Annotated in this window: 56 protein-coding genes and 1 tRNA gene (2 of these 57 running past the window's edge); 37 read left to right on the top strand and 20 right to left on the bottom strand. The window is 66.1% G+C overall.

Going from position 1 to position 55902, the window contains the following annotated elements; genetic code table 11:
• From IM784_RS10030 to IM784_RS10010, 5 genes are all read right to left on the bottom strand, one after another.
• Positions 1 to 21: the 5' portion of a cupin domain-containing protein gene (locus tag IM784_RS10030; protein ID WP_199555192.1), read on the bottom strand. The gene continues 180 nt to the left of window position 1, outside the view; 21 of the gene's 201 nt are visible here — the first part of the coding sequence; it begins with the start codon at positions 19 to 21; the stop codon falls past the left edge of the window.
• Between the two features lie 118 nt (positions 22 to 139).
• Positions 140 to 595, bottom strand: a complete 456-nt coding sequence (locus IM784_RS10025) for a PaaI family thioesterase (protein ID WP_199555191.1) — start codon at positions 593 to 595, stop codon at positions 140 to 142.
• Positions 596 to 607: 12 nt separating this feature from the next.
• Positions 608 to 1399, bottom strand: a complete 792-nt coding sequence (gene murI / locus IM784_RS10020) for a glutamate racemase (RefSeq protein ID WP_199555190.1) — start codon at positions 1397 to 1399, stop codon at positions 608 to 610.
• Entirely contained in the window at positions 1396 to 1554 is a 159-nt protein-coding gene (locus IM784_RS10015) for a hypothetical protein (protein WP_199555189.1), read from the bottom strand. Before IM784_RS10015 ends, murI begins: the two co-directional genes overlap by 4 nt.
• Positions 1555 to 1609: 55 nt before the next feature.
• A complete protein-coding gene (locus tag IM784_RS10010; RefSeq protein WP_199555188.1) occupies positions 1610 to 3394 on the bottom strand; it encodes a PHA/PHB synthase family protein in 1785 nt (594 codons plus the stop codon).
• Positions 3395 to 3560: 166 nt separating this feature from the next.
• On the opposite strand from IM784_RS10010, the gene IM784_RS10005 reads away from it, so the two are divergent.
• The 4 genes from IM784_RS10005 to glpX all read left to right on the top strand — a co-directional run bounded on the left by IM784_RS10005 (position 3561) and on the right by glpX (position 7527).
• Entirely contained in the window at positions 3561 to 3773 is a 213-nt protein-coding gene (locus IM784_RS10005) for a hypothetical protein (RefSeq protein WP_199555187.1), read from the top strand.
• A gap of 144 nt (positions 3774 to 3917) precedes the next feature.
• Positions 3918 to 5126, top strand: coding sequence for an LL-diaminopimelate aminotransferase (locus IM784_RS10000; protein WP_199555186.1), 1209 nt, complete (start codon positions 3918 to 3920; stop codon positions 5124 to 5126).
• 90 nt (positions 5127 to 5216) lie between these two features.
• A complete protein-coding gene (locus tag IM784_RS09995; RefSeq protein ID WP_199555185.1) occupies positions 5217 to 6518 on the top strand; it encodes a homoserine dehydrogenase in 1302 nt (433 codons plus the stop codon).
• A 16-nt stretch (positions 6519 to 6534) separates the two neighbouring features.
• On the top strand, positions 6535 to 7527 hold the full coding sequence (gene glpX, locus IM784_RS09990; RefSeq protein ID WP_328799504.1) for a class II fructose-bisphosphatase: 993 nt from the start codon (positions 6535 to 6537) through the stop codon (positions 7525 to 7527).
• A 64-nt stretch (positions 7528 to 7591) separates the two neighbouring features.
• Here glpX and IM784_RS09985 read toward each other — a convergent pair whose 3' ends face one another.
• Both IM784_RS09985 and IM784_RS09980 read right to left on the bottom strand, forming a co-directional pair.
• The gene (locus IM784_RS09985; protein WP_199555183.1) at positions 7592 to 8134 is read right to left on the bottom strand and encodes an SRPBCC family protein; all 543 of its coding nucleotides are present in this window, start codon (positions 8132 to 8134) and stop codon (positions 7592 to 7594) included.
• Complete coding sequence (locus IM784_RS09980; protein WP_199555182.1) at positions 8127 to 8456, bottom strand: ArsR/SmtB family transcription factor; 330 nt, start codon at positions 8454 to 8456, stop codon at positions 8127 to 8129. The genes IM784_RS09985 and IM784_RS09980 overlap by 8 nt, the downstream gene beginning before the upstream one ends.
• Positions 8457 to 8609: 153 nt before the next feature.
• Here IM784_RS09980 and recJ point away from each other — a divergent pair, with 153 nt between their 5' ends.
• The 3 genes from recJ to IM784_RS09965 all read left to right on the top strand — a co-directional run bounded on the left by recJ (position 8610) and on the right by IM784_RS09965 (position 11080).
• Positions 8610 to 10391, top strand: coding sequence for a single-stranded-DNA-specific exonuclease RecJ (recJ, locus tag IM784_RS09975; RefSeq protein WP_199555181.1), 1782 nt, complete (start codon positions 8610 to 8612; stop codon positions 10389 to 10391).
• Positions 10392 to 10460: 69 nt separating this feature from the next.
• Positions 10461 to 10536 (top strand) — tRNA-Glu (locus IM784_RS09970).
• A 136-nt stretch (positions 10537 to 10672) separates the two neighbouring features.
• On the top strand, positions 10673 to 11080 hold the full coding sequence (locus tag IM784_RS09965) for a hypothetical protein (RefSeq protein WP_199555180.1): 408 nt from the start codon (positions 10673 to 10675) through the stop codon (positions 11078 to 11080).
• Here IM784_RS09965 and IM784_RS09960 read toward each other — a convergent pair.
• On the bottom strand, positions 11064 to 12314 hold the full coding sequence (locus IM784_RS09960) for an MFS transporter (protein WP_199555179.1): 1251 nt from the start codon (positions 12312 to 12314) through the stop codon (positions 11064 to 11066). The genes IM784_RS09965 and IM784_RS09960 overlap by 17 nt on opposite strands.
• A 155-nt stretch (positions 12315 to 12469) precedes the next feature.
• Between IM784_RS09960 and IM784_RS09955 the strand changes: the two genes are divergently transcribed.
• From IM784_RS09955 to infC, 7 genes are all read left to right on the top strand, one after another.
• Complete coding sequence (locus IM784_RS09955) at positions 12470 to 14191, top strand: tetratricopeptide repeat-containing sulfotransferase family protein (RefSeq protein ID WP_199555178.1); 1722 nt, start codon at positions 12470 to 12472, stop codon at positions 14189 to 14191.
• Positions 14192 to 14313: 122 nt separating this feature from the next.
• Positions 14314 to 16701, top strand: a complete 2388-nt coding sequence (locus IM784_RS09950; protein ID WP_199555177.1) for a TonB-dependent receptor — start codon at positions 14314 to 14316, stop codon at positions 16699 to 16701.
• Positions 16698 to 17990 carry an APC family permease gene (locus IM784_RS09945; RefSeq protein WP_328799514.1) on the top strand — a complete coding sequence of 431 codons (1293 nt, stop codon included), beginning with the start codon at positions 16698 to 16700 and terminating at the stop codon, positions 17988 to 17990. Before IM784_RS09950 ends, IM784_RS09945 begins: the two co-directional genes overlap by 4 nt.
• Positions 17991 to 18045: 55 nt before the next feature.
• A complete protein-coding gene (locus IM784_RS09940; protein ID WP_199555175.1) occupies positions 18046 to 18510 on the top strand; it encodes an MAPEG family protein in 465 nt (154 codons plus the stop codon).
• Positions 18511 to 18593: 83 nt separating this feature from the next.
• Positions 18594 to 20750, top strand: coding sequence for a methylmalonyl-CoA mutase (gene scpA / locus IM784_RS09935; protein WP_199555174.1), 2157 nt, complete (start codon positions 18594 to 18596; stop codon positions 20748 to 20750).
• Between the two features lie 14 nt (positions 20751 to 20764).
• A complete protein-coding gene (locus IM784_RS09930; protein WP_199555173.1) occupies positions 20765 to 21631 on the top strand; it encodes a pirin family protein in 867 nt (288 codons plus the stop codon).
• An 82-nt stretch (positions 21632 to 21713) separates the two neighbouring features.
• Entirely contained in the window at positions 21714 to 22259 is a 546-nt protein-coding gene (gene infC, locus IM784_RS09925) for a translation initiation factor IF-3 (protein WP_199555172.1), read from the top strand.
• Between the two features lie 165 nt (positions 22260 to 22424).
• On the opposite strand, the gene IM784_RS09920 is transcribed toward infC, so the two are convergent.
• Positions 22425 to 22925, bottom strand: a complete 501-nt coding sequence (locus IM784_RS09920; RefSeq protein WP_199555171.1) for a hypothetical protein — start codon at positions 22923 to 22925, stop codon at positions 22425 to 22427.
• A 136-nt stretch (positions 22926 to 23061) separates the two neighbouring features.
• Between IM784_RS09920 and IM784_RS09915 the strand changes: the two genes are divergently transcribed.
• The 10 genes from IM784_RS09915 to IM784_RS09870 all read left to right on the top strand — a co-directional run bounded on the left by IM784_RS09915 (position 23062) and on the right by IM784_RS09870 (position 35003).
• Entirely contained in the window at positions 23062 to 25212 is a 2151-nt protein-coding gene (locus IM784_RS09915; RefSeq protein WP_199555170.1) for a TonB-dependent receptor, read from the top strand.
• 328 nt (positions 25213 to 25540) lie between these two features.
• A complete protein-coding gene (gene plsY / locus IM784_RS09910; protein WP_199555433.1) occupies positions 25541 to 26119 on the top strand; it encodes a glycerol-3-phosphate 1-O-acyltransferase PlsY in 579 nt (192 codons plus the stop codon).
• On the top strand, positions 26116 to 27210 hold the full coding sequence (gene dprA, locus IM784_RS09905) for a DNA-processing protein DprA (protein WP_235976948.1): 1095 nt from the start codon (positions 26116 to 26118) through the stop codon (positions 27208 to 27210). The genes plsY and dprA overlap by 4 nt, the downstream gene beginning before the upstream one ends.
• 68 nt (positions 27211 to 27278) lie before the next feature.
• A complete protein-coding gene (topA, locus tag IM784_RS09900) occupies positions 27279 to 29810 on the top strand; it encodes a type I DNA topoisomerase (protein ID WP_199555169.1) in 2532 nt (843 codons plus the stop codon).
• Positions 29807 to 32026 (top strand): ribonuclease R family protein, encoded by a 2220-nt coding sequence (locus IM784_RS09895; protein ID WP_199555168.1) that lies wholly within the window; start codon positions 29807 to 29809, stop codon positions 32024 to 32026. Before topA ends, IM784_RS09895 begins: the two co-directional genes overlap by 4 nt.
• Positions 32027 to 32158: 132 nt before the next feature.
• Positions 32159 to 32326 carry a 50S ribosomal protein L33 gene (gene rpmG, locus IM784_RS09890; protein WP_199555167.1) on the top strand — a complete coding sequence of 56 codons (168 nt, stop codon included), beginning with the start codon at positions 32159 to 32161 and terminating at the stop codon, positions 32324 to 32326.
• Positions 32327 to 32466: 140 nt separating this feature from the next.
• Positions 32467 to 32805 carry a DUF3572 family protein gene (locus IM784_RS09885; protein WP_207791727.1) on the top strand — a complete coding sequence of 113 codons (339 nt, stop codon included), beginning with the start codon at positions 32467 to 32469 and terminating at the stop codon, positions 32803 to 32805.
• On the top strand, positions 32802 to 33407 hold the full coding sequence (locus IM784_RS09880) for an HAD family hydrolase (RefSeq protein ID WP_199555166.1): 606 nt from the start codon (positions 32802 to 32804) through the stop codon (positions 33405 to 33407). Before IM784_RS09885 ends, IM784_RS09880 begins: the two co-directional genes overlap by 4 nt.
• Positions 33407 to 33868 carry a RidA family protein gene (locus tag IM784_RS09875; protein WP_199555430.1) on the top strand — a complete coding sequence of 154 codons (462 nt, stop codon included), beginning with the start codon at positions 33407 to 33409 and terminating at the stop codon, positions 33866 to 33868. Before IM784_RS09880 ends, IM784_RS09875 begins: the two co-directional genes overlap by 1 nt.
• A gap of 1 nt (position 33869) precedes the next feature.
• Positions 33870 to 35003 (top strand): GNAT family N-acetyltransferase, encoded by a 1134-nt coding sequence (locus IM784_RS09870; protein ID WP_328799503.1) that lies wholly within the window; start codon positions 33870 to 33872, stop codon positions 35001 to 35003.
• Between the two features lie 334 nt (positions 35004 to 35337).
• Here the strand turns inward: IM784_RS09870 and soxR are convergent, their stop codons facing one another.
• The gene (gene soxR, locus IM784_RS09865) at positions 35338 to 35790 is read right to left on the bottom strand and encodes a redox-sensitive transcriptional activator SoxR (RefSeq protein WP_199555164.1); all 453 of its coding nucleotides are present in this window, start codon (positions 35788 to 35790) and stop codon (positions 35338 to 35340) included.
• Between the two features lie 136 nt (positions 35791 to 35926).
• On the opposite strand from soxR, the gene IM784_RS09860 reads away from it, so the two are divergent.
• Together IM784_RS09860 and IM784_RS09855 are read left to right on the top strand one after the other, a co-directional pair.
• Positions 35927 to 36355 (top strand): VOC family protein, encoded by a 429-nt coding sequence (locus tag IM784_RS09860; RefSeq protein WP_199555163.1) that lies wholly within the window; start codon positions 35927 to 35929, stop codon positions 36353 to 36355.
• 264 nt (positions 36356 to 36619) lie between these two features.
• A complete protein-coding gene (locus IM784_RS09855) occupies positions 36620 to 37411 on the top strand; it encodes an acid phosphatase (RefSeq protein ID WP_199555162.1) in 792 nt (263 codons plus the stop codon).
• 354 nt (positions 37412 to 37765) lie between these two features.
• Here the strand turns inward: IM784_RS09855 and IM784_RS09850 are convergent, their stop codons facing one another.
• From IM784_RS09850 to IM784_RS09810, 9 genes are all read right to left on the bottom strand, one after another.
• Positions 37766 to 38284: a hypothetical protein gene (locus IM784_RS09850; protein WP_199555161.1), complete on the bottom strand. Its 519-nt coding sequence runs from the start codon at positions 38282 to 38284 to the stop codon at positions 37766 to 37768.
• Positions 38285 to 38306: 22 nt separating this feature from the next.
• Positions 38307 to 39770: an NAD-dependent succinate-semialdehyde dehydrogenase gene (locus IM784_RS09845; RefSeq protein ID WP_199555160.1), complete on the bottom strand. Its 1464-nt coding sequence runs from the start codon at positions 39768 to 39770 to the stop codon at positions 38307 to 38309.
• A 95-nt stretch (positions 39771 to 39865) separates the two neighbouring features.
• Entirely contained in the window at positions 39866 to 40648 is a 783-nt protein-coding gene (gene tatC, locus IM784_RS09840) for a twin-arginine translocase subunit TatC (RefSeq protein ID WP_199555159.1), read from the bottom strand.
• Positions 40645 to 41001: a Sec-independent protein translocase protein TatB gene (tatB, locus tag IM784_RS17730; RefSeq protein WP_199555158.1), complete on the bottom strand. Its 357-nt coding sequence runs from the start codon at positions 40999 to 41001 to the stop codon at positions 40645 to 40647. Before tatB ends, tatC begins: the two co-directional genes overlap by 4 nt.
• An 18-nt stretch (positions 41002 to 41019) precedes the next feature.
• Positions 41020 to 41253 carry a twin-arginine translocase TatA/TatE family subunit gene (locus IM784_RS09830; protein WP_199555157.1) on the bottom strand — a complete coding sequence of 78 codons (234 nt, stop codon included), beginning with the start codon at positions 41251 to 41253 and terminating at the stop codon, positions 41020 to 41022.
• A 48-nt stretch (positions 41254 to 41301) separates the two neighbouring features.
• Positions 41302 to 41919, bottom strand: a complete 618-nt coding sequence (gene scpB, locus IM784_RS09825) for an SMC-Scp complex subunit ScpB (protein WP_199555156.1) — start codon at positions 41917 to 41919, stop codon at positions 41302 to 41304.
• A protein-coding gene (gene prfB, locus IM784_RS09820; RefSeq protein ID WP_199555155.1) for a peptide chain release factor 2 occupies positions 41909 to 43037 on the bottom strand; the annotation gives its coding sequence in 2 pieces (ribosomal slippage) (positions 41909 to 42967 and positions 42969 to 43037; 1128 coding nt in all). Before prfB ends, scpB begins: the two co-directional genes overlap by 11 nt.
• 15 nt (positions 43038 to 43052) lie before the next feature.
• Positions 43053 to 44426 carry a peptide MFS transporter gene (locus IM784_RS09815; RefSeq protein WP_199555154.1) on the bottom strand — a complete coding sequence of 458 codons (1374 nt, stop codon included), beginning with the start codon at positions 44424 to 44426 and terminating at the stop codon, positions 43053 to 43055.
• A 66-nt stretch (positions 44427 to 44492) separates the two neighbouring features.
• Entirely contained in the window at positions 44493 to 46991 is a 2499-nt protein-coding gene (locus IM784_RS09810) for a penicillin-binding protein 1A (protein ID WP_199555153.1), read from the bottom strand.
• Positions 46992 to 47126: 135 nt separating this feature from the next.
• Between IM784_RS09810 and cobA the strand changes: the two genes are divergently transcribed.
• The 7 genes from cobA to dcd all read left to right on the top strand — a co-directional run bounded on the left by cobA (position 47127) and on the right by dcd (position 52216).
• The gene (gene cobA, locus IM784_RS09805) at positions 47127 to 47906 is read left to right on the top strand and encodes a uroporphyrinogen-III C-methyltransferase (protein WP_199555152.1); all 780 of its coding nucleotides are present in this window, start codon (positions 47127 to 47129) and stop codon (positions 47904 to 47906) included.
• A complete protein-coding gene (locus tag IM784_RS09800) occupies positions 47900 to 48181 on the top strand; it encodes a DUF2849 domain-containing protein (protein WP_207791726.1) in 282 nt (93 codons plus the stop codon). The genes cobA and IM784_RS09800 overlap by 7 nt, the downstream gene beginning before the upstream one ends.
• Complete coding sequence (locus IM784_RS09795; protein ID WP_199555151.1) at positions 48181 to 49827, top strand: nitrite/sulfite reductase; 1647 nt, start codon at positions 48181 to 48183, stop codon at positions 49825 to 49827. The genes IM784_RS09800 and IM784_RS09795 overlap by 1 nt, the downstream gene beginning before the upstream one ends.
• The gene (locus IM784_RS09790) at positions 49820 to 50224 is read left to right on the top strand and encodes a DUF934 domain-containing protein (protein ID WP_235976946.1); all 405 of its coding nucleotides are present in this window, start codon (positions 49820 to 49822) and stop codon (positions 50222 to 50224) included. The genes IM784_RS09795 and IM784_RS09790 overlap by 8 nt, the downstream gene beginning before the upstream one ends.
• Positions 50221 to 50964 (top strand): phosphoadenylyl-sulfate reductase, encoded by a 744-nt coding sequence (locus IM784_RS09785; protein ID WP_199555149.1) that lies wholly within the window; start codon positions 50221 to 50223, stop codon positions 50962 to 50964. Before IM784_RS09790 ends, IM784_RS09785 begins: the two co-directional genes overlap by 4 nt.
• Before the next feature lie 121 nt (positions 50965 to 51085).
• Entirely contained in the window at positions 51086 to 51559 is a 474-nt protein-coding gene (locus IM784_RS09780; protein ID WP_199555148.1) for a UPF0262 family protein, read from the top strand.
• Positions 51560 to 51661: 102 nt separating this feature from the next.
• Positions 51662 to 52216, top strand: a complete 555-nt coding sequence (gene dcd / locus IM784_RS09775; RefSeq protein WP_199555147.1) for a dCTP deaminase — start codon at positions 51662 to 51664, stop codon at positions 52214 to 52216.
• Here dcd and IM784_RS09770 read toward each other — a convergent pair.
• Positions 52213 to 52776 carry a helix-turn-helix domain-containing protein gene (locus tag IM784_RS09770; RefSeq protein ID WP_199555146.1) on the bottom strand — a complete coding sequence of 188 codons (564 nt, stop codon included), beginning with the start codon at positions 52774 to 52776 and terminating at the stop codon, positions 52213 to 52215. The genes dcd and IM784_RS09770 overlap by 4 nt on opposite strands.
• Positions 52777 to 52855: 79 nt before the next feature.
• Here IM784_RS09770 and IM784_RS09765 point away from each other — a divergent pair, with 79 nt between their 5' ends.
• The 4 genes from IM784_RS09765 to IM784_RS09750 all read left to right on the top strand — a co-directional run.
• On the top strand, positions 52856 to 53374 hold the full coding sequence (locus tag IM784_RS09765) for a DUF6456 domain-containing protein (protein WP_235976944.1): 519 nt from the start codon (positions 52856 to 52858) through the stop codon (positions 53372 to 53374).
• A 79-nt stretch (positions 53375 to 53453) separates the two neighbouring features.
• Positions 53454 to 53660: a hypothetical protein gene (locus tag IM784_RS09760; protein WP_199555145.1), complete on the top strand. Its 207-nt coding sequence runs from the start codon at positions 53454 to 53456 to the stop codon at positions 53658 to 53660.
• A 38-nt stretch (positions 53661 to 53698) separates the two neighbouring features.
• Positions 53699 to 54007: a DUF2460 domain-containing protein gene (locus tag IM784_RS09755; protein WP_199555144.1), complete on the top strand. Its 309-nt coding sequence runs from the start codon at positions 53699 to 53701 to the stop codon at positions 54005 to 54007.
• A gap of 72 nt (positions 54008 to 54079) precedes the next feature.
• Positions 54080 to 55902 carry the 5' portion of a phage tail protein gene (locus IM784_RS09750; protein ID WP_199555143.1) on the top strand. 100 nt of this gene lie beyond the right edge of the window, so the window shows 1823 of its 1923 coding nt (coding positions 1-1823); the start codon lies at positions 54080 to 54082; its stop codon lies off the right edge, out of view.

The raw sequence follows: 55902 nt of genomic DNA, 5'->3' as shown, positions 1-55902 counted from the left end.
GCCCGCCACTGCACCAACCATATCCCCGGGCGAAAGCTCCCGCGTGCCGGTGGAATCGCAGGCGTCGGCATGCGGCTGCCGGTCATTTCCGGCACATCCTCGACACGGCTGAACTGCACCATCGCTGCCTCCCGGGGGTTTAAGCTGGCGCCTTTTCCACGAACAGGCCCGGCCCGTCCACATCGACGACCATGCAGCTGGTGGTGAGGCGGGCCAGCAGCTTGCCCTTTTCGTCGACCATGTCGGCCTCGGCAAAGCTGACGGTGCGGCCGAGTTTCAGCACGCGGCCTTCGAACCAGACCGTCTGGCCGACGCGGGCGGGGCCGAAGAAGCTGACCTTGAACTCGATGGTGGGGACGCCGACGCGGCGGCCGGCCTTGACGATGACGGCGGTGGCGGAGGCATCGTCCAGCGCCGTCGTCACGATGCCGCCCTGCAGGCTGCCCATCGGGTTGCAGAACTGTTCGGTCACCAGCATGCGGAAGCGGGTCTTCCCGGCCTCGCTGTCGAGATGCTCCAGCTCGAGGCCCAGCAACGCCTGCGTCGGCGCCCGCTTGGCCCGCATCCGCTCCAGCAGTTCGGCATCGTCCGCCATTCAGAAATCCTCTCAAAAATCCTCTACGCGTTGCAATCCGAACCCCTGAAGCGCCGGCCGCAGCGCCGCGCCACCCGCAATTCCACCAGTGAAGATGGCGATGCCCTCGGCCCTGGCGCCCGGCCAGTTTCTTCCTTCCAGCAGATGCGCGCAGCGGCGGGCGATTCCGGCCGCGCCATCGACGAAGCGCAGCGGGCGGGGGGCGACGGCCGCCAGTTCTTCGGCGACCAGCGGGAAATGGGTGCAGGCGAGCACCACCACGTCCATCCTGTCGCCGCCGGGCTGGGCAAGGAGGCCTTCCAGCGCCCCGCGATAGACGGAGGAGTCGACGACTTCGCCGCGCAGCTTTGCCTCCGCCGCCTCGACCAGCGCCGCCGAGCCGTGCTTCAGCACCCGGCAATCGCCGGCAAAGCGCGCCGACAGCTCCGCTACATAGGGCTGGCGCACGGTCGCCTCTGTGCCCAGCACGCCGATCACCCGCGAGACGCTGGTTTCTGCCGCGGGCTTGATGGCCGGGACAGTTCCCACCACCGCAACCGGCAGGACCGGGCGGACATAGCCCAGCGCGATGGTAGAGGCGGTGTTGCAGGCGATCACCACCAGCGACGGCTGCAGCCGCTCGGTCAGTCGCCCCAGCAGCCCGGCGACGCGGGCGGAGACCTCCGCCTCGCCCTTGGTGCCATAGGGAAACCCGGCGGAATCGGCGCAATAGACGAGCGGCGCATCCGGCAGCCGCTCCGCCACCGCGCGCAGCACCGACAGCCCGCCGACGCCGGAATCGAGGAACAGGATCGGTCCGCTCATCCCTGCAACCGCCCGGGCGCAACCTGCCGCCAGCTGTGGCGCACCCGCTCTGCCGGCCGTTCGGCCTCGATCCCCTCCAGCGCCACGAACAGGCTCACGCTCTTCCCCCAGACGCACGGCGAAAAGACCGCCGGCTCGATTTCGCACAACAGCATCCGGCGCTGCCCTTCAAGCTTCAGTATGGCGCGACAGGGGCCGCCGGCCTGCCACTCAGGCAATCCGCTCCTGCACATAGCGGCCCGGCGCCGCCTCGATGGCGGCAAAGCCCTTCGCCTTGCCGGGCACGCGCGCCTTCACCTTTTCGCCCGACTGCGGGGCGAGCCACTGGATCCAGTCCGGCCACCAGCTGCCCGGAGTCTCGGTTGCCTTCTCGCGGAATTCCTCCAGCGTCGCAGGCGTCTTCTCACCCTCGGGCAGCACCCAATACTGATATTTCTTTGCCGACGGCGGGTTTACCACGCCGGCGATATGCCCCGATCCCGCCAGCATGAAGCGCTGCGGCCCGGAAAAGGCCTTTGTCAGCTTGAAGCAGCTGATGGCGGGGGCGATATGATCGTCGCGCCCGGCCTGCACATAGGCCGGCGTCTGCACGGTGGAGAGGTCGATCGGCACGCCCCCGATATGGATGCCGCCCGGCTGCACCAGCAGGTTCCTGCTGTACATGCCGCCCACATATTCCTGCATGAAGCGCCCCGGCACATTGGTCGGATCGCTGTTCCAGTAGAGCAGGTCGAAGGGGACATAATCCTTCCCCTTCAGATAGTTGTTGACGACATAGTTCCACATCAGGTCGGTGGGGCGGAGCATGTTGAAGGTGGTCGCCAGATAGCGGCCGTCGAGATAGCCCTTGCCCTCGGACAGCTGGCCTATGGTTTCCGGCGTCGGCCCGTCGATGAAGTTCAGGAGCTCGCCCGCATCCTCGAAATCGACCTGCGCGGTGAAGAAGGTTGCGGTCTTCACCTTTTCCGCCTGACCCGTTGCCTGCATGTAGGCGAGTGTCGCCGACAGTATGGTGCCGGCCACGCAATAGCCGATCACATGCGTCGATTTCGCCCCAGTTGCCTGCAGCACCAGATCGATCGCCTGCAACTGGCCTTCCAGCGCATAGGTGTCGAGGCCGGCGTCCTTCAGCGCCTCCGATCCCTGTGCCCAGCTGACGACGAACACGGTCAGCCCCTGCTCCACCGCCCAGCGGATGAAACTTTTCTGCGGCGTGAGGTCGAGGATGTAGAATTTGTTGATCCACGGCGGGAAGATCAGCAGCGGGGTCTCGAACACCTGCGGCGTGGTGGGCGCATATTGGAGAAGCTGGAACAGCCGCCCTTCCCACACCACCTTGCCCTCGGTCGCGGCGACATTGCCGCCGACGGTGAAGGCCTTTTCGTCGGTCATCGTCAGCTTGCCGCGCTTCAGGTCGGCCAGCATGTTGGAAAGCCCGGCCAGCAGGCTTTCGCCGCCGGTCGCCTGCGCCTCTGCCAGAACCTCCGGATTGAGCGCCGCGAAGTTCGCCGGGCTCATCGCGTCGACGAACTGCTTCGCCTGGAAATCGAGCTTGCGCTGTTCCTCCGGGGGGAGCCCCTGAAAGCTGCCCACTGCCTCCATCACATAGCGGCTGGCCAGCAGATAGCTGCGGCGGACGAGGTCGAAGACCGGCGCCTCGCTCCATGCATCCCCCTGGAATCGCTTGTCCTTCACCGGCTCGGCGGGTTTCTGCCCGGGCGCCATCATCCCCGACCACAGCATCAGTGCGTCGGTCCAATAGTCGCCGGACAGCCTGGCGAGCCTGGCCGGATCGGCGGAGGCGAAGGCCCGCGCCCAATCGGCCCAGAGGTCGGTCATCCGCGAGAGGCCGTCGAATGCGGGCGTGCCCGCCACCGGACCGGTGCCTTCGCGGGTCCAGAATTCCAGCATCATCTGCTGCGCCCGGCCGGCCACTTCGACCATATGCTCGAAGCGTTCCACTGCGTCCGGTGCTGCGGGTCTGTCGTCTGCCATGTTCACTCTCCGGTGCCGATCATTGCACCACCGGCCTTTTCCCGACAAGCATTGCACGGCCGTTTCACAACGGCCCTTTTTACAATGTCTTGGCGAAGCAGCGCGGGTCGGTTAGTCTTTCATCGCCGATCCTTTGAGACTCGGAAATCCGAACGGGAGCAAGTTCATGTCGAACAAGATTGCTATGGGGGCATTCGCCGGCCTCGCGCTGGTATTCGCAGTTTCCGCAAACGCACAGGCGGCGCCCGCCGCGCCTGCCGGCCCGGTCAGCGCCGAGACCGGCCTGCCCTTCTGCTCTGCCAAGGTGAAGGATCGCTGCGTGCAGCGTTCCGACCTGAAGCGCGAGGGCAAGTCCACCGCTACCAAGGCAGCAAGCTAAGTCCGGCCTTGGGATTCAACCTGGGGCCGAGATGCCCCGGGTTGCGCGCCAGACAGGTTGAGGCGGGCCCGGGACAGACCGGGCTCGCCTTTTCTGTATTTTGACGCCAAAGCCGCAACAGCAAAGCCGAACTGGAATGATGAGATGCACGACGATTTCTACCGCATGCACCGCCTGCCGCCCTATGTGATCGCCGAAGTGAACGCGATGCGGGCAGAGGCACGGGCACGCGGCGAGGACATCATCGACCTGGGCATGGGCAATCCCGACCTGCCGCCGCCCCCGCATGTCATCGCCAAGCTGTGCGAAGTGGCCGCCAAGCCCGACGCGCATGGCTATTCGGCCTCGAAAGGCATTCCGGGGCTGCGCAAGGCGCAGGCCAATTACTATCAGCGCCGATTTGGCGTGGGCGTCGATGCCGATACCGAAGTGGTGGTGACGATGGGTTCGAAGGAGGGCCTTGCCAGCCTTGCCACCGCGATCACCGCGCCCGGCGACGTGGTGCTGGCGCCGAACCCCAGCTACCCGATCCATACCTTTGGCTTCATCATAGCCGGCGCCACCATCCGCGCGGTGCCGACGACGCCCGACGAGCGCTATTTCGAGAGCCTCGACCGGGCGATGAAGTTTACCGTGCCGCGGCCTTCGATCCTGGTCGTGAACTATCCGTCGAACCCCACCGCCGAAACGGTGGAGCTGCCCTTTTATGAGCGGCTGGTGGAATGGGCGCGCGAGAACAAGGTGTGGATCCTCTCGGACCTTGCCTATTCCGAGCTCTATTTCGACGGCAAGCCGACGGTTTCGATCCTGCAGGTGAAGGGCGCGAAGGACGTGGCCATCGAGTTCACCTCGCTGTCGAAGACCTATTCGATGGCCGGCTGGCGCATCGGCTTTGCAGTCGGCAACAAGAAGCTGATCGCCGCCATGACGCGGGTGAAATCCTATCTCGATTATGGCGCCTTCACGCCGATTCAGGCGGCGGCCTGCGCGGCGCTGAACGGGCCGCAGGATATCGTGGAGGCGAACCGCCAGCTGTATCACAAGCGCCGCGACGTGCTGGTGGAGAGCTTCGGCCGGGCCGGCTGGGACATCCCGCCGCCGCGCGCCTCCATGTTTGCCTGGGCGCCGCTGCCGCCGGCCTTGCAGCATCTGGGCAGCCTGGAGTTTTCCAAGCAGCTGCTGACCCATGCCGGTGTCGCGGTGGCGCCGGGGGTCGGCTATGGCGAGGAGGGCGAGGGTTTCGTCCGCATCGCCATGGTGGAGAATGAGCAGCGGCTGCGGCAGGCGGCGCGCAATGTGCGCAAGTATCTGCAGTCGATGGGGGTGAACACGCCGACGCAGGCGAGCTTCTAGCCGGCGCGCCGGGTGAGGATGGGTCTGTGGCGCATATTCACCAACCGCGGCTCTTTCCCTCGCCTTGCTTTTCCGGCTAGGCGCTGACGCATGAGCAGCACACCCCTCAAAGTCGGCCTCGCCGGCCTCGGCACTGTTGGCGCCGGGGTTATCAAGCTTCTGGACGCCAATGCTGCGCTCATTGCCCGCCGTGCCGGGCGGCCGATCGTCGTTTCCGTCGTTTCCGCGCGGGATCGTTCGCGCGACCGGGGGGTGGATCTATCCGGCTTTCAGTGGGTGGACGATACCAGTGCGCTGGCGAGCCGTGCCGATGTGGACGTGGTTGTCGAGCTGATCGGCGGCTCGGACGGCCCGGCGCTGACGCTCGCCCGTGCGGCGCTCGCCGCGCACAAGCCGCTGGTTACCGCCAACAAGGCGATGCTGGCGCACCATGGCCTGCTGCTGGCGGAGCTGGCGGAGGCGGCCTCCACGCCGCTGAAGTTCGAAGCGGCGGTTGCCGGCGGCATTCCCGTCATCAAGGGCCTGCGGGAGGGCGCCGCCGCCAACCAGCTTTCCAGCGTGCTCGGCATCCTGAACGGCACCTGCAACTATATCCTGACGCGGATGGAGAAGGAGGGGCTGGAGTTCGCCGACGTGCTGGCCGACGCCCAGCGCCTTGGCTATGCGGAGGCCGATCCCACCTTCGACATCGACGGCATCGACGCCGCGCACAAGCTGGCGATCCTTGCCAGCCTTGCCTTTGGCACGCGCCCCAACTTCGGCGCCGTGGAAGCGCGCGGTATCCGCGACATCCGCCTGGCTGACATCCGCCAGGCCGCCGCGCTTGGCTACAAGATCCGGCTGGTGGGCATGGCCGTGCTGGAGGGCGAGAGCCTGATGCAGCGCGTGCTGCCGGCGCTGGTGCCGCTGAGCCACCCGCTTGCCGCCATCGAAGGGCCGCTGAACGCCGTCGTGGCGGAGGGGAATTTCGTCGGCCGCCTGCTGTTCTCAGGGCGTGGCGCCGGCGAAGGCCCGACGGCGAGTGCCGTCGTTGCCGACCTGATCGACGTTGCGCGGGGCGAGGCCGGACCGGCCTTTGCCATGCCCACTGCCGCGCTTGCCGAACTGCCGCCGGCCAGCGCCGACAGCCGCAGCGGGCATTTCTACCTGCGCCTCAATGTGCTCGACCGCCCCGGTGTGCTAGCCGACATCACCGCGGCGCTGCGGGATTCGGGCGTTTCCATCGAAAGCCTGATCCAGCCGGCCAGCGCCGCCGATGGCACGGCCCTTATCGTCATGCTGACGCACCGCGCCGGGGAGAGCGCCGTTGTCGCAGCCCTCTCGGCAATGTCACATCTTCCCGTCACAACCGGAACACCTCTCTTGATGCCCATCCTTTCCCAGGATGGCTGAACCCAAAGGACAATCCGTGACCGATCGCTCGCTTTTGACACCCAGCCAGGTTCTCGACCGTGTTCTCGTTCTCGAAATGGTGCGCGTCACCGAATATGCGGCCATCGCTGCCAGCCACCTGATCGGTCGCGGCGACGAGAAGGCGGCTGACGCCGCCGCCGTGGAGGCGATGCGCGACGCGCTGAACAAGCTGGCGTTCGACGGCACCGTGGTGATCGGCGAGGGCGAGCGGGACGAAGCGCCGATGCTCTACATCGGCGAGAAGGTCGGCAGTGCCATCGGCACCGGCCCGAAGATCGACATCGCGCTCGATCCGCTGGAAGGCACGACGATCACCGCCAAGGCCGGGCCGAACGCGCTTGCGGTTCTTGCCATCGCGGAGGAAGGCGGGCTGCTGCATGCGCCCGACACCTATATGGAAAAGCTGGCGATCGGGCCGGGCTATCCCGAAGGACTGGTGAGCCTGAAGAAGACGGCGACGGAGAATGTCCGTGCGCTGGCTTCGGCCAAGGGCGTGAAGCCTGAGGAAATCATCGCCTGCGTGCTGGATCGTCCGCGCCACGAAGCGCTGATCAAGGAGCTGCGCGCCATCGGCTGCGGCATCCACCTGATCCCCGACGGCGACGTTGCCGGCGTCATCTCCGTCTCCAACCCGGATACCACCATCGACATCTACATGGGCTCGGGCGGCGCGCCCGAGGGCGTGCTGGCGGCGGCGGCCCTGCGCTGTGTCGGCGGTCAGTTCCAGGGCAGGCTGATCTTCCGCAACGAAGACGAAAAAGCGCGCGCCCGCAGCGCCGGCATCACCGATCTCGACCGCATCTATCAGCTGGAGGATCTCGCCAAGGGCGACGTGATCTTTGCCGCGACGGGCGTGACCGACGGCAGCCTGCTGGAAGGTGTCCGCCGCTACAAGACGGGCCGCATCACCACCGAATCCGTCGTCATGCGCGCCAGCAGCGGCACCATCCGCCGCGTGAAGGGAGACCGCCGGGGCGATCCGGCCTGAGGCCGACCCGCAGCAGAGGGGTGCGGGATGCACAGCTTCGATTTCAGCTCGTGGAACGGCATCCTCACCCCGCTTCTTCCAGCGCTTTGGCGACCTCTGCCTCGGCGGCTGCGTGCAGCGCCCAGAAATCCTGGACCGGCTCGTTGCGTACACGCCGTTCCAGTGCTGCCAGGTGCGAATGCCAGCCGCCGCCGAAATTCAGCGCATCGGCCCGGCCGCGCAGGCCGCTGTGTGTCAGGATCAGCCGTGTCTTGCCGGGGCCGGCTTCGCTAAGCTCGAACAGCACCTCGCCTGCCTTGCCATTCTCCCAGGTGATCGCCAGCAGCTTCGGCGGCTCGCAGCGGGTGATATGCTCTTCCCAACGGTTGCCCAGATACGGGCGATAGCGCTCCGGCACCTCGACATTGCCGTCGGACAGATTGTCATGCTGCATGGTCATCGTCATCGCGCCGCCCACGCGCGCGTCGGTCGGCCCGCCCATGAACCAGCGGGCGCGCAGCTCCGGATCGACTAGGAATTGCCAGACCCGTTCCACGGGGGCGTCCAGCAGCCGTTCGAAACGCAACGCGCGTTCGGTGACCATATCCGCTGTCCCTGACTCAGCCATTGTCCTGCTCCTCTTTCAAAGCCGCTTCCAAGCCATCGAGACGCGTGTTCCAGAACCGCTCCCACTGGCGCAGCCAGTCGTCGGCCTCTTTCAGCCGCTCCGCCCGCAGCCGGCAGAGCTGCTGTCGCCCCACCTTGCGCCGTTCGATCAGGCCGGCCTTCGCCAGCACGCCCACATGCTTGGAGGCGCCGGCGAAGCTCATGGCGAAGGGTGCGGCCAGTTCCCCCACCGATTTCTCGCCCAGCATCAGATTGGCCAGCATGCCGCGCCGCGTCGGGTCGGAAAGCGCGAGGAAGGTCGCATCGAGTCGTTGTTCAACCATAAGGTTGAATAACACGGCATCGGTATTTGGTCAACCGAGAGGTTGAGCGTTGTTTTTGGAAGGCGCATTCCACGGCATGGTGCACGGTTGGGCGGGTCGGCTTACGTGCCCGCGCTTGACAGAGTCAGGCGAACCGCCGACCTCCATTCGCACATGTCCGACCCCGTCTTGAACGTAACCCGCTCTGCCACCGGCAAGGCCTGGCGCTGGCGCTCCGCGCCGCTACCGCTGGGCGCCGCTGCCCGGATGGGGGCGGACGATCTGGCCGCCCAGCTGCTCACCAGCCGGGGCTGCCTGCCCGCGGACATTGCCCGCACGCTGAAGCCGACGCTGCGCGACTGGCTGCCCGACCCGTCGATCTTCAACGGCATGGATGTGCTGGCGGGCCGCCTGGCCGATGCGGTGGAGGCGAGGGAGCGCATCGTGCTGTTCGCCGACTATGATGTCGATGGCGCGACATCGGCGGCCTTTCTGCAGCGGCATCTGACGGCGCTGGGGGCGAACGTCGGCCACTATATTCCGGATCGTATTCTGGAGGGTTATGGCCCCTCCGCCGAAGCGCTGCTGCAGCTGCAGGCGGATGGCGCCCGGCTGGTGGTGCTGCTCGATTGCGGCACCCAGGCCTATGGCCCGCTGGAGGCGGCGCGCGCCGCCGGCCTGGACCTGTTGGTGGTCGATCACCACAAGGCCTCGACCGAGCTTCCGCCGGCGCTGGCGATCGTCAACCCGAACCGGCTGGACGAAACACCCGAAGCCGCCATCCACGGCACGCTGTGCACGGCGGGGCTGGCGTTCCTCACGGGCGTGGCGCTGAACCGCGAGCTGCGCCGGCGCGGCTTCTTTGTCGACCGCGCCGAACCCAATCTGCCGCAGTGGCTGGATATCGTGGCGCTGGGCACGGTTGCCGACGTGGTGCCGCTGACCGGGCTGAATCGGGCGTTTGTGGCGCTGGGGCTGCGCCGCATGGCGCAGCGCCAGTCGGCCGGGCTGACGGCGCTGGCCGATATCGCCCGGCTGGATCGGGCGCCGCGCGGCGACGATCTGGGCTTCCAGTTCGGCCCGCGAATCAATGCCGGCGGCCGGGTGGGGCAGGCGGATCTTGGCGTGCGGCTGCTTGCCACCGAAGATGCCGCCGAAGCCGCCGAACTCGCCGCGGCGCTGGATGGCTATAACCAGGAACGCCGCGCCATCGAAGCCGAGGTGACCGCGCAGGCGCTGGCCGCCGCCGAAGGGCAGCATAATGCGCCGGTCGCCGTCGTCGCCGGTGAAGGCTGGCATCCGGGGGTCGTCGGCATCGTCGCCGCCCGCGTGAAGGAACGGCTGCACCGCCCGGCGCTGGTTCTCGCGCTGGCAGAGGATGGCACCGCCAAGGGCTCCGGCCGATCGATAGCTGGCGTCGATCTGGGTGCCGCCGTGCTGGCGGCGAAGGCGTACGGCCTCGTCAGCGAAGGCGGCGGCCATGCAATGGCCTGCGGGGTTACCGTGCCGCCGGGCGGCGTCGAGGCGTTCGCCAAATGGCTCTCCGAGCGGCTGGAGGCCGATGTCGCTGCCGCCGAACAGGAGCAGAGCCTGTCCATCGACCTCGCCGTCTCGCCCGGCGCCGTTACGCCCGATCTCGCCGAAGCGCTCGAATCCTGCGGCCCCTATGGCCAGAGCTGGCCGTCGCCGCGCGTCGCCGTCGGCCCGGTGCGCCTCGTCCGCTGCGATCCGGTAGGTCGCAGCGAGCCCAAGACCCACCTCCGCTTCGTCGCCACCGGCCCGGACGGCGGTCGTGTGGAGGGCATCGCCTTCCGCGCGCTGGAAACCGAACTGGGCCAGACGCTGCTGTCGGCTGGCCAGAATCCCTTGTATCTGGCCGGCAGAATCACTGCCGACGAATGGCAGGGCAGAAAACGTGCCCAACTGCAGCTTGAAGATGCGGCGCTTGTGGCTTGACGTACCGCCCCAAACGCGGCTTGACGCGCCGCCTGCCGCCCGCTAATGCCGCGCCTCCCCGCACAGGACGGCCCCTTCGTCTAGCGGTCTAGGACGTCGCCCTTTCACGGCGAAAACACGGGTTCGAGTCCCGTAGGGGTCACCATGCAGCCAGCCTCCGCGTAGAGATGACTGGCTTGCGCGGCGCGGGCGAACAGGGGCAGGCACAAGCCGACCGGCTCGCGGGTTTTCCGCTCCCTTGCATCCTGCTATCCCGAAACGGTTTTCCGGGGAGGTTAGCCGTGATGTCGGATCGCCTGTTTTCGGCTGCCATGCTCTCGTTCGCCCTTGCACTGTCGGTGCCGGTCGCGGCGCAATCGCCCGTCCAGTCGAAGCGGGTGCAGTTTGCCCCCGGCAAGAGTTCGGCCACCATCACCGGCACATTGAAGGGGGAGCAGACCATCGACTATCTGGTCGGTGCCAAGGCGGGGCAGACGTTGTCGGTCAGCTTCAAGACGAGCAATCCCTCCGGCTATTTCAACGTCCTGCCGCCCACGGGCGACACCGCCATCTTCATCGGATCGTCAGACGGAAACAGCTTCACCGGCAAGCTGCCCGCCAGCGGCGACACGCGTGTGCGGGTTTATCTGATGCGCAACGCCGCCCGCCGCAACGAAGGCACCAACTACACGCTCACCATCGGCGGGTAGCCGCGCCGTCCCCGAAATCCGGGTAGCGCCCGAGCCCCAGCAGCGACAGCCCGCCACCCGCCATCAGCGCCGCCGCGATATAGAGCGCCGTCGTATAGCTGCCGGTGACGTCGCGCGTTGCGGCAAAGGCGTAGGAGCCGAAGCCAGCTGCCAGAGCGAAGCTGGCCCATTGCCAGGCATAGATGCGCCCGAACGCGCGCTTGCCGAAATAGCGGGCGCAGAGAAAGGCGATGAGGTCGAACTCTGCCCCGCCCACCAGCCCGACCAGCGCGGCCGATAGCCCCGGCCCGATCTGCAAGGCGAGCAGAATGCAGGCAAGCGCCGGCACGCCCAGCAGCAGCACCGCCACTGCGGGCGCCCAGAACCGGTCCAGCAGGAAGCCTGCCAGCAGCCGCCCCGCGATCACCATGGCGCCGACGATACTGGCATAGAAGGCGGCGTTGGCGACGCCCGCCTCCTGCAGCATCGGCACCAGATTGGGGATCGCCCCGCCGATGCCGAAGGAGATCGCCGCGAACGCCGCCACGATCAGCCAGAAGCGGTAGCCGCGCAGCGCCTCGTGGAACTCCAGCCCCGGCAGCGTCGCCGGATCGACGACTTCGCCGGCGGCGCCTCCGCGCGGGCGGAACAGCAGCAGCGTGATCGGCAGCGCCACCAGCAGCACCGCGCCCGCCATCACCAGATAGGCGACTCGCCAGCCATGCGCGTCGATCACTGCCTGCAGCAGGGGCGGAGCCAGCATGGCGGTGATGCCACTGCCGGAAAGCGCGATGCCCAGCGCCATGCCGCGCCCGCGCGTGAACCAGTCGGCGATGCCGGTGGACCAGGTGAGCGGCGTGGTGCCGATGCCCATCACCGCCATCAGGAACCAGCTCGCCCGCCAGACGGTGGGGTTGCCCGGCTGGTTCGCCAGCAGCCCGAAGCCCGCCGCCAGCCCGAACTGGCAGAGGATCGCGACCCGCCGGGCGCCGTAACGATCGATCGCCCAGCCGGTGAGGCCGGCCGCACAGACGGTGCCCAGCATGGAGAAGAGCAGGCCCGACAGCACATCGGCACGCGCCCAGCCGAACTCTTGCGCGACCGGCCCGGCAAACACCCCCAGCGTGTAGAAGGGCAGCGCCGTCAGCCCCAGCGCCACGCCGACGAGGCCAGCCACCAGCATCCGCCAGCCGCCCGCCTGCAGCTCGCCCATGAAGGCCGCATGCACGCTCTGCTCGTTCGCCGCCAGCTCCATTGGTCTTTGCCTCCACAAACGCCGGCACAATGCGCGACCGATGCAGCGCATGGCCGGGCGCGACAACCCTATCCGAAGGCCGGATAGAACCGATCGTGCACGCGAACGCCAACGCCGATTGACAGCGGCCCTTTGCCACGGCTTCGGTGCGGGCCATGGCCAGTCGCATCCAGACCCTTCTTCCCCCGCACGCCAACGATGCCGAAGGCTGGCAACGTCGCGCCGTGGAACTGCGCGAGGCGGGGAAGGAAGCGGCGGCCGACGAGGCGCAGGCGCGCGCGCTGCGCGCCTCGACGCAGGACGCCGAGCTGATCCGTGCCGCCTCTGCGCTGGTTGCGGGTGATCTGCCCACCGCCGAGGGGCTGCTGCGGCAGCGGCTGCGGGAGCGCCCGACCGACGTGCCTGCCATCCGCATGCTGGCCGAGCTCGCGGGGCGCATCGGCCGCTATGCAGACGCCGAGAAGCTGCTGCGCCGCGCGCTGGAGCTGGCGCCGGGGTTCCATGCCGCCCGCCACAACCTTGCCGTGGTGCTGCAGCGGCAGGGCAAGGCCGAGGAGGCGCTGATCGAGATCGACCGGCTGACGGCGATCGAGCCGGGCTCGCCGGGCTATCGCGTGCTGCGCGCTGCAATTCTTGTCCGGCTGGGCAATTATAACGCTGCCATCGATGTATATGACAAGCTGCTCGCCTCCCACCCCGATCAGCCGATGGCCTGGATGAGCTATGGCCATTCGCTGAAGACGGTTGGTCGGCAGGCCGACAGCATCGCTGCCTATCGGCGCGCCATCCAGCAGGCTCCGACGCTGGGCGAGGTCTGGTGGAGCCTCGCCAATCTGAAGACGGTGCAATTCTCCGACGCCGACATCGCCGCCATGGAACAGGCGCTGACCGCCGAGGAGCTTTCTGAAACCGACCGCTTCCATCTGGAGTTTGCGCTGGGCAAGGCGCAGGAAGACCGCCGCAACTGGGAGGCGAGCTTTGCCCATTATGCACGCGGCAACGCGCAGCGCCGGGCCCAGCTGGATTACAGCGCCGACGAGACCAGCGCCCATGTCGAGGAAGCGAAACGTCTGTACAGCCCGGAGTTCTTTGCGGCCCGGGCGGGCTGGGGGTGCCCCGCCCCCGACCCGATCTTCGTCGTCGGCCTGCCGCGCTCGGGCTCGACGTTGATCGAGCAGATCCTGTCGTCGCACAGCCTGGTCGAAGGGACGATGGAGCTGCCCGACGTCATCACGCTGGCCCGGCGCATCGGGAAGAAGCGCGGAGACGACAACACGCCGGGCTTCGCCGAGAACCTCGCGCGGCTGGACCGCGAAGCCGTCCGCGCGCTGGGCGAGGAATATCTGGAACGCACCCGCATCCAGCGGAAGACCGAGAAGCCCTTCTTCATCGACAAGATGCCCAACAACTTCCAGCACACGGGGCTGATCCACCTGATCCTTCCCAAGGCGAAGATCATCGACGCCCGCCGCCACCCGCTCGGCTGCTGCTTCTCCGGCTTCAAGCAGCATTTCGCGCGCGGCCAGGCCTTTACCTATGATCTCTCTGACATCGGCCGATACTGGGCCGACTATGCGCGGCTGATGGCGCATTTCGACGAGGTGCTGCCCGGCCGTGTTTACCGCCAATATTACGAGCGGATGGTGGCAAGCCCCGAGGCCGAGATCCGTGCCCTTCTTGCCTATGCCGGCCTGGATTTCGAGCCCGCCTGCCTGTCTTTCCACGAAACCGAGCGGGCCGTCCGCACGGCCAGTTCCGAGCAGGTGCGCACCCCGCTCTACGCCTCGGCTGTGGATCATTGGCAACAGTATGACAAATGGTTGACTCCGCTTCGCTCGGCGCTCGGTTCGGCGCTGGACAGCTACCCCGGCCTGTAGCAGTCTCCGTTTCGCGCACCGCGAAAAGCGGGCGTTACAGGGCCGGCACAGGCTCGGGGAGGGACTGCTGCTTGGCCATCGAAACGCCCGCTGGAACGGGCGTTCGCAGATAAGGGGTATCTATGAAGAGCCTGAAAGACAGGGCCACGGGTTCGCATCTGCGCAACCTGCTGCTCGTGACGACTGCACTCGCCCTGCCCGCCGCGGCCGGCGCGCAGACACAGACTTCCGCCGCCGCCCCCGAGGGCATCAGCGACATCATCATCACCGCCACCAAGACCACGCAGAACCTGCAGGACGTGCCGATCAGCGTGCAGGTGTTCGACACCCAGGCGCTTTCCAACCTGCAGGTGCAGTCGTTCAACGATTATGTCCGCTTCCTGCCGTCGGTCACCTACCAGACCTCCGGCCCCGGCACCGCCAAGGTCTATTTCCGCGGCGTTTCCTCGGGCGAAAACGCCAACCACTCCACCTCGCAGCCGACCGTCGGCATCTATCTGGACGAGCAGCCCGTCACCACCATCTCGGGCGCCGTCGATGTCCACATGTATGACATTGCCCGCGTCGAGGCGCTGGCCGGGCCGCAGGGGACGCTGTTCGGCTCGTCGAGCATGGCCGGCACCATCCGCATCATCACCAACAAGCCCGACCCCTCCAAATTCTCCGCCAGCGTCGACGCCGAACTGAACAGCGTTACCGATGGCGGCATGGGCGGCGTGCTGGAAGGCTATGTGAACGTGCCGCTGAGCGATCGTGTCGCCGTGCGCGCCGTCGGCTGGTATCGCAAGGACGCCGGCTATATCGACAACATCTTCCAGACGCGGGTCTATCCGACGTCGGGGATCGAGGCGACTACCGCCCCCTATGTGAAGAAGGACTATAACGACGTCGAGACCATTGGCGGCCGTATCGCGCTGGGCATCGAGCTGGACGATAACTGGACGATCACGCCGACGCTGATGGGCCAGAAGCAGAAGGCGAACGGCTTCTTTGGCGAGGAGACCATCCTGCCGCACCGGCAGGTGGCGCAATACAATCCGGAATGGGGCCGCGACGAATGGTTCCAGGCGGCGCTGACCGTCGAGGGCAAGATCGGCAACTGGGACCTCGTCTATTCCGGTGGCTATATGAAGCGGAAGACGCCCGGCGACAGCGACTATTCCGACTATGCCTATTTCTATGACAGCCTCTATGGCTCGGGCGCCAGCTTCTATGACAATGACGACAATCTCGTCAGCCCCAACCAGTATATCCAGTCTCGCCCACGCTATAAGCGGCAGAGCCACGAGCTGCGGCTGACCTCGGCGCAGGACAAACCCGTGCGCGCCCTCGTCGGCCTCTTCTATCAGCGGCAGCAGAACGACATCGAGGAACATTACATCATCGACGATATCGCCGATGACCTCGTCGTTCCCGGCACCGACAGCAACATCTGGCTGACCAAGCAGCGCCGCATCGACCGCGACTATGCGATCTTCGGCGAGCTGGCCTGGGATATCACCGAACAGCTGACCCTGACGGGGGGCGCCCGCGCCTATAAGTACAAGAACTCGCTGGTCGGCTTCTTCGGCTATTCCGCCGGGTACAGCAGCCGCACCGGCGTCGCCGCCTGCTTTGGCCCGGCCGAGGTGGACGGCAGCCCCTGCACCAACCTGGACAAGACCACCAGCGACACCGGCTGGCTGCCCAAGGTGAACCTCACCTACAAGGTCACCGACGACGCGCTTGTCTATGCCACCTATTCGCAGGGGTTCCGTCCTGGCGGCATCAACCGGCGCGGTACGCTTCCGCCATACCAATCAGACCAGCTCGACAATTTCGAGCTGGGCTGGAAGACGAGCTGGGCCGACAACACCATCCGCTTCAACGGCGCGGTCTATCAGCTGAACTGGAAGGACATCCAGTTTTCGGCACTGGGCGAAAACGGCCTTACCACCGTTGCCAATGCCGGCGACGGCCGCATCCGCGGCTTTGAACTGGATCTTACCTGGGTGCCGGCGGCCGGATTCACCCTCTCTGGCAGCAGCAGCTTCAACGACGCCAAGCTGACGACGGACTTCTGCAGTGTCGCAAGTCTTCAGGGCAATTGCCCGGCAGACCTGGTGTTGGCGCCATCCGGAACGCGCCTGCCCGATACGCCGCGTTTCAAGGCGAATGTCATCGGCCGCTATGAATGGACGATCGGCGACAGCGCCGACATGCACGTGCAGGGCGCCTTCGTCTATGAAGGCGAGCGTAACGGCGACCTGCGTACCGAAACCCGCCAGATCGTTGGCGATTTCCCGTCTTATACGAACGTGGATATCAGCGCCGGCTTTACCCAGAACAACTGGTCGGTGGAACTTTACGCCACCAACCTGTTCGATTCGAAGGGCATCACCTCGCGCTCCGTCCAGTGCGGCGAAAGCGTCTGCGGCGATCCTGAAGGCGTCACCCAATCGGGCGGCATTTTCTATAACTATACCATGCGGCCCAGAACCATCGGCCTGAAGGCAGGCTACCGGTTCTGAGCAAAGAGGCGGGAACCCCGGCACCACCAAGCCGGCAGCTGGGGTTCCCCGCCAGCTTCGCCATCGTCGTCGGCTCGATGATCGGCTCGGGCGTGTTCATGCTGCCCGCCAGCCTTGCGCCGTTCGGCTGGAACGCCATCGCCGGCTGGGTCATCTCCATCGGCGGTGCGCTGGCGATCGCGTTGTGCATGGCCGCACTCGCCCGCCGCTTCCCCGATGTCGGAAGCCCGGCCGACTATATCGGCGCCGCCTTCGGCGCGACCGCCGGCTTCCTCATCGGCTGGTCCTTCCTCGCCGCCAACTGGCCCTCCATTGCCGCCCTCGCTGCCGCGGCCGCCTCCTATTTCTCGGTCTTCGCGCCCGGTCTCACCGCCCACCCGACGCTCGCCTCGCTTGCCTTCCTCGCCGCCGTCACGCTGGTGAACCTCGTTGGCCTGCGCACCGCCAGTTATTTCCAGGTCGCCACCACTGCCCTGAAGCTGACGCCGCTCATCCTCGTCATCCTGCTGGTCGCCCGCCTTGCCGGGAGCGACAGCGTGCCCGTGATCCTGCCGCTTCCCGCCGAGGGCCTGTCGCTCTCTGCCATGGCGCAGGCCGGCGCCATCACCATGTTCGCGCTCATCGGCTTCGAGACGCTCACCGGCCTCACCGACCGCATCCGCAACCCCGAACGCAACGTCCCGCGCGCGCTGTTCGGCGGCACGCTCTTCGTCGGAATCCTCTATCTGATCGTCTGCTCCGCCATCCTGCTGTTGATGCCTCCTGCCGAACTCGCCGCTTCGCATGCGCCCTTCGCCGATTTCGTCCAGTGGCAATTGGGAGACCTGCCCGCCCGCGTCGTCGCGGTGCTGGCCGGCGTCAGTGCCGTCGGCGCCATGAACGGCTTCGTGATGTTCTGCGGCGAACTGCCGGCTGCGATGGCCCGGCGCGGCATGTTTCCCCGCTGGTTTGCCCACGCCAACCGGGTCGGAACGCCGGTCCGCTCGATCCTCTTCACCAGCCTGATTGCCGCCGTCCTCATCCTCTCCTCCACGTCCTCCACGTCCTCCACGCTGGGCGGCCTGTTCAGCGCCATGGCGCTGCTCACCACTTCCACCGCCGTCTGGCTCTATCTCGCCTGCGCGCTCACGGCCCTCCACTTCCGCATCGCCATCCCGGCGGCGCTCCTCTCCGTCGCCTTCTCCATCTGGATCCTGGTCGGCTCTGGCGTGGGCACCAGCCTGCTGAGCATCGTGCTGATGCTGGCGGGGTTGCCGCTGTTCTGGAAAGCGCGGGCGGAGGCCAGGTAGCAGGGCCTTTCCGGCTTGGCGGCTTTTTGCCATGCTGGGGGGAGGGGGTAGATGAATGGAACTGAATTTGGGGAACCCGGTGTTTGCGGCCTATGCGGTGGCGGCATCGATCCTGATCCTGAAGGCGGCGGCGATGTCGTGGCTGACGGTGGTGCGGATGATCGGTGAAAACGGCGGCTTCCGGAACCCGGAGGACCTGAAGCGGACACCGATGAACAAGGCGCCCAATCCGGACCAGCTGCTGCCCAACCCGCGGGTGGAGCGTATTCGGCGCATCCAGCAGAATGATCTGGAAAACCTGCCCTTTTTTCTGGTGGCGGGGCTGCTCTATGTGACGACTTCGCCGTCGCTGCTGGTCGCCCAGTGGCTATTCGGGCTCTATGTCGTGTCGCGGCTGCTGCATTTCGCGGCCTATCTCTCGGCGCAGATCCACGAGGTGCGCGCGACCTTCTGGACCATCGGGTCGCTGATCCTGATCTATATGGCCGGGCGGACGCTGTGGGCGGCTCTGGGCTGGTAAAGCGCGGCAACCTGTCAGTCTGTCTTAATTGACAGACGTTGCCGTGAGGGGTCATTCCCGCCCGCGAAACGGAGATTCATGGCATGACGGACAAACCCACGCTCGCCGATTGGGAAAAGCTCGCGGCGAAGGAAGTGAAAGGCAAGGACCTCAGCTGGGCGACGCCCGAGGGCATCAAGGTGAAGCCGCTGTATACGGCGGACGACGTGACAGTCGATCCGGGGCTGCCGGGCTATGCGCCGTTCACGCGGGGTGTCCGGGCCAGCATGTATGCGGGGCGGCCCTGGACGATCCGGCAATATGCGGGCTTTTCGACGGCCGAGGAATCCAACGCCTTTTACCGGCGCAATCTGGCCGCCGGGCAGAAGGGCCTGTCGGTTGCCTTCGATCTGGCGACGCACCGCGGCTATGACAGCGACCATCCGCGGGTGGTGGGCGATGTGGGGAAGGCTGGCGTCGCCATCGACAGCGTCGAGGACATGAAGATCCTGTTCGACGGAATTCCGCTGGATCAGATGAGCGTTTCCATGACGATGAACGGAGCGGTGATTCCGATCCTGTCCTTCTTCATCGTCGCGGGCGAGGAGCAGGGCGTTGACAGGAAGCTGCTGGACGGGACCATCCAGAACGACATCCTGAAGGAGTTCATGGTCCGCAATACCTATATCTATCCGCCGGAACCCAGCATGCGGATCATTTCGGACATCTTTGGCTATACCAGCCGCGAGATGCCGAAGTTCAACAGCATCTCCATTTCCGGCTATCACATGCAGGAAGCCGGCGCGACGCAGGTGCAGGAGCTGGCCTTTACCATCGCCGATGGCGCCGAATATGTGCGCTATGGAGTGGCGAGCGGGCTGGATATCGACCAGTTTGCCGGGCGGCTGAGCTTCTTCTTCGCGATCGGCATGAACTTCTTCATGGAGATCGCCAAGCTGAGGGCGGCGCGGGTGCTGTGGCACCGGGTGATGACCGGGCTGGGGGCGAAGGACGAGCGCTCCAAGATGCTGCGGACGCACTGCCAGACCAGTGGCGTGTCGCTGACGGAACAGGATCCCTATAACAATGTGATGCGCACCACCATCGAGGCGATGGCGGCGATGCTGGGCGGGACGCAGAGCCTGCACACCAATGCGCTGGACGAGGCGATTGCGCTGCCGACGGATTTCTCGGCGCGGATTGCCCGGAACACGCAGATCGTCATCCAGGAAGAGACCGGCATGACCAGGGTCGTCGATCCGCTGGGCGGCAGCTATTATGTGGAGGCGCTGACGCAGGAGCTGGTGGACAAGGCCTGGGAGATCATCGAGCGCGTCGAATCCGAAGGCGGCATGGCGAAGGCGGTGGCGGCCGGCTGGCCCAAGGCGATGATCGAGACGGCGGCGGCCGCGCGGCAGGCGCGGGTGGATCGCGGCGAAGATGTGATCGTGGGCGTGAATAAGTATCGGCTGGCCAATGAGGATCTTCTGGAGACGCTGGAAGTCGACAACACGAAGGTGCGCGAGGCACAGATCGCCCGCATCAACAAGATGAAGGCGAGCCGCGACGAGGCGAAATGCCAGGCGGCGCTGCAGGCGCTGCGCGAGGCGGCGGCGGCGCCGCAATCGATCGAGACGAACCTGTTGGCACATGCAGTCGAATGCGCCCGCGCGCGGGCGACACTGGGTGAAATTTCCTTTGCGATGGAGGAAAGCTTCGATCGCTATGGCACGCAGCCGACGCCGGTGAAGGGCGTTTATGGGGCGCCCTACAAGGATGATTCGCGCTGGAAGCAGGTGCTGGACGGCGTGTTGGCGGTGGAGCGGCGGCTGGGGCGTAAGCCGAAGCTGCTGGTCGCCAAGATGGGGCAGGACGGGCATGACCGGGGGGCGAATGTGATCGCCTCTGCTTTTGGCGACATGGGTTTCGAGGTTATTTCCGGGCCGTTGTTCCAGACGCCGGAGGAGACGGTGGTGCTGGCGCTGGAGACGGGCGTGGACGTGGTGGGCGCCTCTTCGCTGGCGGCCGGGCACAAGACGCTGATCCCCGAGCTGATCCGGGGGCTGCGCGCCGCCGGGCGGAACGATGTGAAGGTGATCGCGGGCGGGGTGATTCCGCCGCAGGACTATGAGTTCCTGCGCGAAGCCGGGGTGCAGGGGATTTACGGGCCGGGCTCGAACGTGGTGGAGTGCGCCGCCGATGTGCTGAGGCTGCTGGGGCACAACATGCCGCCGGCGGATCTGGCGGAGGCGGCGGAGTAAGCGAAGGAGGCCCCATGCTGACGATCGATTCGAAGCCGCGCGACCTGGGCGGTTTTCATGTGGCGCGGCTGTTGCCGCATCACAGCCGGCGGATGGTGGGGCCGTTCATTTTCTTTGACCATATCGGCCCTGCGCGGATGGAGCCGGGCACGGGCATGGACGTGCGGCCGCATCCGCATATCGGCCTGGCGACGGTGACCTATCTGTTCGATGGCGCGATCCGCCACAAGGATACGCTGGGGACGGTGCGCGACATCGGCCCGGGGGCGGTGAACTGGATGACTGCGGGGCGCGGGATCGCGCACAGCGAGCGGACTCCACCGGAGCTGCGCGCATCCGGGCACCTGCTGCACGGCATCCAGACCTGGGTGGCGCTGCCGAAAGCGCATGAGGAAACGGCGCCGGCGTTCGTGCACCATCCGGCCGATACCATCCCCGATGTGGCGCTGGCCGGGGCGAGCGCGCGGGTGATCGCGGGCGAGATGTGGGGGGTGAAATCGCCGGTCGAGTTTCCGCATCCGATCATCTACGCCGAGCTGAAGATGGAGGCAGGGGCCCGCGTGCGGATGGAGGCGCTGTGGGGCGAGCGGGCGGTGTTCGTGGTGAGCGGCGAGGTGTTTATCGGTGGCGAGACGCTGATGGCCGGGCAGATGCGGGTGCTGGAGGACGATACGGAGCCAATGCTGGAGGCGAGCGGGGACGCGCATCTGATGATCTGTGGCGGGGCGCCGATGGACGGGCCGCGGCTGATCTGGTGGAATCTGGTGGCGACCGAGCAGGGGCTGATTGACGCGGCGAAAGCCGACTGGGCGGCCGACCCGACCGGGGGACGCTGGGGCCACGTGCCGGACGAAGTTGAGTTTATTCCACTGCCGGAGTAGCGCGGGCTTTGATTCGCGCCGCTAATTCTCTATCTTGGCGGAGCGAGACTCACAGCAGAAAGACACGACCATACCACCACCGATGATGAGGCGCCCGATGGGGCCTGCGCCGCAGCCGTTGAACGGACCGCGCTATAATGAATTCATTACCGTGCCGAAGGTGCGGGTAATTGACGAGAATGGCGAGAATATCGGGGTGATGTACACCCGCGAAGCCTTTGCCATGGCTCAGGAAGTCGGGCTGGACCTGGTGGAAGTGAGCCCGAACGCCGATCCGCCGGTCGTGAAGTTCCTGGATGTCGGCAAGTTCAAATATGAGACGCAGAAAAAGGCGTCGGCGGCACGCAAGTCGCAACGGGTGCAGGAGATCAAGGAGATCAAGATGCGCCCGAACATCGACGATCATGATTATGATACGAAGATGAAATCGGTGAAGAAATTCATCGAGGAAGGCGATAAGGTGAAGCTGACCCTGCGGTTCCGCGGCCGCGAGCTGGCGCATGGGCAATTGGGCCTGAAGCTGCTGGAGCGGGTTCGGGACGATTCGCTGGACTATGCGAAGATCGAGCAGCTGCCGCGGATGGAAGGCAGGCAGATGTTGATGATCATGGCGCCGAAGCCGGTCTAAAGACCGGCGAAGAGCCGGCCGCGATTTTGGCGTAGCCAAAACTCGCGGACTCGGCGCGGGCCACGGCCCCCTGCCTTCGCAGGGGCAGGCGGCGGGGCAGTGGGCATAAGCCCACTGAACCCGTCCGACGACAGGCGGGCTTGGCCCGCCTTTTCTTTGTCTGCCTCACGTCACCGGCCAGACGGTCAAACCCACCCCAACCGCCAACAACAGCATGGCCACACAGGCGGCCGGCTTGGCCGGACGACGCCCTCCCCCCACAACCGTCCCGTACAACGCCCCCAACACAATCGCCTTCCAGGCCATCCCCGCGTCCAACGGCCCGCCGTTCCGCAGACACAGCGCGCCCAGCGCCAGGAAGAACCCCATCGGCACCACCAGCAGCGGCGCCGCCAAGGCCCTTGCCACCATGCTCCCGGTGCGGTGCCCGATCACCTGCAGCGACAGCCAGACGAGAGCGGTGAATCCCGACCCGAGCAGCACCTTGCGCGGAATCTCCGTCCACCAGCCGCCGGCATCGAGCAGCAACAGCGTGGCGGGGAAGAGCAGCGCGGCTGCGATGCGCGAGAGGCGCGGCACGGGGTACGGAATGAACGCCGCAAGCGCCCCGGCCAGCCAGAGCGCGAGCAGCAGGAGGTGGATGGCAAGGAACAGCTGGGCGAGCATCGGCGGCAGATAAGGGCAAAAGCTGTGGTCTGGCGACGATTTCCGCAAAGCCCTGCAATCCGCTGCTGGCGATTTCCGCGGCTTTGCTGCACTGGCGCCGGGTGGGCGAACGCCCGGGTACGGGAGCATATTGGGCATGCGGGTTCTTGTTGGATTTCTGGGTGCAGTTATGGCGGCCTCTGGCGCCTATGCGGAGGAGGCGGAGGATACCCGCCCGGACGCGCTGGTGGTGAGCAGTTTTGGTGTTGCCGATCTCGATGCGATGGGAATCCGCTCGACCGGGCAGTTGATCGGGCATGTGCCGAACCTGGCGGGTGCGAGCGTGCCGGGGCTGCGCTCGGCGAGCGGGCTCTATCTGCGCGGATTGGGGACGAGCGAGACGATTGCTTCGGTCGATTCGCCCGTGAGCCTGTTTGTGGATGGCATCCAGTTTTCGCGTCTGAACGGCAACGACATGGCGTTCTTCGACGTGGAGCGGGTGGAGGTGCTGCGCGGCACGCCCGACGCCCTGTTTGGACGCAATACCAGCGGCGGCGCGGTGACAGTGACGCTGAAGCGGCCGGGCGAGACGCTCGGCGGCTTTGTGGAGGCGGGATACGGCAGCTATGACCGGATCCTGGTGCGTGGCTCGGTGGACCTGCCGCTGGGCGAGCATGTGGCGGTGAAGATTTCGGCCTTCGGGCAGGACAATGACGGCTATGCGAAGAACACGACCACGGGCGAGCGTTTCAACGATGACGACCGCGCCGGGATGCGCTTTGCCGCGCTGCTGAAGCCCACGGAGCGGCTGAGCTGGAATGTGGCGCTGGCCTATACCGAGGCCAATGGCGAGAATCTGCTGGCCTTTGATTGCGATCCGAATGATCCGGCCAGGTGCGGCGGCCGCTATGGATCTACGGGGATGACGCGGGCGGCACGGCTGGGGGGCTTTTCGCAATATGACCTGCCGATAAGCGGGCGGAAGGCCGGGTTCACGCTGGGCAATTCGCTGTCGACGACGTTGCTGACATCGGACCTGGAGTGGGCGGGCGAGCGGGTGACGCTGAACCTGATCACCGGCTTTGCCGACATGCAGGAGGCGCAGGCGCTGGATTATGCCGACGGGCGTGGATTCTATTATGGGTTCATTCCGAGCGCGACGGTGCGCGGGTTCGTGAACGGGGGCTATGCAGTTCTGAACGAGGGCTCGCACCATCAGTTCTCGCAGGAGGTGCGGCTTTCGGGCGAGGCGGGCTGGCTGCGCTGGACGGCCGGGGCGAGCGTTCTGGACGAAAAGACGACTAACGACATTGCCGACATGATGACGATCGAGGACGGGACGCCGGACGGCGTGCCGACCCTGCTGGCCGACCGGCTGGTGCGAAATACGACGACGGCCTGGGCAGGCTATGTGCAGCTGGATGCCCGGCCGATGGAGGCGCTGACGATCAGCGCCGGCGCGCGATACACCGATGAGGAAAAGCAGCTGAGCGTTCACGACAATCGGGGCGATTGTGCGGTGCTGGGATACAGGTGCCTGACGGGCGACCAGAGCCTGGAGAGCAAGGTCTGGACGCCGAACGTGGCAGTGAGCTTTACGGCATCGGAATCGATCCTGCTGTTTGCGCGGGCGGCGCGCGGATATCGGTCCGGCGGTTGGAATGCGCGCTCCAGCAATAACTTCTGGCTTATCCCGTTCGGTGCGCAGACCGCCTGGACCTATGAGGCAGGGGTGAAATCGCAGTGGTTCGATGGAAGGCTACGCGCGGGTGTTACCGGCTTTGTGCTGGATGCCTCGTCAACCGGCATGACGGAGCTTTTTGCGGTGCCGGACGAGCCGCGCTGGGAGATGGTCGAACTGGGGATATCCAACAAGGGCATCGAGCTGGATCTGGCCGCCAACCCGCTGGACGGGCTGGGACTTTATCTGAACCTGGGTTGGCAGGATGCGAAATACAAAGGGTTCGTGAACGACGCCAAGGCCTTCTATGCGCCTGACGTGACGCTGGCCTTCGGCGGCAGCTATGATTTTCCCATCCCGTCAGCCGGAATCATCGCCATGCCGTCGGTCGATTTTCTCTATCGGTCGAGCATGGTCACAGCGTTCGACTGGCGACCGGAATCCCAGTCGGAAAGCAGCTGGCAGGTAAACCTGTCGCTGGCGTTGAAGACCGACGACGACAACTGGCAACTGGCGCTGACCTGCGAGAACTGCCTGAACAAGAATGCCGGCGAGGCCGCTATGCTGGGCTATTCCTATCTGAACCGGCCTTCGACGTGGCTGCTGCGGGCACAGCGGCGGTTTTAGGGGCGCGTTTTGCCTCCGGCGGCCAAGGGCTCTGCCCTTGGAACCCGCCAGGGAAATGATTTCCCTGCACCCTCGGAATGGAAGCTTGGTCGGGTCGCCTTGCGGGAGAATTGGGCTTGATTGCGCCTTCGGCGCGGGTTTGTCGGCGCCGAAGGCGCAATCCATTCTGTCGCGCCGCCCGATGAGTTTTGAAGCCGAGGCAAACTAAAAGGGGTGAAGGGGTCAAAACCCCTTCCGGGGTGCAGGGGCAGCGCCCCTGCGTTCTTGAGGCTCCAACAGGGATTGCAGCCGGGCCGAGGGCGGCGCTACGCTCGTGCGCGTGAACGACATGCTTCTTTGGGCCGTGATTGGCTATCTGCTGGGATCGATCCCTTTTGGCTTGTTGCTGACCTGGGCTTCGGGGGGCGGGGATATCCGCTCTGTCGGGTCTGGGAACATTGGGGCTACCAATGTCTTGCGGACGGGGAAGAAGGGGATTGCGGCGGCGACGTTGCTGCTGGATGCGGGGAAGGGTGCGGCGGCGGTTTGGCTGGCTGGGCGCTATGGCGGGGAATTTGCGCCGTTGGTGGCGGCTGTGGGGGCCTTTGCCGGGCATGTGCATCCGGTCTGGTTGAAGTTCAAAGGTGGCAAGGGGGTTGCGACCCTTTTGGGGATTACGGCGGCGTTCAGCTGGTGGGCGGCTCTGGGCTTTGCGGTGGCCTGGGGCGGGATTGCGTGGGCGACGAAGATTTCTTCGGCTGGCGGGATGGCGGCGGGTTTTGCGGCGGCTGTGGTGCTGGGCTTTGTGGGCTTGCCCTATGCCGGGCTGGTGGTGGCGTTGCTCGCCTTGTGGGTGTTGTGGACGCACCGGGAGAATATCGGGCGGCTGCGGGCCGGGACTGAGCCGCGGATCGGCAAGAAGAGTTGAGCGGGCTTTCGGGGTCGAATCCGGGCCCGGCGGAGCGGCTGGCGCGGTTGCGGCTGGCGCGGACCGATGGCGTGGGCGCCGTGAAGTTCGGGCAGATGATGCGGCAGTTTGACAGCGCTGGCGAGGCGCTGGGGCGATTGCGGGATGTGTGCAGCGAGGCGGCGGCGCGGGCGGAGATGGCGCGGGCCGAGGCTGTGGGCGCGCGGCATGTGCTGTTGGGGGATGCGGACTATCCGGCCTTGCTGGCGGCTATGGGCGATGCACCGCCTGTGCTGATCGCGCGGGGGGATCTGGCGCTGGCGGCGCGGCCCGTGGTGGCGATGGTGGGTGCTCGGAATGCGAGTGCGGCCGGGCGCGGGCTGGCGCGGGAGATGGCGCAGGCGCTGGGAGCTGCCGGCTGGGTCGTGGTTTCGGGGATGGCGCGTGGGGTGGATGCCTCGGCGCATATGGGGGCCTTGGAGACGGGCACGATCGGGTGCGTGGCCGGGGGCGTGGATATTGCCTATCCGCCGGAGAATGCCGGCTTGCAGGACCAAGTGGCCGAGCGCGGGTTGCTGGTTTCGGAAATGCCGCCGGGGACGGAGCCGCAGGCGCGGCATTTTCCGCGACGGAACCGCTTGATTGCCGGGCTGGCGCAGGGCGTGGTGGTGATCGAGGCGGCTGCCGGTTCGGGAAGTCTGATTACGGCGCGGCTGGCGGCGGAGGCTTCGCGCGAGGTGATGGCGGTGCCGGGGCATCCTTCCGATCCGCGGTCGCGCGGGGGGAACGGGTTGATCCGGGATGGAGCCGTGCTGGTGGAAAGCGCGGCGGACGTGCTGGGGGTCTTGGCGCCGTTTGCGGTGGTGGCGCGGGAGCCTGTGGTGCGACGGCGGGAGCTGGCCCTGCCGTTGCTGCCGGCGGCGAATGCGGCGTTTGTGCCTGTGGCCGGCGATGAACTGGTTTCGCTGCTGTCGGTGAGTGGGGTTGCCGTCGATGAGGTGGTACGGGCCTCTGGGTTGAGCGTTTCGGATGTGCAGGCGCGGCTTTCGGATCTGGAGATCGAAGGGCGGGTTGTGCGGTTGGCTGGGGGCCGGGTGGCGTTGGCCTCTTAGGTTGCCCCCGGCTGAGGTTGCTTTGAATTTTGGTCGGCCCTATGGCGCCGCCCCGTGGAAGGAATCTGATGGATCTCGTGATCGTGGAGTCGCCGGCGAAGGCGCGAACCATCGAGGGGTATCTCGGTGGCAATGCCAAGGTGCTGGCGAGCTTTGGCCATGTGCGCGATTTGCCGGCGAGCGACGGGAGTGTCGACCCGGAGCAGGATTTCGCGATGCAGTGGGAGGTTTCGGCCGACCGCTCGAAGCAGCTGAAGGCGATTACCGACGCGGCGAAGAGCGCAGACCGGGTGATCCTGGCGACCGACCCCGATCGGGAGGGCGAGGCGATCAGCTGGCACCTGGCGGAAGTGCTGGCGGCGAAGAAGGCGGTGCCGAAGGGCGGAATTTCGCGGATTACCTTCAACGCCATCACCAAGGATGCCGTGCGGACGGCCATGGAACATCCGCGGCAGGTGGATCAGCCGCTGGTGGATGCCTATCTGGCGCGCCGGGCGCTGGACTATCTGGTGGGATTCACGCTGAGCCCCGTGCTGTGGCGGAAGCTGCCGGGGGCGAAGAGCGCCGGGCGGGTGCAATCGGTGGCTTTGCGGCTGATCGTGCAGCGCGAGCGCGAGATCGAGGCGTTTACGCCGCGCGAGTTCTGGAGCGTGGAAGCGCTGCTGAAGGCAGCGAGCGGGCATCAGTTTGCGGCGCGGTTGACGGTGCTGGGCGGCAGGAAGCTCGACAGGTTTGCGCTTCCGGACGAGGCGACTGCAGAAGCGGCGCGGGCGGTGGTGGAGGGGTCTTCCTTCACGGTTTCCGAAGTCGAGCTGAAGAATGTGGTGCGCAATCCGGCGCCGCCGTTCACCACCTCTACCTTGCAGCAGGAAGCCTCGCGCAAGCTGGGGCTGGGGGCGCAGCAGACGATGCGCACGGCGCAGACGCTGTATGAGGCGGGGCATATCACCTATATGCGGACCGATGGCGTTTCGATGGATGGCGATGCCATCAACCGGGCGCGCGACGTGGTGATGGAGCGCTATGGGCGCGAGCATGTGCCGGACAAGCCCCGCCATTACTCGGTGAAGGCGAAGAATGCGCAGGAAGCGCATGAAGCGATCCGGCCGACGAACTTCAAGGCGACGGCCGGAGCGCTGGGGCTCTCCGACATGGAAGCCCGGCTGTACGATCTGGTTTGGAAGCGGGCGGTTGCCTCGCAGATGGCATCTGCGCAGCTGGAGCGGACGACGGTGGATCTGCTGTCTCACGACGGACAGACCGGGCTGAGGGCGACCGGGACGGTGGTGGTGTTTCCGGGGTTTCTGGCGCTGTATGCCGAGGGGACGGACGACCTGGACGAAGAGGATGGCGCGCGCTTGCCCAAGCTGCTGGCGGGCGAGCGTCCGCAGACGGTGAAGGTGGAGAAGGCGCAGCATTTCACGCAGCCGCCGCCGCGCTACACCGAGGCCAGCCTGGTGAAGCGGATGGAAGAGCTGGGGATCGGCCGGCCATCCACCTATGCCTCGATCATCCAGGTGCTGAAGGACCGGGAATATGTGCGGCTGGAGCAGAAGCGCTTTGTAGCCGAGGAAAAGGGGCGGATCGTGACCGCCTTCCTGGAGCGCTTCTTCGACCGTTATGTGGAGTATGATTTTACCGCCGGGCTGGAAGGGCGGCTGGACGATATTTCGGCCGGGGACGCCGCCTATATCGAGGTGCTTCGCGACTTTTGGGAGGACTTCAAGCCGCGCACCGCAGATGTGATGAAGCAGAGCCCGATGGAGGTGGAAAAGGCGCTGGACGAATATCTGGCGCCGCACCTGTTTCCGGAGAAGGGCGACGGAACGGACCCGAGGGCCTGCCCGAGCTGTGGCGATGGGCGGCTGTCGCTGAAGGTCGGGAAGTTCGGGCCTTTCATTTCCTGCTCCAACTATCCGGAGTGCCGGTTCACGCGGCAGTTTGCCGGGAATGGGGACGCAGCCGGGCCGCAGACGCTGGGCGATGATCCGGAGACCGGGCTGGCCGTGGAAGTGAAGAGCGGGCGCTTTGGGCGCTATGTGCAATCCGGCGAGAAGCGGTCCTCCATTCCGAAGGATCTGGGAGAGCTGGATCTGGCGCTGGCGCTGAAGCTGCTGAGCCTGCCGCGCGAGATTGGATTGCACCCGGAGACTGGGTTGCCGATCGTTGCCAATCTTGGGCGCTATGGGCCGTATCTGCTGCATGATGGGAAGTATGCGAATCTGAAGGATTCGGCTGACCTGTTCGAGATGGGCATGAATGCGGCGGTGATGAAGCTGGCAGAGCCGAAGGGTGCTGCGCGGCGGGGGTCTGCCGAGCCGCTGGCAGTGCTGGGGGCGCATCCGGAGTCCGGGGCCGAGGTGAAGGTTCTGAATGGGCGCTTTGGGCCATATGTGAGCGACGGGACGACCAACGCGAATGTGCCGAAGGCGAAGGATCCGAAGGAGGTGACGCTGGACGAGGCGGTGACGCTGCTGGCGGAGCGGGCGGCGAAGGGGCCTTCGAAGGGGCGGGCGAAGAAGAAGGCGGCGCCGAAAAAGGCGGCTGCGAAGAAGCCTGCGGCGAAGAAGGCAGCCCCCAAGAAGAAGGCTTCCGCTTGAGCCTTCCGGACAGGGAGGCGATCCTTGCCTTTGTGCGGCAGACGCCTTCGTCTGTGGGGAAGCGCGAGATTGCGCGGGCCTTTGGATTGCGGGGCGAGGAGCGCGAGGCGCTGAAGGATTTGCTCCGGGAGATGGAGGAGGAGGGACTGCTGGCGGCTGGGCCGGGGCGGACCTTGCACAAGGCTGGTGGCCTGCCGCGGGTGGCGGTGCTGACGGTGGTTTCCGCCGAGGGCATGCGGTTGGTGGCTGTGCCGGAGCGTTGGGATGGCGATGGGCCTCCGCCGAAGGTCGCGGTAGCGGCTGGTGGGGGCCGGGGTGGCAGGCGGGAGCGGTTTGAGGCTGGCGACCGGCTTTTGACGCGGATTTCCGGCGATCATCCGAAATATCTGGGGACGGTGATCAAGCGGCTGGCGAAGGGCCATGCGACGCTGATGGGGATGGTGCGCAAGGATGAGTGGGGCGGCTTGGTGCTGCGCTCGGTGGACAAGCGCGAGCGGAAGATATGGCCGATCCACCATTCGAGCGAAGTGCAGCCGGGCGAGCTGGTGCGGGCGGAGCTGAAGGGGAGCGGCGCGCGGGCGGCGGCGCATGTGCTGGAGCGGCTGGGCGATCCTCTGACGGGTGCGCGGGTTAGCGAGATCGCCATCGCGGCGAAGGGCATTCCGCATGTGTTTCCGCATGGGGTGGAGGAGGATGCCGAGCGGGCGAGCGCCGGCGGGCTGGGCGAGCGGGAGGACTGGACGCAGATTCCGCTGCTGACGATCGATCCGGCCGATGCGCGCGACCATGATGATGCGATCTGGGCCGAACCTGTCAAAGATTCTGAGGGGGGCGACGGCTGGCGGCTGCTGGTGGCGATTGCCGATGTGAGCTGGTTTGTGCGGCCGGGGTCTGCGCTGGACCGGAGTGCGTTTGACCGGGGGAACAGCTGTTACTTCCCGGATCAGGTGGTGCCGATGCTGCCGGAAGCTTTGAGCAACGGCGCCTGCAGCTTGAAGGCCGGGAGCGACAAGGCTGTGCTGGCGGCTTCGATGCGGGTTTCGAAGACCGGGGAGATCGACAGGTTTTCCTTTCACCGGGCGCGGGTGCGGATTGCGGCGAATCTGGCCTATGAGACGGCGCAGGCGGTGATGGACGGGCGGGAGGAGCGGGCCGAGAAGGCCCTGCTGGAGCCTTTGTGGGATTGCTGGCGGGCCTTGGCGGCTGCTCGGGCGAAACGCGGGCCGCTGGAGCTGGAACTGCCTGAGAAGCGGGTGGTGCTGGATGCCGAAGGGCGGGTGGCCGGGATCGTGGTCCGCGAGCGGCTGGATGCGCACCGGGTGGTGGAGGATATGATGATCGCGGCGAATGTGGCCGCGGCGAAGGCGCTGGAAGCGAAGAAGGCGCCGGTAATGTATCGGGACCATGAGACGCCGGACCGGGAGAAGCTGAGCAGCCTGAAGGAGTATCTGGGGACGCTGGGGGTGAGCTTTGCGTTGGGGCAGGTGATCACGCCGGAGACCTTCAACCGGGTGCTGGAGCGGTGCCGCGAGCGGAGCGATTTCCAGGAGATTTCGGAGGCCGTTCTGCGCAGCCAGACGCAGGCCTATTATGCGCCGCGCAACACCGGGCATTTCGGGCTGGCGCTGGGGAGCTATGCGCATTTCACTTCGCCGATCCGGCGTTATGCGGATGTGTGCGTGCACCGATCGCTGGTGAGCGCTTTCAAGCTGGGGGAGGGCGGGTTGCCGGACGGGGCGGAGCAGCGCTTCGCGCCGATTGGCGAGCATATCAGCTTTACCGAACGGCGGGCGATGGAGGCGGAGCGGGAGACGCTGGACCGCTATATCGCGCGGCATCTGGCGAGCCATGTGGGCGATGTGGTGCGGGCGCGGATCTCGGGCGTGCAGGCTTTTGGTTTCTTCGCGACGGTCGATGGGATCGGCGGCGACGGGCTGGTGCCGGTGAGTGCGCTGGGCGCGGAGCGGTTCCGATTTGATGAGGCCGGGCGGTTCCTGGAAGGGGCGGAGACGGGCACCCGATTCGGGCAGGGGCAAATGCTGGAGCTGAAGCTGGAAGAAGCGGATGCGGTGACCGGAAGCCTGCGATTCTCGCTGCCGGGGGTGGAGCCTGTGGAGCGCGGGCCGCGCTTTCGGCGCGATGGGCGCGGGCCCCGGCCGGGTGGTGCGAAGCGTGGTGGGCCGCCTCCGGGGGTGCGGCGGGGGCGCAGGGGTTGACCTGCCCCGCGCATGGAATTCGCGGGCAGGATAATCGCGCGGGCTTGACCGCGTGGGTGATTCTGCCTTAGAGGCGCGCCCTTTCCCGGGAGCTGCGGCTGCCGGGCCATTGCTTTTCGTTTCGAGGATATCATGGCGAAGCCGACGACGGTCAAGATCAAGCTCGTGAGCACTGCGGACACGGGTTACTATTATGTGACCAAGAAGAACCCGCGTACGCAGACCGAGAAGATGCTGTTCCGCAAATATGATCCGGTTGTGCGCAAGCATGTGGAATTCAAGGAAGCCAAGATCAAGTGAAGCCGGCTGTGGTTAGCGCGCAGCGCTAATCCGCAGACTCGGCGAAACGATCGGCCGGGCGGGCGTTGGCCCGCAGGCCATCGAACCGCTTCGACGTCAGGCGCGGCTTTGCCGCGCCTTTTTCGTTTCTGGCTTCTTTCTTGTGCGGGCTCGGCTGCGTTCAGCCAGAGGCTGACCTTCGGTTCGCCGACGGCCGCGCATTCTCAGGGGTTACGCTCGGCGCCGCGCCGCGCTATCCCGCCCAAGTGAACGACACCCTCGCCCTTCAGGCACTTGCCGCCGTCATTTCCGATGAAGCCATGCGCCCCAGATTCCTCGACCTGACCGGCTTTGACGTGCCGACGCTCCGCGCGCGGGCGGGTGAAGCCGATGTGCTGAACGCGGTGATTGCCTTCCTCTCTGCCCATGAGCCGGACCTGCTGCGGGTGGCGGAGACACTGGGCGTGAAGCCCGGCGAGCTGGCGGGAGCGATGGTATGAGGCCGCGGCTGATCCTGGACTGTGACGAGGTCATCCTGGAGTTCGCCGGGCCCTTTGCGCAGTGGCTGCGTGAGGCACGGGATGTGGAGTTGAAGTTCGACAGCTCTGCGCTGATCGGCAACATGCGGCACCTGAGTGATGGGCGCCCGGTCGATCCGGCAGATTTTCCGGCGCTGCTGGATGGATTCTTCGAGCATGGGCAGCGGTTGCAGCAGCCGGCGGAAGGGGCTGTGGAGGTGCTGACCGCTTTGTCGAAGGATTTCGACCTGATCGTGCTGACGAATATTCCGGCGGCCTGGCGCGATATCCGGCTGGAGGTGTTGCGCGAGCGCGGGCTGGATGTGCCGGTGCATGCGAATGATGGGCCGAAGGGGCGAATGGTGAAGGAGCTGGCCGGCGACCGGCGGGCGGTGTTTGTGGACGATCTGCCGCCGCATCATTCGAGCGCGCTGAAGCACGCGCCCGAGGTGGGGCGGCTGCACATGGTGGCGGATGCGACGCTGAGGGGGTTGATTCCGGCGGCGCCGGACGCGCATGTGCGGATCGACCGTTGGGACGAGGCCGAGGGCTGGATCCGTGACTATCTGGAAAGGGCTGCATGATGGGCGTCGAGGATAAGCTGAAGGAATTCGGGCTGGTGTTGCCCGAAGCGGCGGCGCCGGTGGCCTCCTATGTGCCGACCGTCGAAGCGGACGGGATGCTGTATGTTTCCGGGCAGATCAGCTTTGCCGCCGACGGCAGCCTGATCAAGGGCCGGCTGGCTGACGACATGAGCGTCGAGCAAGGGCAGGCGGCGGCCGAGCGCTGTGCGTTGATGATATTGGCGCAGGTGAAGGCGGCACTTGGCGGCAGCTTCGGGCGGATCGAGCGGGTGGTGAAGCTGGGGGTTTTTGTGCAGTGCACGCCCGATTTCACGCAGCAGCCGGAAGTGGCGAACGGTGCCTCTGACCTGTTTGTGAAGGTGCTGGGAGACGCCGGCAAGCATGCGCGAGCGGCTGTGGGTGTGCCTGCCCTGCCGCGCGGAGTTGCGGTGGAAGTGGACGCGGTTCTGCAGGTTCGCTGAGGTGGCGGAGGCGGTTGCCCGGCTGATCAGCCGCGCGGCCGATGTTGCGGGCGAGGACTGGGATCGGCTGGCGGGCGGGGGAAACCCGTTTTCCAGCCACGCCTTTCTGACGAGCGTGGAGGACAGCGGCAGCGCCAGTGAGCGGGCCGGATGGCGGCCGCTGCATATCGTGGTGGATGGGGAGGACGGGCGGCCTGCCGGTATCTTGCCGGGATATCTGAAGAGCCACAGCCAGGGCGAATATGTGTTTGACCATGCCTGGGCGGATGCCTGGGCGCGCGCCGGGCTCAACTATTATCCGAAGCTGCAGCACGCGGTGCCGTTCACGCCGGCGACGGCGCCGAAGCTGCTGGCGGACGATCCCGAGGTGCGCGCCTTGCTGGTGGCTGCCAGCTCAACGGTGATCCGCGAGAATGGATTTTCCAGCTCGCACGCGACGTTTGTGAACGAGGCGGATGCGGTGGATTTTGCAGCTGGCGGCTGGATGGAGCGGAATGACGTTCAGTATCACTGGTTCAACGACGGCTATGCGGGGTTTTCGGAGTTTCTGGGGGCGCTGAGCTCGCGCAAGCGCAAGGTTTTGCGCAAGGAGCGGGAGGCGGCGCTTTCCGGGGTGGACGAGATTGTCTGGCTGTCGGGGAGCGACCTCACCGAAACGGCCTGGGACGCGTTCTGGGACTTCTATCAGGATACCGGCAGCCGGAAATGGGGGCGGCCCTATCTGACCCGGCGCTTCTTCTCTTTGATCGGCGAGCGGATGGCGGAGCGCGTGGTGCTGGTGATGGCGCGGCGGGGCGGGCGCTATGTCGCGGGGGCGCTGAATTTCCTCGGCGATGACTGTCTTTACGGGAGGCAGTGGGGGTGCGTGGAGGATATTCCGTTCCTGCACTTCGAGCTTTGCTACCACCAGGCGATCGATATCGCCTGCGCACGGGGGCTGGCGCGGGTGGAGGCCGGGGCGCAAGGGGCGCACAAGGTGGCGCGGGGATACCGGCCAGTGCTGACACGATCGTTCCATGATGTGGCCGACCTGCGGTTCCGCGATGCGGTGGCGGACTATCTGGAGCGGGAGCGGGCGGCTGTGGTGGGAGAGGCGTTTGCGCTCACGGAGGGGTTGCCGTTTCGGGAGGGGTGACGGGGGGGGGGTGTTGGGTCGCTGGGCTTTTTTGCCTCCGGCGGCCAAGGGCTCTGCCCGTCCAGCGCCGTCAGGCGATGGCAAGAAAACCCAAGGGCTCTGCCCTTGGAACCCGGCAGGGAAATGATTTCCCTGCACCCTCAGTGATCTACGTTGGTGCGCTTTCTAAGGCGTTGTGCGTGTGAAGATATTGGATTGCCTGCGGCGCCGGTCTTGCGCCGCAGGCAGTTAAACTGAGCACCTGCACCAAGCCATCCGATGCGCTCCCCATCATCGAGGGTGCAGGGAAATCATTTCCCTGCCGGGGTGCAGGGGCAGAGCCCCTGCGTTTCCGTCAGCCGAAATCCGAAGCCCGGTTGCCGAGCAGGAAGCGCGGCCCGGGGCCGGCTTGGTTGGCGCGGTCTTCTGGGTTGTAGAGTTTGCAGCGGTCGAGGCTGAGGCAGCCGCAGCCTATGCAGCCGTCGAGGAGGTCGCGGGTGTTTTCGAGCATGCGGATGCGGGCGTCCAGGCGGCTACGGATGTGGGTGCTGATGGCTTCCCAATCGGCCTGGGTTGGGGCGCGGCCCTGGGGGAGGGTGGCGAGTTCGGCGGTGATTTCGCTGAGGCTGAGGCCGAGTTGCTGGGCGATCATGGCGAAGGACAGGCGGCGGATGTCGGAGCGGAGGTAGCGGCGCTGGTTGCCGGCGGTGCGGATGGGTTCGACGAGGCCGCGGGCTTCGTAGAAGCGGATGGCGGAGACGCTGAGGCCGGTGCGGCGGGCGAGTTCGCCTATGGGGATGAGGGACATTCTGGGGGGCTTCCGAAATTGCTTGATCTCAACTTAGCTTGAGGTTGCATGGAGTGGAAGCCCGGCAAGCGAATCGGCGCTTGCGATGGCTGGAAGCGGAGGCTTCCGGCGCCTGGGATGCTGGAAGGAAGAGGCCATGGCTTCGGTTGTCGAGGATGAGCGGTCGGGCGGGGTGCGGCACCCGGATGCGGCGCTGGTGCGGATCGAGCATGTGAATCTGACGGTATCGGACCCGGCGCGGTCGGCGGCAATGCTGGAGTCGGTGTTTGGCTGGCAGGAGCGTTGGCGTGGGCCTTCGGCGATGGGGGGCTGGACCATCCATGTCGGATCCGGGTCGGATTATGTGGCGCTGTATACGCACGGCGGGGAAGCGCGGTTTCCGAAGGGGCGTCCGTTCAACCATCTGGGCGTGGAGGTAGAGGACCTGGATGCGGTGGAGGCCCGGGTTTACGCGGCCGGGCTGCTGCCGTTCAGCCATGGCGACTATGAGCCGGGGCGGCGCTTTTACTTCCTGGATTTTGACGGGATCGAGTATGAGGTGGTGAGCTACCGCGACGTGGCTTAACGGCCTATACCCTGTTGCTGCGGGGACGGGGAATGGCCATGAGGATTGCGCGCAGGGCGTTGCTGGTGGGGACGGCTGCTTTGGCGGCGACTGGCACGAAGGCTGAGGCTGCGCTGACATGCGACGGATGCCCTGATTGCGCGGGTGCGCAGGGAGGAGCGCGATCCGGCGTTGCTGACGGCTGCGGCGCGTGAGTCCGGGGAGCCAGGGGTGGCAGGATATGGCTGGCAGGTGGTAATGCCGGGCTGAGTGGGGAGAATCGATATGCGGAACGGGATTGGAGCGCTGCTGGCGCTGGGGTTGCTGGCAGGTTGCGCGACGACTGCCACCACGAGCGTGACTGCGCCGCCAGTTCCGCCGACCAGCATCGAGGCGGTGGGCATGCTGAGCCCGAGCATTCCGTTTCCGAAGGGGTATCTGGACCCCAAGGCACTGCCGGACAGCCTGGCGCTGCTGCCGCCTCCACCTGCGGCTGGAACTGCGGCCAAGGCGGCTGATGAGGAGGCGTTCAAGGCCGGGATGGCGGCCCCCGCCGAACGACAGGCGTTGGCGGCCGCGGACGCGGACCTGAGCAGCTGGGCGCATATCGTGAGCAGCTTCGAGCCGATTGTGGGGACTTCCCTGTCGGACGGGTCGAACCCGCATACCGAGATGCTGTTGCGGCGCTCAATTGCAGATGCCGGGGTTTCGACCGGAAAGGCGAAGGCGCACTATCAGCGGGTGCGACCCTTCGTGGAGAATAATGTGGGCACGTGCCGGCCACAGGATGAGCCAGCGCTGCGCAAGGACGGTTCCTATCCCTCAGGTCATACCGCGATCGGCTGGATGATGGCGCTGGTGCTGACCGACCTGTTCCCCGACAAGGCGGACGCGATCCTGCAACGGGGATATGACTTCGGGCAGAGCCGGGTGGTGTGCCGGGCGCACTGGATGACCGACACGGTTTCCGGGCGGACGATTTCGGCAGCTACCTACGCGCGGCTGCAATCGGACCCTACGTTCAAGGCACAGCGGGAGCTGGCTCGGGCTGAGTTGGCGAAGGTGGCTGGTAAGTAGGGTTTTTTTTGCCTCCGGCGGCCAAGGGCTTTGCCCGTCCAGCGCCGTCAGGCGATGGCAAGAAAACCCAAGGGCTCTGCCCTTGGAACCCGGCCCCCGGATCAAGTCCGGGGCAGGCATCCAATGATTTCCCTGCACCCTCAATGGTTTTGGGTGGGGTGCGATCTGAGCGCAACGTGGCGCCGCAGGCATTCTGATTGCCTGCGGCGCTTTGTTGTGCGTGCTCGAACGGTGGTGGCGGCTGCGGGATGAGGTCCCAGCTTCCGCTGGGACGACGCTTATCTGATGGGGTGCAGGGGATAAATTCCCCTGCCGGGTCCGGGCAGAGCCCGGCCGCCGGAGGCTTCGCGCGCTCTAGGGTTTGCGCGTCAGGCGATATTCGTTGCGGAAGCGCCAGTCCTGGCCGTCAATCCGGGTTTCGCGGCCCCAGACCAGCGTGTCGCCGGTGATGTTGAGGGTTTCGCGTATGTCGGCGGGGCGGCCGTCTTCGCTGCCGCGGCCCAGGAGGGTGAGGGCTAGCGGTTCGGTGGCGGCCGGGGTCATGTTGCCGGTGACGTTGAAGGCGATGCTGGTGTCGCCGGGGTTGCGGAACAGCCGCTTGCTGCCGGCGTCCAGCTGGATGGTGGCGGGTTGGCGGACGATGTGGCCCTTGCCGTCGTCGATGGTGAGGTCGAGCAGGGCTTTGCCGTCTGGCTGGAGCTTGCCGAGCATCGTTGCCGGCACCTTGTGTTGGGCGCCGGTGGCGATGTTGCGGAACTCGAGCGTGCCTTCCCAGCTGCCGACGAAGCGGGAGGCGGGTTGCGCGGTTGCGGCCTGAGCGGCTGCGTTGGAGGGCTGTGCTGCGGGGGTGGCCGTCAGCGGCGTTGCGGCCATGACTGCCAGCGCTGCGAGCAGGTTAGATGCCGATGCAGAGATATTTTGTCTCCAGATACTCGTCGAGGCCATATTTCGATCCCTCCCGGCCGATGCCGGATTCCTTGACGCCGCCGAACGGGGCGACTTCCGTGCTGATGATGCCTGTGTTGATGCCGACCATGCCATATTCGAGCGCTTCGGCGAGGCGGAAAACGCGCGACAGGTTCTGGCCGTAGAAATAGGCGGCGAGACCGAAGGCGGTGGCGTTGGCGGCGGCGATGACTTCGGCGTCGGTTTCGAAGCGGAAGATGGGGGCGAGCGGGCCGAAGGTTTCTTCGGTGGCGACGGCCATTTCGGCTGTGACGCCGGTGACGACGGTCGGTTCGAAAAAGGTGGCGCCGGCGAGGCCGGGGACGCGGTGGCGCTGGCCGCCGGCGACGAGCTTTGCGCCCTTGCCGACGGCATCGGCGATATGTTCTTCTGTTTTCTCGACCGCGCCGATGTCGATCATCGGGCCGATGTCGATGCCGGGTTCGGCGCCGTTGCCGATCTTCAGCGCCTTTACCCTGGCGACCAGTTTTTCGACGAAGGCGTCGTGGACGCCGGACTGGACGTAAAGGCGGTTGGCGCAGACGCAGGTCTGGCCGGCGTTGCGGAACTTGGATTGCAGCGCGCCCTCGACGGCGGCGTCGAGATCGGCGTCGTCGAGGACGATGAAGGGGGCGTTGCCGCCGAGCTCCAGGCTGATTTTCTGGATGTTCTGCGCGGCGGCGGCGTAGAGTTGCTTGCCGATTTCGGTGCTGCCGGTGAAGCTGAGCTTGCGGACGAGGGGGTTTTGCGTGAACTCGTCGGCGAGCGCCGAGGCGCTGCCGGTGATGACGCTGAGGAGGGCGGGCGGCAGGCCGGCTTCCTCGGCGAGGACCACGAGGGCGATGGCGGTGAGCGGGGTGGCGCTGGCGGGCTTCACGATCATCGGGCAGCCGGCGGCCAGCGCGGGTCCGGCCTTTCGGGTGATCATCGCGGCCGGGAAGTTCCAGGGCGTGATGGCGGCGGCGACGCCGATCGGCTGCTTCAGGACGAGGATGCGGCGATCCGCCTGATGCGGCGGGATGATGTCGCCATAGGCACGCTTTCCTTCCTCGGCGAACCATTCGATGAAGCTGGCGGCATAGGCGATTTCGCCTTTCGACTCGGCGAGCGGCTTGCCCTGTTCGGCGGTCATGATGGCGGCGAGATCGTCTTGATTGGCCATCATCAGGTCGAACCAGCGGCGCAGGACGGTGGCGCGGGCCTTGGCGGTGAGGGCTGCCCATGCGGGCATGGCGGCCTGCGCTGCGGCGATGGCTTCGGCGGCTTCGGCGCGGCCGAGTTTCGGGACTGTGGCAATAAGTTCACCGGTGGCTGGATTGGTGACCTGGATGCCATTTGCATCTGCTTCGATCCAGCGACCGGCGATGCGGTTTGCTCCGCGCAGCAGTTCGGGGCGGGCGAGAATGAGGGGCATGGGCTTCCTTTACACGCTTATGGTCTGGCGGTGCGGGTGGCAGGCTTTGCGCATCCGGGTCATCGCCGGTGTGGCCTGTGGCCGCCCTTCGGTTGCTATTCCGCGGGTTTCTCGATCTCTGCCGGGAGCGTCTCGGCGGATTTGGGGCGTTCGGTGATGCGGATGGCGATCAGGCTGATTTCGTAGAGGAGGATCAGCGGGATCGCGAGAAGGAGCTGCGAGACGACATCGGGCGGCGTGAAGACGGCGGCGATGACGAAGGCTGCGACGATGAAATAGCGGCGGAAACCGACGAGCTGGTCGCGGCTGAGGATGCCGGCGCGGTTCAGGAGCATCAGCAGCACCGGCAGCAGGAAGGCAAGCCCGAAGGCGAACAGGAACTGCATGATGAAGCTGAGATACTGGCCGACGGATGGAAGCGCCTCTTGGGAGACGCCGCTGTTGCCGAGATCGCCCTGGAAGCCGAGCAGGAAGCGCAGCGCGGTGGGAATGGCGACGAAATAGGCGAAGCTGGCGCCGAGCGCGAAGAGGAAGGGCGTGGCGGCGAGGAAGGGCAGCATCGCCTGCTTTTCCTGGCGATAGAGGCCGGGGGCGACGAAGCGCCAGAGCTGGGTGGCGACTATGGGGAAGCTGAGCATCAGGGCGCCGAAGAAGGCGACGCGGACCTGCACGAAGAAGGCCTCGAACACCTGGGTGAAGATTACCCGGTTCTGGCCGGCGGCGGCGAGCGGGCGGACGAGGAGGGCGAAGATGTCCTTCGCGAAGAAGAAGCAGACGAAGAAGGCGATGAGGATGGCGCCCACGGACCAGAGCAGGCGCGTGCGCAGCTCGATCAGGTGATCGATGAGCGGGGCCTTGCTGTCATCGATGTCTTTCATGGGAGCGGGCGCGGATCGGGGGTGGCGTGGGTTGCTTCGGCTTCGGTCGGGGTTGCTTCGGCTTCAGCGGAGCGTGCAGGTTCGGTGCTGGCTTCGGGGGCGGTCGTTTCCTGAACGCTCGGGTGTTCGGCCATGATCTTGCGGTTCTGTTCGGCCCACTGCTTTTCCATTTCCTCCAGCTCGGCCTGGCGCATCATTTCGTCGAAGCCGGAGCGGAGGTGGCGGGTCATGGCGCGAGCCTTGCCAGTGTAGCGGCCGACCGTGCGCAGGGCGTTGGGCAGATCCTTTGGACCAATCACCACCAGTGCGACGACGGCGATAAGAAGCAGCTCGGTTCCGCCGATCTCGAACATGGCTGTGTGGCGACGCCCTTAGCGGGGCGTCTGCTCGGGAGAAGTGGCCTGCGCGGCCGGGTTCTGCGTGACCTGCGCGGGCGGAGCCTGCGGCGTGGTGGTGCCACTGATATCGTCTTCGGCGAGGCCCTTCTTGAACGACTTGATGCCCTTGGCGAGGTCACCCATCATGTCGGAGATGCGTCCCTTGCCGAAGAGCAGGAGCACGACGAGGGCGACGATCACCCAGTGCCAGAGGCTCATGCTTCCCATGTGATCTTACTCCTGTGAGGGCGCGGGGCGCCTGTCATGATGGGCTATCTAATCGTTCGAAGGGTCCGACGCCAGTGCATCCGGTTCCGGTTCGTCGGTGTTTGCCCGACTGTCGGCTTCGGATTCTTCGGTCACGGCCGGCGGATCGAGGAGGCCGGCGGCCTTCAGCTCGGCAATGCCGGGGAGATCGCGGCGGGTTTCGAGGCCGAAATGGACGAGGAAAATGGGCGTCGTTGCATATTGCATCGGCCGGCCCGGGGATTCACGGCGGCCTGCCGGGCGGACGAAATTTGCCTCCATCAGCGTGTCGAGCGTGCCGCGCGCAGTCTGCACGCCGCGGATTTCCTCGATGTCGGCGCGGGTGACGGGTTCGTGGTAGGCGATGATCGCGAGGGTTTCGAGCGCGGCGCGTCCGAGTTTCTTCGGAACTTCGCGGGCGGCGGTGAGGACCGAGGCGCAATCGGGCGCCGTCTGGAACAGCCAGCGGCCGCCGCGCTGGACGAGGTTGATGCCGCGCGGGGCATAATCTGCCATCAGCGTTTCGAGAGCGGCGCCCAGGTCGCCCTCGCCGGCGTAGGTTCGGATGTCGGCGGGGGCGAGCGGCTCGGCGGCGGCGAAGAGGACGGCCTCTACGCGGCGCTGATAGCCGTCGACCTCAGTCGACATCTTCGACGTCGGCCTTTTCGCCGGTGACGCGCTGGCTGAGGGCGGCGGCCATGAACGGATCGAGCTCGCCGTCCAGCACGTCCTGCGGGGAGGTGCTGGTGACTCCGGTGCGGAGATCCTTCACCAGCTGGTAGGGCTGGAGGACATAGGAGCGGATCTGGTGGCCCCAGCCGATGTCGGTTTTGGTGGCGTTGACGGCGTTTGCTTCGGCTTCGCGGCGGGCGAGCTCGGCTTCGTAGAGGCGGGCGCGGAGCATCTTCCAGGCGGTGGCGCGGTTCTTGTGCTGCGAGCGTTCGGACTGGCAGGCGACGACGATGCCGCTGGGGATGTGGGTGATGCGGACGGCTGAATCGGTGGTGTTGATGTGCTGGCCGCCGGCGCCGGAGGCGCGGTAGGTATCGATCCGGCAGTCCGATTCCTTGATGTCTATTTCGATCGAATCGTCGATTTCCGGATAGACCCAGACGCTGGAGAAGCTGGTGTGGCGGCGGGCGGCGCTGTCATACGGGCTGATGCGGACCAGGCGGTGGACGCCGGATTCGGTCTTGGCCCAGCCGAAGGCGCCGTCGCCCTTCAGCAGGATGGTGGCGGACTTGATGCCCGCCTGTTCGCCGGCGTTGTAGTCGATCAGTTCGACCTTGAAGCCGCGGCGTTCGCCCCAGCGCATGTACATGCGCTGCAGCATTTCGGCCCAGTCCTGGCTTTCGGTGCCGCCGGCGCCGGAGTTGATTTCGATGAAGCTGTTGAGGCCGTCCGCTTCGCCCGAAAGGAGTGCTTCGACCTTGTCGTGTTCGGCCTTGGCGGCGAGTTCGGCGAGCGCTGCCACGCCTTCCTCGGCGAGGGCCTCGTCGCCTTCGGCCTCTGCCAGTTCGATCAGTTCGACCGTTCCCGCGAGATCGGCTTCGATCTTGCGGGTGGCGGTGATGGCCTCATCAAGCTTGCGGCGTTCGCGCATGAGTTCCTGCGCGGCGCGTGGATCGTTCCAGAGCGTCGGGTCTTCGGCGCGGTGGTTTAGCTGATCGAGCTTCTGGAGGGCGCGATCCCAGTCAAAGAAACCTCCTCAGCAGGGCAAGCGCCTGCTGGATTTTGTCGACGTGATTCTGGGCTTCGGCTCTCATGGGAGGGCGATGTAGTCAGCCGGTGGGCGAAAGGGAAGGGGCCACAGCCTTTGGCCGCCAGACCGTGAGCCGGAAGAGGAGGAAGATGAGGCCGGCACCGGCGGCGAAGGCCGCGTGCAGGAGCCAGAAATGCGTTGGCACCATGCTGTCGAGCTTGCCGCCGATCCAGCCGACCATGGCGTTGCCGGCGAAAAAGGCGAGATAGTAGAGGCCGATGACGGTGGCGTTGATGGCGGGCGGCGCCATGCGCGCGAAGAGGGCGAGGCTGATCGGCAGCATGTGCGCGAAGCCGATCGAGTTCAGCACATGGAAGGCGACCGGCCAGGCGAGACCGATCTTGCCGCCTTCGGGTTGGGTGATCGCGGCCATCACAAGGCAGAACATCCCCGCCGTGGTGAAGGCTGAGCCGATGAGGATCTTCTGCAGCTCGTCGGGCTCCGTGCGGGTTTTGCCCCACCAGCGCCAGAAGAGGGCGACGAGGGCGAGGAAGGAGACGCTGACGATGGCATCGAGTGTGATCAGCCAGGTGGTGGGGAGGCGGGTGCCCAGAAACATGAGATCGAAGTTGCGGTCGCCCCAGACCAGATAGGCGTTGAAGATCTGCTGGTTGGGGATGATCGCCATGGCCATCACCGGGATGAGGGCGAGAAGGGAAAGGGTGGCGATCCACTCCTGGCGGGTGAGGGGCGGGCGGGCCGGTGCATCGGCGGACTTGCGGATGGGCGGATCGTTGGGGAGGTGGCGGGTGCCGCTGATGTAGATGGCGAGGCCGATGAGCATGCCGACGCCGGCGGCGCCGAAGCCCCAGTGCCAGCCCACCTTTTCCCCCAGCGTGCCGACGATCAGCGGGGCGGCGATGACGCCGGCGTTGATGCCGAGATAGAAGATCTGGAAGGCGTCAGCGCGGCGGTTGTCTTCCGGACCGTAGAGGCTGCCGACCTGACTGGCGATGTTGCCCTTGAAGAGGCCGGTGCCGATGATCAGGCAGAGAAGCGCGAACAGGAAGGCGGGCTCGAAGGCCATCAGGAAGTGGCCGAAGGCCATGGTGATGGCGCCGAGCAGGACGGTGCGGCGCTTGCCGAGGAAGCGGTCGGCAATGAAGCCGCCAGCGATGGGGGTGAGGTAGACGAGCGAGGCGTAGGTGCCGAAGATGGCGCTGGCGAGCGGCTGGCCCTGCAGGCCGAAGAAGGACTGCAGCGGCTTGAACAGCCAGACCTGCTCCACATTGCCCGGGAGGAGCAGGTAGTTGACCATGTAGAGGACGAGGAGCGCCTGCATCCCGTAGTAGGAGAAGCGCTCGAACGCTTCGGAGAAGGACAGGTAGCCGAGGCCCTTGGGGTGGCCGAGGAAGGCGCGGTCGTTAGGGTTAGCTTCGGGGTTTGGGTGCATTTTTTCGTTCCGTTGGTATGTGCGGGGCGCCCCCACCCCTGCCCCTCCCCTGCAGGGGAGGGGTTTTTAGTAGATGCCGCCTTGTTGTCTCAGGAAGTCGCTGTCGGATTTGACGCGGGCCTTTGGCTGGGCCGGTTGCAGGGCCTTCAGGTCCTCTGCCGTGCGGTAGATGCGGCGCGGTTCGCTTTCTGGCTTGAAGGCTTCCCAGATGACGCCGGCCTTGGGGTCTGTACCCGGCCAGGTACCGTAGACGCGGCGGCCGGAGCGGCGGTCTATGCGGACCATGCGGATGCCGGCCGGGGCGAGGAAGGGGTCGGGTTCCTGCGGGTTGTCCTTGAACGCTTCGGTATAGAACTGCTTCCAGATGGGGGCGGCGAAGGTGCCGCCCTGCAGGCCGCCAAGGTTACGCGGCTTGTCGTGGCCGATGTAGAGGCCGGCGACGAAATTGGGGGTGCCGCCGACGAACCAGACGTCCTTGGGGCCGGTGGTGGTGCCGGTTTTCCCGGCGATGGGGACGCCGAGCGAGCGCAGGGTGACGGCGGTGCCGCGCTGGATGACGCCCTCCATCATGTGGGTGACCTGATAGGCGGTGCGGGCGTCCATCACCTGCCGGCGCGTGTCGGCCGGGCGGGGCATGCGCTGGCCCTGCCATGTGGCACTGTTGCAGCCTTCACAGGGGCGCGGGTCGGCGCGATAGAGCGTCTTGCCGTTGCGGTCCTGCACGAGGTCGAAGAGGATCGGCTCGACGGCGCGGCCGTTGTTGAGCAGGATGGAATAGGCGTTGACCAGCCGCATCGGCGTGGTTTCGCCGGCGCCGAGCGCTATGGCGAGGACCGGCTGGTAGTCGCCGATGCCGAGGTCCTTGGCGAGCTTCACCACATTGTCCATGCCACTGTTGTAGGCGATGCGGATGGTCATCAGGTTGCGCGACTGTTCGAGACCCCAGCGCATGGTCTGCGCGCCGGCATAGCCGCCGCCGAAGTTGCGGAAGCATTTCGTGCCGAGGCTGCGCGACTGGTAGACGCAATAGGGGGCGTCGGCGACGATCGACGCGGGGGTCATGCCGTTGTCGAGGCCGGCGGCATAGACGAAGGGCTTGAAGCTGGAGCCGGGCTGGCGCTGGGCCTGGGTGGCGCGGTTGAAGCTGGAGCCGCGGACGTCGAAGCCGCCGACCATGGCGAGGACGCGACCGGTTTGCGGTTCCTGGACGACGAGGGCGCCGGAGACTTCGGGAATCTGGCGCAGGCCGTAGTTGCTGCCGGAGATCTTCGCGACGGGGATGACGTCGCCCACCTTCAGCTGCTGCCAGGCGGCGACGCCGTTGCGCTGGCGGGTGGCGTCGCCGTTGTACATGAAGCCGGTGGTGCCGTCGGTGAAGCCGAGGCGGAGGCCGCCCGCCGGCGAGCCGAGGACGACGGCGGCGCGCCATTCGGGGTAGCCGACGCCGACATTGGCGGCGCGCAGGCGGGATTCCCAGCCGTCGCCAGCGTCGATCGTGGTGACGGGGCCGCGCCAGGCGCGGCCGCTGTCGTAGCGGACGAGACCGTTGCGCAGCGCCTTTTCGGCGGCGGCCTGGATGACCGGATCGATGGTGGTGCGGACCCAGAGGCCGCCGGCATAGACGCTGTTGGGGCCGGCCTTCGCGTCTTCGCCGAACTTGTCGATCAGCTCGCGGCGGACTTCTTCGATGAAATAGCCGCCGGTGGTGGCCTGGCGGGCGGCGACGCCGGAGCGGCTGGTGACGATGGGGCTTGCCTGCAGCGCGCGCGACTGTTCGGGCGTGAGGAAGCCGTTCTTGCCCATTTCGCCCAGCACATAGTTGCGCCGTTCGAGCGAGCGGGCATAGTTGGTGGCCGGATTGAAGGAGGAGGGCGCCTTCAGCAGGCCGGCGAGGAAGGCGGCTTCCTCGGGGCGGAGCTCGGAGGCGGGCTTGCCGAACCAGGCCTGGGAGGCGGCCTCTATCCCGTAGGCGTTGCGGCCGAGGAATACCTCGTTGAGGTAGAGTTCGAGGATCTGCTCCTTGGTGAACTGTTCCTCAATGCGGCGGGCGAGGATCGCTTCGCGCAGCTTGCGGCCGATGGTGACCTCGTTGGTGAGGAGAAGGTTCTTCGCCACCTGCTGGGTGATGGTGGAGGCGCCGACCGGGCGCTTGTCGGAGCCGAGCGACTTGAGGTTGGTCCAGACGGCGGTGGCAATGCCGGCGTAGTCGAGACCGCCATGCTGGAAGAAGGTCTTGTCTTCTGCCGAGGTGACGGCCTGCACGACGACCGGCGGGATTTCCGAATAGGGCAGATAGATGCGGCGTTCCCGGGCGAAGGTGTGGAAGGGCGTGCCGTCGGACGAGCGCAGCGTGGTGGGGAGGGGCGGCTGGTAGTTTGCGAGGCTGGCGGCATCCGGGAGGCCGCGGCCGACGAGCAGCCAGAGCAGGAACAAGCCGACAAGGCCGAGCGCCACGGCGGCGCCGGCGAGGATCCGGACGCGGCGCGGGATGCGCGCGTAGAGCTCGCGGAGTTTCGCGAGGAACTGCGGCTGGGTTCGTTCGGCTTCCGGTGTGGCGACGTCCATCGCAGCCGCTTTAGCGCGGCGTTTCCGGTTGGGACAGCGACTTTTCGGTGAAGCGAGCTGGGGGATAGCGGCGGTTTTCCGCCCCCAAGTTTTCGCTGCTGGCAGGTGCGGCGCAGGAGGCGCATGTGCCGCGGCATGGAAAAGATCGGGAAATTGTGGCTGGTTGGCGCGGGGCCGGGTGACCCCGACCTGCTGACGCTGAAGGCGGCGCGGCTGATCGGCGAGGCCGATGTGCTGGTGCATGACGGGCTGGTGGGCGACGGCGTGCTGGCGATGGCGCGGGCCGAGGCGGAGCTGATTTCCGTGGAGAAGCGGCGCGACCGGCATTCCGTGCCGCAGCAGGAAATCAATGCCTTGCTGGTGCGCAAGGTGCGCGCGGGCCTGAAAGTGGTGCGGCTGAAGGGCGGCGATCCGTTCGTGTTCGGGCGTGGCGGCGAGGAGCTGGAGGCGGCGCGCGCGGCCGGGATCGGCTGCGAGGTGGTGCCGGGCATTTCGGCGGCGCTGGGCTGCGCGGCGGAAGCCGGGCTGCCGCTGACGCATCGGGCGCTGGCAAGTGCGGTGAGTTTTGTGGCGGGGACCTGCCAGGGGCTGAAGGAGCAGGACTGGCGCGGGCTGGCCGGGCCGGGACGGACGCTGGTGGTATACATGGGCGTGACGACTGCCGGGCCGATTGCCGAGAAGCTGATGAGCGACGGGGTTTCGCCGGACATGCCGGTGGCCGTGCTGGAGCGCGGGACGCTGCCGGGTGCCCGGGCGATCCGCACCTTGCTGGCGGGCCTGGGTGAAGTGGTGGCGCGCGAACAGGTGCGCAGCCCCGCCGTACTGGTGGTTGGCCGGGTGGCCGGGCTCGCCGAGGCCGAGGATATCATCGCCGGCCAGGCCGCGCAGGTTTTTCAGGAAATCGGTCAATGGTGAAATTGTTGACGGGCAACGAGCTTCTGCGCGGCGACGTGCTGTGGTGGAACGGTTCGGGGTGGAGCACCTCGATCCGCGAGGCGGTGGCCGTGGATTCGGATGGCGCGGAGATTTTGGCGCGCGAGGCTGTGGGGGAACGGGTGAGCGACCTGGCGCTGATCGATGCGGATGAAGTGGACGGTCGCTGGCGGCCGGTGAAGGCGCGGGAGCGGATTCGGGCCTATGGGCCGACGGTGCGCGCCGATCTGGCTCTGGCCGGCGAGGAGTGGCGCTGATGTATCGCTATGACGAGATCGACCAGGCGCTGGTGGATGCGCGGGTGGCGGAATTCCGCGACCAGGTGGAGCGGCGGATTTCGGGGGTGATCGACGAGGATCATTTCAAGCCGCTGCGGCTGAAGAACGGGCTCTATCTTCAGCTGCACGCCTATATGCTGCGGGTGGCCATTCCCTATGGGACGCTTTCCTCGGCGCAGATGCGGATGTTGGGGCATATCGCGCGGAAATATGACCGGGGCTACGGGCATTTCACGACGCGGCAGAATATCCAGTACAACTGGATCCGGCTGGAAGAGGCGCCCGACATTCTGGCCGAGCTGGCGACGGTGGAAATGCATGCCATCCAGACTTCGGGGAACTGCATCCGCAATATTTCTTCCGACCAGTATGCAGGCGCTGCCGCCGATGAGGTGGACGATCCGCGCGTATGGGCGGAGCTGCTGCGGCAATGGTCGAGCTTCCACCCGGAGTTCAGCTATCTGCCGCGCAAGTTCAAGATCGCGGTGATCGGCGCCGAGGAAGATCGGGCGGCGATGAAGCTGCACGATATCGGCCTGCAGCTGGTGCGCAAGGATGGCGAGCTGGGCTTTGCTGTCTATGTGGGCGGCGGCATGGGGCGGACGCCGATCATTGCGCCGCTGATCCGCGAGTTCCTGCCGGTTGCCGAGTTCCTGAGTTACTGCGAGGCGATCCTGCGGGTTTATAACCGCTATGGGCGGCGGGATAATATCTACAAGGCGCGGATCAAGATCCTGGTGAGCGAGCTGGGCGCGGCCGAGTTCACGCGGCAGGTGGAGGAAGAGCATCTGCATGTGCTGACGCTGGGGATCGATGCCCCGGCGGCGGAGCTGGAGCGGATCCGCGGGTTCTTTGGGGAACCGGATTTCGAGAAGCTGGCAGATGAACTGCCGCCGGCCGCCCTGAAGGCGGGGCCGTTTGCGCGCTGGGTGAAGCGGCAGGTGGCGGCGCACAAGGTGCCCGGTTACCGGATCGTCAATATCTCGCTGAAGCCCGTGGGGCAGATACCGGGGGATGCCTCGGCCGAGCAGATCGAGGCGATTGCGGCCTTGGCCGAGCGGTTCAGTTTCGATGAGGTGCGGGTGACGCATGCGCAGAACCTGGTGCTGCCGCACGTGAAGGCGAGTGATCTGGAAGCCGTGTATGCGACGCTGAAGGAGATCGGGCTGGCGGACGCCAATCTGGATCTGGCGACCGACATCATCGCCTGCCCGGGGCTGGATTATTGCGCGCTGGCGAATGCGCGCTCGATCCCGGTGGCGCAGCAGATTGCCGAGCGGCTGGCGCCGAAGGAGAGCGAGCTGGGCGAGCTGAAGATCAAGATCTCGGGCTGCATCAACGCCTGCGGGCATCACCATGCCGGGCACATCGGGATTCTGGGCGTCGACCGGAAGGGCAAGGAGAATTACCAGCTGCTGCTGGGTGGTTCGGGTGCGGAGGATACCAGCCTGGCGCAGATTCTGGGGCCGGGTTTTGACGAGGAGGGCATCGTGAATGCCGTGGAGAGGCTGACCGACGCCTATCTGGAGCAGCGGGAGGACGGGGAGCGATTCCTGGACACCTATCGCCGGCTGGGAGCGGCTCCGTTCAAATATGCGGTCTATGGGGAGTCGGCCTTTGGCTGAGTTGTTTGCGATCGATGGCCGGGCCGTGGAAGATGCCGAGCCCGACGTGGTTCTGGCGCCCGAGGAGGATGTGCGCAGCCATCAGGGGCTGGGCAATCATCGGGTGATCGGCCTTGCCTTTCCGAAGTGGCGGGATGGACGGGCCTATTCCTCGGCGCGCATCCTGCGGGAGATGGGTTTTGCGGGCGATATCCGGGCGATCGGCGACCTGACGGTGGACCAGCTGGTATTCCTGAAGCGGGTCGGGTTCAGTTCGGTGGCCAGCGAGCGGCCGATCGATCCGGCGGTGGCGGCGGCTGCCCTGGCGCGCTTTCCGGAGGTTTATCAGAAGGCGGCCGACGGGCGCGTTCCGGCCTGGGCGTTGCGGCATCCCACCGCCGGAAAGGCAGCCGAGTGAAACCCGCGGTACAGCCCGCCCTGCCGGACGTCCGCTGGGCGTTTGGGGATGTGGCTGAGCTCAACTCTGTCTATGCGGACAGGGCGGCCGATGCGCTGGCGGACGTGCTGACTTCGCCTGCCTTTGGGCGGGTGGCGCTGGTGTCCTCGTTCGGGGCGGATTCGGCGGTGCTGCTGCATATGGCGGCTGCGATCCGCAAGGATGCGCCGGTGCTGTTCGTGGAGACGGGCTGGCTGTTTCCGGAGACGCTGCGCTATGCCGAGGATCTTTCGGCCTATCTGGGGCTGACGGATGTGCGCTGGCTGCGGCCGGAGCAGGCGGTGCTGGACGCGAAGGATGCGAAGCGGCTGCGCTGGAGCTATGATCCGGACGGATGCTGCGACATCCGCAAGGTGCAGCCGCTGGATGCCGGGTTGGCGGATTTCGATCTGTGGATTTCGGGACGAAAGAGCCATCAGAACAAGGCGCGGGCGACCTTGACGCTGTTTGAGCGGGATGCTGCGCGGTTGAAGCTGAACCCATTGCATGATTGGACCGGTGCCGGGATCAATGCCTATGCGGCGACGCAGCAGCTGCCGCCGCATCCGCTGGTGGCGGATGGCTATCCCTCGATCGGCTGTTCGCCCTGCACCTCGCGCGTGCAGCCGGGCGAGGACCCGCGGGCCGGGCGCTGGCGGGGGTGGGATAAATCGGAATGCGGGATCCACAAGCCTTCGGATGACAGCGAACCGGTATTTTAGAGCGAGCCTCGATTTGATCGCATGAAATCGGCCGCTCCAGGCCGATCAGGCGATTCCGCCTGTTTGGAACAGGCTTTAGGCCACACTTGCCATTGTCCTGCGGGGCTTTAGGGTTTCGCGCATGGCGGATCATCGGATTGTGGCAGTTGAACTGGATGAGCGTACTGTCATCTGGCGCAATGCCGATGTGGAGCAGGAACGGCGGGTTGCGATATTTGACCTGCTGGAAGGGAATGTCTTTCGGCCGGTGGAGGTTCGTGGCGACGGGCCGTGGCGGCTGGTGCTGCGGGTGGAGGACGGCCGCCTGGCAATGGACCTGACGGAAGAGGGCGGGGCCGCGACCGGCTCGGTACTGCTGGGGCTGGGGCCGTTCCGACGGGTGGTGCGCGAGTATTTCGCGATCTGCGACAGCTACTACAAGGCGATCCGCAATGCGGCGCCGAGCGCCATCGAAACCATCGACATGGCGCGGCGGGGGATTCACAATTCGGCGGCGGAACTGCTGATGGAGCGGCTTGACGGGCGGGTGGAGATGGATTTTGACACCGCGCGACGGCTGTTCACGCTGATCTGCGTTTTGCACATCCGGCAGTGAGGAAGGACCAAGTTTGAGTATCGCTAACCCCGGCGCGCTGCGCCGCAAGCGCGAACGCGCGCCGGCGCAAGTGCGCGGAACATGCGCCGGAGGCGACAAGCAATGAGCGTTATGCCCGATTCCTGGATTCGAGAGCGCGCTTTGCGGGATGGGATGATCGAGCCGTTTGTGGAGGGACAGCGGCGGGATGGCTGCATTTCCTATGGGCTTTCGAGTTATGGATATGACGCGCGGGTTTCCAACGAGTTCAAGATTTTTACCAACGTGGATAGTGCGGTGGTGGACCCGAAAGCCTTTTCGGATGCCAGCTTTGTCGATCGGCAGACGGACGTGTGTGTGATTCCGCCCAACAGCTTCGCGCTGGCGCGGACGGTGGAATTTTTCCGGGTGCCGCGGGATGTGCTGGTCATCTGTCTGGGCAAGAGCACCTATGCCCGATGCGGGATCATCGTGAATGTCACGCCGCTGGAACCGGAGTGGGAGGGGCATGTGACGTTGGAGTTTTCCAACACCACGCCGCTGCCGGCGAAGATCTATGCCAATGAGGGCGCTTGCCAGTTCCTGTTCCTGAAGGGCGATTCGGTGTGTGAGGTGAGTTATGCCGACCGCGCCGGGAAGTATCAGGGGCAGCGGGGGGTGACCTTGCCCCGGCTCTAGAGCTGGCGGATGAGGTGGTGGGCGCGCGCTATCCACGGCGCTTCTGCGACGACGGTCTGGCGGCTGCCGGGCTTTAGCGGCAGGATCTGCAGCCGCCCCTGATCGGTGGCGACGAGGCGGCCGAAGACGAAGCGGCCGACCGGGCGGGGAACCAGCACGTCGGTGTTGATGGCTTCTCCGAAGCGTTCGGGTTGCAGCTGTTCCAGCCAGAGGTGGTCGCCGGCGCGGTAATCGCCCTGTGAGTCGCGGATGATGAGGCCGATCGCGCCGGGCATGGGGACCGGCGGATGCAGGGAGAGCGGGGCGGTGAGGGCCTGTGCGCCCTCTGCGGTGAGCTGGGCGGCGACGGGAATAGTCGAATCACTTTCCTGCGCGATCAGCTGCCGGGGCTCGACCTCCAGCGCCGTTGCGAGCTTTTCGATCCAGGGAACGGTGAGCTGGCGTGTGCCGGTTTCGAGGCGGCCGATGGTGACCGCCGTGGTGGCGGGCGTGCAGCGGGCTGCGACCTCTGCCAGAGTGAGGCCCTTGCTCTTGCGAATCTCCCGTAGGCGGCTGGTCATTTTCTTTTCCCGGTTATTGGCTTTCCTACAGCATTACCATTATGGCATTTATTTGCATCTGTCGAGAGGAGATGGATGCATGATTGAAGCAAGCGACTATCCGAATCGGGTTATCGGACGGCGGGTTCTGGCGCCTTCGGACGCGGTGGATCGGCAGGTGGTGGCCGTGAACCTGACCGAGTCGCCGCTGGCCTGGCTGGCGCGGCGCGGGATGTTGACGGCACGGCAGGTGGCGGCCGGCGAGCGGTTGCGCGGCGACCATGCGCGGGCCGGGCTGGGCGCGCGGGTGACAATGCGGTGGGATGCTGCCCCAGGGGGGCGGCAGGGTTGGCAGGGAGGCGCCGACACCCAGGCGGTGGCGGGGATCGAGGCGCGGCGGCGATTCGGGGCGGCGATGGCGGAAGTTGGGCCGGGGCTGTCGGATGTGTTGTGGCGGGTTGCCTGCGAGGGTGAGGGGCTGGCGGAAGCGGAGAAGGGGCTGGGATGGCCGGTTCGTGCCGGGAAGCTGGTGCTGGGGCTGGCGCTGGATCGGTTGGTCATGCACTATGATAACCAATACGGTAAAAAACATATTGACAATCGTGACGATTCGGTATAGAGATTTGGGCATGCTCCGGAATTGCGGCTGGGAGAGCCCGCCGCCTTCCGGGGCTTGACCGACTATTTCCGGAGATGTGGTGGCGCGCGAGCTTTCCAGGATGGAGCGGCTTTCGCGGCATCTGGCGCTGTGGTGGCCGGGTCTGCGCATCGAGGCGGACATGGACCTGGTGCCGGCGCTGTGGGCCGACCGGGAGCGATTGTGGCGTCACGTGGGGGACGCGGGCTTCCTGAGCGACGACGAGAAGCGGGAAATGCTGGGCTGGGGAAAGCGCAAGGGGGGCTGAATGGAGGCGATGGTGACGGTGAGCGGCTAGGCGATGGCATGCAGTTGAGCTTTCAGCTGGTGAAGCGATACGGCGACGCGGGCGCGGAGGAAGTGCGGCGTATTTCCCGGCCCGAGCCGGGCAGCGTGCGTGTTTCCGTTGCAGGTGTTGAGCTGTTCGACGGGTGGCAGCTTCTGGCGGGCGGGCGGCTGGTGTTCGACGAGGCGCCACCGATCGGGGCGGCCGTGCGTGCCGGATATGCCTTTGACGTGCCGGTGCGGTTTGCCAGTGACAGGTTGGACGTTTCGCTTTCTGGGGTGCGCTCCGGGGAAGCACCCAGTGTTCCGCTGGTGGAGGTGCGGGAATGACGCCCGAGCTTGCCGGGGCGCTTGGCGGAGAAGCGACTGCAGTGGCCCTGTGCTGGCGGCTGACGCGGGGGGATGGGCTTGGCCGGCCAGTTGATCTGGGCGCTGCCCATGCAATCGGGCGCGCGCAAGGGAAGCGGCCGCCGAACGGCCGGGACGAGCTTTGCTGTGGCGCTGTCGGCGCGGCCGATTCTGGGTATCGGGCGGATCTGGGCCGACGGCCGGGAAATCCGGGACGCCGAAGGACGCTTTGAGACCAAGACTGTGATGCGGGTTCATCGAGGCGATGCGGAGCAAGCTACGGACCCGCTGATTGCGGCTGCGGAAGACGACGGATTGGCTCCGGACTATCGCGGTATCGCCTATGTCGTTTTCGAGGATTTCGCGTTGGGAGCCTTTGGCAATCGCATTCCGAACCTGAGTTTCGAGGTTATTGCGGACGAGGATGGCGCAGAAAGCTGGTTGGCCGAAATGGGGGCGGAGGCCGGCTTTCAGGTTCCGGAGATGCAGGTGGAGGCAGGCGCGACAGGGTTTGCGGCGGTATCCTCCAGATTGGCGGACGACGCGCAAACGGTGGCGCAGACGATTGGTGCCAGCCCTTGCCTCGCCGATGGTGCATTTGGCTTTGGCGGCGGGCGGCTTTTCTCAGTTCCGGCGGGTGATCTGATCTTTCGCGAGGAGGCCGCGTCGGCGGAGGTTGCCGTTTCGGCGCGTCCGGCTGGACTGAGCATTGGCTATTTCGATCCGGCGAGGGACTATCAGGCTGGGCGGCAGCGGGCTTCGCGCGGGAGATCGGGCACCGAGATCGAAAGTGGAGGGGCATTGACCGCGACGGCCGAACTGGCCCGGAAGCTGGCCGCCAGGCTCTTGCGAGAGGCGGAGGCAGGAGCGGAAGTGTTGAGCTTTGCATTGCCTTGGCGCTGGATGGAAATTTGCGTTGGCGACATGATTGCGCTGGATCGCGGCGCGATGTGGCGCATCGTGAAACGCGATGTGCAGGGGCTGCTGCTGCTGTTCGAGGCGGAGAGAGTTGCCGGAGCCGGCTCGACAGCAGTTGCTGCAGATCCGGGGCGATCACTGCCCGCTCCGCTGGTGCCGCCGGTTCCGACTATTCTCCGGGCGTTTGAGACCCCAGTTCCGCTTCGGGTGGGTGATACGCGGATTTGGGTTGCCGCTGCTGGTGGGCCCGGCTGGCGGGGGGCGGAAATCCGCGTCCTTTTCGGTGGCGACGAGATCAGCCTGGGGGCTGTTGGAAGCTCCGCGCCCTTTGGAACGCTGGTCGAACCGCTCGACGTGGGACCGGAAACGATTTGGGACGAACACAACAGCCTGCTGGTGCAGGTGATGGAAGATGTGCCGGCGTTTGAAAGCAGGTCGGCTGAAGCCGTGCTCGCCGGGGCCAATCTCGTGCTTGTTGGTGGGGAGCTTTTACAGTTTCAGAATGCCGAGTTTAAGGGCGACGGCGTGGTGCGATTGTCCCGCCTCCTGCGGGGACGATTCGGAACCGGTTATCGCATGGCGGTGGTGGAGCCCGGGGCGACCGTTCTCCAGCTGAGGCTGGAAGATCTGGCCCATTGGCAGATTCCGACGGATGCGTCCGGCCGGGAGATCGCCTTTTTGGCGTCTGGTTCTGGGGATCCGCCTGGCGGAACCGAGTTGGTTCATCGTGTTGAAGGCGTCGGCCGCGCGCAGATGGCTCCCGTTCACTTTGGTGCGCAGAGGACGCCGGACGGGGCGGTGAGGATGAACTGGGTATCCCGCTCTGCCGAAGCCTGGGACTGGAGCGGAGAGGTCGCGAGCGACACAGGCTTTCGCTGGCAGTTTGCCGGAGACGATGGCGAGTTGTTCACGCGGATGATCGGCGGAAGTCCGCTTGTATTCACTTTGTCGGATCAGGT

Source organism: Sandaracinobacteroides hominis (assembly GCF_016464365.1).
Lineage (GTDB): Bacteria > Pseudomonadota > Alphaproteobacteria > Sphingomonadales > Sphingomonadaceae > Sandaracinobacteroides > Sandaracinobacteroides hominis.
This window is presented reverse-complemented; position numbering and strand designations above follow the sequence as displayed.

Coding starts and splice junctions, on each gene's coding strand:
- IM784_RS10025 (WP_199555191.1), bottom strand. CDS start 595: ATGGCGGACGATGCCGAACTGCTGGAGCGGATGCGGGCCAAGCGGGCG.
- murI (WP_199555190.1), bottom strand. CDS start 1,399: ATGAGCGGACCGATCCTGTTCCTCGATTCCGGCGTCGGCGGGCTGTCG.
- IM784_RS10015 (WP_199555189.1), bottom strand. CDS start 1,554: ATGCTGTTGTGCGAAATCGAGCCGGCGGTCTTTTCGCCGTGCGTCTGG.
- IM784_RS10010 (WP_199555188.1), bottom strand. CDS start 3,394: ATGGCAGACGACAGACCCGCAGCACCGGACGCAGTGGAACGCTTCGAG.
- IM784_RS10005 (WP_199555187.1), top strand. CDS start 3,561: ATGTCGAACAAGATTGCTATGGGGGCATTCGCCGGCCTCGCGCTGGTA.
- IM784_RS10000 (WP_199555186.1), top strand. CDS start 3,918: ATGCACGACGATTTCTACCGCATGCACCGCCTGCCGCCCTATGTGATC.
- IM784_RS09995 (WP_199555185.1), top strand. CDS start 5,217: ATGAGCAGCACACCCCTCAAAGTCGGCCTCGCCGGCCTCGGCACTGTT.
- IM784_RS09985 (WP_199555183.1), bottom strand. CDS start 8,134: ATGGCTGAGTCAGGGACAGCGGATATGGTCACCGAACGCGCGTTGCGT.
- IM784_RS09980 (WP_199555182.1), bottom strand. CDS start 8,456: ATGGTTGAACAACGACTCGATGCGACCTTCCTCGCGCTTTCCGACCCG.
- recJ (WP_199555181.1), top strand. CDS start 8,610: ATGTCCGACCCCGTCTTGAACGTAACCCGCTCTGCCACCGGCAAGGCC.
- IM784_RS09960 (WP_199555179.1), bottom strand. CDS start 12,314: ATGGAGCTGGCGGCGAACGAGCAGAGCGTGCATGCGGCCTTCATGGGC.
- IM784_RS09955 (WP_199555178.1), top strand. CDS start 12,470: ATGGCCAGTCGCATCCAGACCCTTCTTCCCCCGCACGCCAACGATGCC.
- IM784_RS09950 (WP_199555177.1), top strand. CDS start 14,314: ATGAAGAGCCTGAAAGACAGGGCCACGGGTTCGCATCTGCGCAACCTG.
- IM784_RS09940 (WP_199555175.1), top strand. CDS start 18,046: ATGGAACTGAATTTGGGGAACCCGGTGTTTGCGGCCTATGCGGTGGCG.
- scpA (WP_199555174.1), top strand. CDS start 18,594: ATGACGGACAAACCCACGCTCGCCGATTGGGAAAAGCTCGCGGCGAAG.
- IM784_RS09930 (WP_199555173.1), top strand. CDS start 20,765: ATGCTGACGATCGATTCGAAGCCGCGCGACCTGGGCGGTTTTCATGTG.
- infC (WP_199555172.1), top strand. CDS start 21,714: ATGATGAGGCGCCCGATGGGGCCTGCGCCGCAGCCGTTGAACGGACCG.
- IM784_RS09920 (WP_199555171.1), bottom strand. CDS start 22,925: ATGCTCGCCCAGCTGTTCCTTGCCATCCACCTCCTGCTGCTCGCGCTC.
- IM784_RS09915 (WP_199555170.1), top strand. CDS start 23,062: ATGCGGGTTCTTGTTGGATTTCTGGGTGCAGTTATGGCGGCCTCTGGC.
- plsY (WP_199555433.1), top strand. CDS start 25,541: ATGCTTCTTTGGGCCGTGATTGGCTATCTGCTGGGATCGATCCCTTTT.
- topA (WP_199555169.1), top strand. CDS start 27,279: ATGGATCTCGTGATCGTGGAGTCGCCGGCGAAGGCGCGAACCATCGAG.
- rpmG (WP_199555167.1), top strand. CDS start 32,159: ATGGCGAAGCCGACGACGGTCAAGATCAAGCTCGTGAGCACTGCGGAC.
- IM784_RS09880 (WP_199555166.1), top strand. CDS start 32,802: ATGAGGCCGCGGCTGATCCTGGACTGTGACGAGGTCATCCTGGAGTTC.
- IM784_RS09875 (WP_199555430.1), top strand. CDS start 33,407: ATGGGCGTCGAGGATAAGCTGAAGGAATTCGGGCTGGTGTTGCCCGAA.
- soxR (WP_199555164.1), bottom strand. CDS start 35,790: ATGTCCCTCATCCCCATAGGCGAACTCGCCCGCCGCACCGGCCTCAGC.
- IM784_RS09860 (WP_199555163.1), top strand. CDS start 35,927: ATGGCTTCGGTTGTCGAGGATGAGCGGTCGGGCGGGGTGCGGCACCCG.
- IM784_RS09855 (WP_199555162.1), top strand. CDS start 36,620: ATGCGGAACGGGATTGGAGCGCTGCTGGCGCTGGGGTTGCTGGCAGGT.
- IM784_RS09850 (WP_199555161.1), bottom strand. CDS start 38,284: ATGGCCGCAACGCCGCTGACGGCCACCCCCGCAGCACAGCCCTCCAAC.
- IM784_RS09845 (WP_199555160.1), bottom strand. CDS start 39,770: ATGCCCCTCATTCTCGCCCGCCCCGAACTGCTGCGCGGAGCAAACCGC.
- tatC (WP_199555159.1), bottom strand. CDS start 40,648: ATGAAAGACATCGATGACAGCAAGGCCCCGCTCATCGATCACCTGATC.
- tatB (WP_199555158.1), bottom strand. CDS start 41,001: ATGTTCGAGATCGGCGGAACCGAGCTGCTTCTTATCGCCGTCGTCGCA.
- IM784_RS09830 (WP_199555157.1), bottom strand. CDS start 41,253: ATGGGAAGCATGAGCCTCTGGCACTGGGTGATCGTCGCCCTCGTCGTG.
- scpB (WP_199555156.1), bottom strand. CDS start 41,919: ATGTCGACTGAGGTCGACGGCTATCAGCGCCGCGTAGAGGCCGTCCTC.
- IM784_RS09815 (WP_199555154.1), bottom strand. CDS start 44,426: ATGCACCCAAACCCCGAAGCTAACCCTAACGACCGCGCCTTCCTCGGC.
- IM784_RS09810 (WP_199555153.1), bottom strand. CDS start 46,991: ATGGACGTCGCCACACCGGAAGCCGAACGAACCCAGCCGCAGTTCCTC.
- cobA (WP_199555152.1), top strand. CDS start 47,127: ATGGAAAAGATCGGGAAATTGTGGCTGGTTGGCGCGGGGCCGGGTGAC.
- IM784_RS09800 (WP_207791726.1), top strand. CDS start 47,900: ATGGTGAAATTGTTGACGGGCAACGAGCTTCTGCGCGGCGACGTGCTG.
- IM784_RS09795 (WP_199555151.1), top strand. CDS start 48,181: ATGTATCGCTATGACGAGATCGACCAGGCGCTGGTGGATGCGCGGGTG.
- IM784_RS09780 (WP_199555148.1), top strand. CDS start 51,086: ATGGCGGATCATCGGATTGTGGCAGTTGAACTGGATGAGCGTACTGTC.
- dcd (WP_199555147.1), top strand. CDS start 51,662: ATGAGCGTTATGCCCGATTCCTGGATTCGAGAGCGCGCTTTGCGGGAT.
- IM784_RS09770 (WP_199555146.1), bottom strand. CDS start 52,776: ATGACCAGCCGCCTACGGGAGATTCGCAAGAGCAAGGGCCTCACTCTG.
- IM784_RS09765 (WP_235976944.1), top strand. CDS start 52,856: ATGATTGAAGCAAGCGACTATCCGAATCGGGTTATCGGACGGCGGGTT.
- IM784_RS09755 (WP_199555144.1), top strand. CDS start 53,699: ATGCAGTTGAGCTTTCAGCTGGTGAAGCGATACGGCGACGCGGGCGCG.